The sequence below is a fragment of the Lentibacillus salinarum genome, assembly GCF_042679865.1.
Lineage (GTDB): Bacteria > Bacillota > Bacilli > Bacillales > Amphibacillaceae > Lentibacillus > Lentibacillus salinarum.
On record NZ_JBHTNH010000014.1, the window covers coordinates 1 to 55,814 of the forward strand.

62 protein-coding genes, 1 rRNA gene, 1 pseudogene, 2 riboswitches and 1 other annotated feature (1 of these 67 running past the window's edge) are annotated in these 55,814 nt (G+C 44.1%); of the genes and pseudogenes, 28 read left to right on the forward strand and 36 right to left on the reverse strand.

Going from position 1 to position 55,814, the window contains the following annotated elements; translation table 11 throughout:
• A 16S ribosomal RNA gene (locus ACFQ4A_RS06995) occupies window positions 1-213 on the reverse strand; the annotation flags it as partial.
• Window positions 214-908: 695 nt separating this feature from the next.
• Between ACFQ4A_RS06995 and ACFQ4A_RS07000 the strand changes: the two genes are divergently transcribed.
• The gene (locus tag ACFQ4A_RS07000; RefSeq protein WP_382398957.1) at window positions 909-1,655 is read left to right on the forward strand and encodes a hypothetical protein; all 747 of its coding nucleotides are present in this window, start codon (window positions 909-911) and stop codon (window positions 1,653-1,655) included.
• A 47-nt stretch (window positions 1,656-1,702) separates the two neighbouring features.
• Here the strand turns inward: ACFQ4A_RS07000 and leuS are convergent, their stop codons facing one another.
• Window positions 1,703-4,117 (reverse strand): leucine--tRNA ligase, encoded by a 2,415-nt coding sequence (gene leuS / locus ACFQ4A_RS07005; RefSeq protein ID WP_382398959.1) that lies wholly within the window; start codon window positions 4,115-4,117, stop codon window positions 1,703-1,705.
• A gap of 127 nt (window positions 4,118-4,244) precedes the next feature.
• Window positions 4,245-4,460, reverse strand: a binding site (T-box leader).
• Window positions 4,461-4,586: 126 nt separating this feature from the next.
• On the opposite strand from leuS, the gene ACFQ4A_RS07010 reads away from it, so the two are divergent.
• Window positions 4,587-5,156 carry a tRNA (mnm(5)s(2)U34)-methyltransferase gene (locus ACFQ4A_RS07010; protein WP_382398961.1) on the forward strand — a complete coding sequence of 190 codons (570 nt, stop codon included), beginning with the start codon at window positions 4,587-4,589 and terminating at the stop codon, window positions 5,154-5,156.
• Between the two features lie 18 nt (window positions 5,157-5,174).
• Here the strand turns inward: ACFQ4A_RS07010 and ACFQ4A_RS07015 are convergent, their stop codons facing one another.
• Window positions 5,175-6,245 (reverse strand): tetraprenyl-beta-curcumene synthase family protein, encoded by a 1,071-nt coding sequence (locus tag ACFQ4A_RS07015; protein ID WP_382398963.1) that lies wholly within the window; start codon window positions 6,243-6,245, stop codon window positions 5,175-5,177.
• An 82-nt stretch (window positions 6,246-6,327) separates the two neighbouring features.
• Here ACFQ4A_RS07015 and ACFQ4A_RS07020 point away from each other — a divergent pair, with 82 nt between their 5' ends.
• Window positions 6,328-6,849, forward strand: a complete 522-nt coding sequence (locus tag ACFQ4A_RS07020; protein ID WP_382398965.1) for a gamma carbonic anhydrase — start codon at window positions 6,328-6,330, stop codon at window positions 6,847-6,849.
• Between the two features lie 91 nt (window positions 6,850-6,940).
• On the opposite strand, the gene metK is transcribed toward ACFQ4A_RS07020, so the two are convergent.
• Complete coding sequence (gene metK, locus ACFQ4A_RS07025; protein ID WP_382398967.1) at window positions 6,941-8,146, reverse strand: methionine adenosyltransferase; 1,206 nt, start codon at window positions 8,144-8,146, stop codon at window positions 6,941-6,943.
• Window positions 8,147-8,270: 124 nt separating this feature from the next.
• A riboswitch (SAM riboswitch) is annotated at window positions 8,271-8,377 on the reverse strand.
• Between the two features lie 201 nt (window positions 8,378-8,578).
• On the opposite strand from metK, the gene pckA reads away from it, so the two are divergent.
• From pckA to ACFQ4A_RS07045, 4 genes are all read left to right on the forward strand, one after another.
• Window positions 8,579-10,168, forward strand: a complete 1,590-nt coding sequence (gene pckA, locus ACFQ4A_RS07030; protein WP_382398969.1) for a phosphoenolpyruvate carboxykinase (ATP) — start codon at window positions 8,579-8,581, stop codon at window positions 10,166-10,168.
• A gap of 229 nt (window positions 10,169-10,397) precedes the next feature.
• Window positions 10,398-11,399 carry an ABC transporter substrate-binding protein gene (locus ACFQ4A_RS07035; RefSeq protein WP_382398971.1) on the forward strand — a complete coding sequence of 334 codons (1,002 nt, stop codon included), beginning with the start codon at window positions 10,398-10,400 and terminating at the stop codon, window positions 11,397-11,399.
• 3 nt (window positions 11,400-11,402) lie between these two features.
• Window positions 11,403-12,212, forward strand: a complete 810-nt coding sequence (locus ACFQ4A_RS07040; RefSeq protein ID WP_382398973.1) for an ABC transporter ATP-binding protein — start codon at window positions 11,403-11,405, stop codon at window positions 12,210-12,212.
• Entirely contained in the window at window positions 12,202-13,008 is an 807-nt protein-coding gene (locus ACFQ4A_RS07045) for an ABC transporter permease (protein ID WP_382398975.1), read from the forward strand. Before ACFQ4A_RS07040 ends, ACFQ4A_RS07045 begins: the two co-directional genes overlap by 11 nt.
• Window positions 13,009-13,020: 12 nt before the next feature.
• On the opposite strand, the gene ytkD is transcribed toward ACFQ4A_RS07045, so the two are convergent.
• From ytkD to ACFQ4A_RS07090, 9 genes are all read right to left on the reverse strand, one after another.
• On the reverse strand, window positions 13,021-13,503 hold the full coding sequence (gene ytkD, locus ACFQ4A_RS07050) for an RNA deprotection pyrophosphohydrolase (RefSeq protein WP_382398977.1): 483 nt from the start codon (window positions 13,501-13,503) through the stop codon (window positions 13,021-13,023).
• Between the two features lie 7 nt (window positions 13,504-13,510).
• On the reverse strand, window positions 13,511-14,101 hold the full coding sequence (locus ACFQ4A_RS07055; protein ID WP_382398979.1) for a hypothetical protein: 591 nt from the start codon (window positions 14,099-14,101) through the stop codon (window positions 13,511-13,513).
• A 180-nt stretch (window positions 14,102-14,281) separates the two neighbouring features.
• Complete coding sequence (locus ACFQ4A_RS07060) at window positions 14,282-14,599, reverse strand: hydrolase (protein WP_382398981.1); 318 nt, start codon at window positions 14,597-14,599, stop codon at window positions 14,282-14,284.
• 143 nt (window positions 14,600-14,742) lie between these two features.
• Window positions 14,743-15,573, reverse strand: coding sequence for an ABC transporter ATP-binding protein (locus ACFQ4A_RS07065; protein ID WP_382398983.1), 831 nt, complete (start codon window positions 15,571-15,573; stop codon window positions 14,743-14,745).
• A gap of 89 nt (window positions 15,574-15,662) precedes the next feature.
• Entirely contained in the window at window positions 15,663-17,147 is a 1,485-nt protein-coding gene (locus ACFQ4A_RS07070; RefSeq protein ID WP_382398985.1) for an o-succinylbenzoate--CoA ligase, read from the reverse strand.
• 87 nt (window positions 17,148-17,234) lie between these two features.
• A complete protein-coding gene (menB, locus tag ACFQ4A_RS07075; protein ID WP_382398987.1) occupies window positions 17,235-18,053 on the reverse strand; it encodes a 1,4-dihydroxy-2-naphthoyl-CoA synthase in 819 nt (272 codons plus the stop codon).
• Between the two features lie 37 nt (window positions 18,054-18,090).
• Window positions 18,091-18,891: a 2-succinyl-6-hydroxy-2,4-cyclohexadiene-1-carboxylate synthase gene (gene menH, locus ACFQ4A_RS07080; protein ID WP_382398989.1), complete on the reverse strand. Its 801-nt coding sequence runs from the start codon at window positions 18,889-18,891 to the stop codon at window positions 18,091-18,093.
• A 4-nt stretch (window positions 18,892-18,895) separates the two neighbouring features.
• Entirely contained in the window at window positions 18,896-20,632 is a 1,737-nt protein-coding gene (gene menD / locus ACFQ4A_RS07085; RefSeq protein WP_382398991.1) for a 2-succinyl-5-enolpyruvyl-6-hydroxy-3-cyclohexene-1-carboxylic-acid synthase, read from the reverse strand.
• A 3-nt stretch (window positions 20,633-20,635) separates the two neighbouring features.
• Complete coding sequence (locus tag ACFQ4A_RS07090) at window positions 20,636-22,021, reverse strand: isochorismate synthase (RefSeq protein WP_382398993.1); 1,386 nt, start codon at window positions 22,019-22,021, stop codon at window positions 20,636-20,638.
• 175 nt (window positions 22,022-22,196) lie between these two features.
• Here ACFQ4A_RS07090 and ACFQ4A_RS07095 point away from each other — a divergent pair, with 175 nt between their 5' ends.
• The 3 genes from ACFQ4A_RS07095 to ACFQ4A_RS07105 are packed head-to-tail and all read left to right on the forward strand — an operon-like array spanning window position 22,197 to window position 23,818.
• The gene (locus tag ACFQ4A_RS07095) at window positions 22,197-23,126 is read left to right on the forward strand and encodes a 1,4-dihydroxy-2-naphthoate polyprenyltransferase (RefSeq protein ID WP_382398995.1); all 930 of its coding nucleotides are present in this window, start codon (window positions 22,197-22,199) and stop codon (window positions 23,124-23,126) included.
• Window positions 23,127-23,149: 23 nt separating this feature from the next.
• Entirely contained in the window at window positions 23,150-23,533 is a 384-nt protein-coding gene (locus ACFQ4A_RS07100) for a hotdog fold thioesterase (RefSeq protein ID WP_382398997.1), read from the forward strand.
• A gap of 15 nt (window positions 23,534-23,548) precedes the next feature.
• The gene (locus ACFQ4A_RS07105) at window positions 23,549-23,818 is read left to right on the forward strand and encodes a hypothetical protein (RefSeq protein ID WP_382398999.1); all 270 of its coding nucleotides are present in this window, start codon (window positions 23,549-23,551) and stop codon (window positions 23,816-23,818) included.
• Between the two features lie 105 nt (window positions 23,819-23,923).
• Here the strand turns inward: ACFQ4A_RS07105 and ACFQ4A_RS07110 are convergent, their stop codons facing one another.
• Together ACFQ4A_RS07110 and ACFQ4A_RS07115 are read right to left on the reverse strand one after the other, a co-directional pair.
• Window positions 23,924-24,514, reverse strand: coding sequence for an ECF transporter S component (locus tag ACFQ4A_RS07110; RefSeq protein WP_382399106.1), 591 nt, complete (start codon window positions 24,512-24,514; stop codon window positions 23,924-23,926).
• 197 nt (window positions 24,515-24,711) lie between these two features.
• Window positions 24,712-24,860, reverse strand: a riboswitch (FMN riboswitch).
• 431 nt (window positions 24,861-25,291) lie between these two features.
• Complete coding sequence (locus ACFQ4A_RS07115) at window positions 25,292-26,320, reverse strand: M20/M25/M40 family metallo-hydrolase (protein ID WP_382399108.1); 1,029 nt, start codon at window positions 26,318-26,320, stop codon at window positions 25,292-25,294.
• Window positions 26,321-26,491: 171 nt separating this feature from the next.
• Between ACFQ4A_RS07115 and ACFQ4A_RS07120 the strand changes: the two genes are divergently transcribed.
• Together ACFQ4A_RS07120 and ACFQ4A_RS07125 are read left to right on the forward strand one after the other, a co-directional pair.
• Window positions 26,492-27,055, forward strand: a complete 564-nt coding sequence (locus ACFQ4A_RS07120; RefSeq protein WP_382399001.1) for a thioredoxin family protein — start codon at window positions 26,492-26,494, stop codon at window positions 27,053-27,055.
• 65 nt (window positions 27,056-27,120) lie between these two features.
• Window positions 27,121-28,143, forward strand: coding sequence for a potassium channel family protein (locus ACFQ4A_RS07125; RefSeq protein ID WP_382399003.1), 1,023 nt, complete (start codon window positions 27,121-27,123; stop codon window positions 28,141-28,143).
• On the opposite strand, the gene ACFQ4A_RS07130 is transcribed toward ACFQ4A_RS07125, so the two are convergent.
• Complete coding sequence (locus ACFQ4A_RS07130; RefSeq protein WP_382399005.1) at window positions 28,129-28,536, reverse strand: YugN family protein; 408 nt, start codon at window positions 28,534-28,536, stop codon at window positions 28,129-28,131. The genes ACFQ4A_RS07125 and ACFQ4A_RS07130 overlap by 15 nt on opposite strands.
• A gap of 114 nt (window positions 28,537-28,650) precedes the next feature.
• Here ACFQ4A_RS07130 and yugI point away from each other — a divergent pair, with 114 nt between their 5' ends.
• From yugI to ACFQ4A_RS07145, 3 genes are all read left to right on the forward strand, one after another.
• Complete coding sequence (gene yugI, locus ACFQ4A_RS07135) at window positions 28,651-29,037, forward strand: S1 domain-containing post-transcriptional regulator GSP13 (RefSeq protein WP_382399007.1); 387 nt, start codon at window positions 28,651-28,653, stop codon at window positions 29,035-29,037.
• Between the two features lie 177 nt (window positions 29,038-29,214).
• The gene (locus ACFQ4A_RS07140) at window positions 29,215-30,564 is read left to right on the forward strand and encodes a glucose-6-phosphate isomerase (RefSeq protein ID WP_382399009.1); all 1,350 of its coding nucleotides are present in this window, start codon (window positions 29,215-29,217) and stop codon (window positions 30,562-30,564) included.
• Window positions 30,565-30,850: 286 nt separating this feature from the next.
• Window positions 30,851-32,020, forward strand: a complete 1,170-nt coding sequence (locus ACFQ4A_RS07145; RefSeq protein WP_382399011.1) for a MalY/PatB family protein — start codon at window positions 30,851-30,853, stop codon at window positions 32,018-32,020.
• Between the two features lie 124 nt (window positions 32,021-32,144).
• On the opposite strand, the gene ACFQ4A_RS07150 is transcribed toward ACFQ4A_RS07145, so the two are convergent.
• Together ACFQ4A_RS07150 and ACFQ4A_RS07155 are read right to left on the reverse strand one after the other, a co-directional pair.
• Window positions 32,145-32,717 (reverse strand): superoxide dismutase family protein, encoded by a 573-nt coding sequence (locus ACFQ4A_RS07150; RefSeq protein ID WP_382399013.1) that lies wholly within the window; start codon window positions 32,715-32,717, stop codon window positions 32,145-32,147.
• Between the two features lie 84 nt (window positions 32,718-32,801).
• Entirely contained in the window at window positions 32,802-32,981 is a 180-nt protein-coding gene (locus ACFQ4A_RS07155; RefSeq protein ID WP_382399015.1) for a hypothetical protein, read from the reverse strand.
• 119 nt (window positions 32,982-33,100) lie between these two features.
• Between ACFQ4A_RS07155 and ACFQ4A_RS07160 the strand changes: the two genes are divergently transcribed.
• Window positions 33,101-33,493 carry a kinase-associated lipoprotein B gene (locus tag ACFQ4A_RS07160; protein ID WP_382399017.1) on the forward strand — a complete coding sequence of 131 codons (393 nt, stop codon included), beginning with the start codon at window positions 33,101-33,103 and terminating at the stop codon, window positions 33,491-33,493.
• A gap of 134 nt (window positions 33,494-33,627) precedes the next feature.
• On the opposite strand, the gene ACFQ4A_RS07165 is transcribed toward ACFQ4A_RS07160, so the two are convergent.
• The gene (locus ACFQ4A_RS07165) at window positions 33,628-33,891 is read right to left on the reverse strand and encodes a phosphocarrier protein HPr (protein WP_382399019.1); all 264 of its coding nucleotides are present in this window, start codon (window positions 33,889-33,891) and stop codon (window positions 33,628-33,630) included.
• 206 nt (window positions 33,892-34,097) lie between these two features.
• Here ACFQ4A_RS07165 and deoD point away from each other — a divergent pair, with 206 nt between their 5' ends.
• From deoD to ACFQ4A_RS07180, 3 genes are all read left to right on the forward strand, one after another.
• A complete protein-coding gene (gene deoD / locus ACFQ4A_RS07170; RefSeq protein ID WP_382399021.1) occupies window positions 34,098-34,805 on the forward strand; it encodes a purine-nucleoside phosphorylase in 708 nt (235 codons plus the stop codon).
• Window positions 34,806-35,167: 362 nt separating this feature from the next.
• Window positions 35,168-35,758: a biotin transporter BioY gene (locus tag ACFQ4A_RS07175; protein ID WP_382399023.1), complete on the forward strand. Its 591-nt coding sequence runs from the start codon at window positions 35,168-35,170 to the stop codon at window positions 35,756-35,758.
• A 154-nt stretch (window positions 35,759-35,912) separates the two neighbouring features.
• On the forward strand, window positions 35,913-36,389 hold the full coding sequence (locus tag ACFQ4A_RS07180; protein WP_382399025.1) for a divergent PAP2 family protein: 477 nt from the start codon (window positions 35,913-35,915) through the stop codon (window positions 36,387-36,389).
• A gap of 168 nt (window positions 36,390-36,557) precedes the next feature.
• Here the strand turns inward: ACFQ4A_RS07180 and ACFQ4A_RS07185 are convergent, their stop codons facing one another.
• From ACFQ4A_RS07185 to ACFQ4A_RS07195, 3 genes are all read right to left on the reverse strand, one after another.
• Entirely contained in the window at window positions 36,558-37,238 is a 681-nt protein-coding gene (locus tag ACFQ4A_RS07185; RefSeq protein ID WP_382399027.1) for a 3D domain-containing protein, read from the reverse strand.
• 228 nt (window positions 37,239-37,466) lie between these two features.
• Complete coding sequence (locus tag ACFQ4A_RS07190) at window positions 37,467-37,778, reverse strand: YuiB family protein (protein ID WP_382399029.1); 312 nt, start codon at window positions 37,776-37,778, stop codon at window positions 37,467-37,469.
• A 97-nt stretch (window positions 37,779-37,875) separates the two neighbouring features.
• On the reverse strand, window positions 37,876-39,093 hold the full coding sequence (locus ACFQ4A_RS07195; RefSeq protein WP_382399031.1) for an NAD(P)/FAD-dependent oxidoreductase: 1,218 nt from the start codon (window positions 39,091-39,093) through the stop codon (window positions 37,876-37,878).
• 319 nt (window positions 39,094-39,412) lie between these two features.
• Between ACFQ4A_RS07195 and ACFQ4A_RS07200 the strand changes: the two genes are divergently transcribed.
• Window positions 39,413-40,399: an NAD(P)/FAD-dependent oxidoreductase gene (locus ACFQ4A_RS07200; RefSeq protein WP_382399033.1), complete on the forward strand. Its 987-nt coding sequence runs from the start codon at window positions 39,413-39,415 to the stop codon at window positions 40,397-40,399.
• Between the two features lie 174 nt (window positions 40,400-40,573).
• On the opposite strand, the gene ACFQ4A_RS07205 is transcribed toward ACFQ4A_RS07200, so the two are convergent.
• The 3 genes from ACFQ4A_RS07205 to ACFQ4A_RS07215 all read right to left on the reverse strand — a co-directional run bounded on the left by ACFQ4A_RS07205 (window position 40,574) and on the right by ACFQ4A_RS07215 (window position 41,822).
• Window positions 40,574-40,930: a HesB/IscA family protein gene (locus ACFQ4A_RS07205; protein WP_382399035.1), complete on the reverse strand. Its 357-nt coding sequence runs from the start codon at window positions 40,928-40,930 to the stop codon at window positions 40,574-40,576.
• A gap of 185 nt (window positions 40,931-41,115) precedes the next feature.
• The gene (locus ACFQ4A_RS07210) at window positions 41,116-41,442 is read right to left on the reverse strand and encodes a YuzD family protein (RefSeq protein ID WP_382399037.1); all 327 of its coding nucleotides are present in this window, start codon (window positions 41,440-41,442) and stop codon (window positions 41,116-41,118) included.
• A gap of 29 nt (window positions 41,443-41,471) precedes the next feature.
• Complete coding sequence (locus ACFQ4A_RS07215) at window positions 41,472-41,822, reverse strand: hypothetical protein (protein ID WP_382399039.1); 351 nt, start codon at window positions 41,820-41,822, stop codon at window positions 41,472-41,474.
• A 91-nt stretch (window positions 41,823-41,913) separates the two neighbouring features.
• On the opposite strand from ACFQ4A_RS07215, the gene ACFQ4A_RS07220 reads away from it, so the two are divergent.
• Entirely contained in the window at window positions 41,914-42,138 is a 225-nt protein-coding gene (locus tag ACFQ4A_RS07220) for a NifU family protein (RefSeq protein ID WP_090234795.1), read from the forward strand.
• 44 nt (window positions 42,139-42,182) lie between these two features.
• Here ACFQ4A_RS07220 and ACFQ4A_RS07225 read toward each other — a convergent pair whose 3' ends face one another.
• A complete protein-coding gene (locus tag ACFQ4A_RS07225) occupies window positions 42,183-43,145 on the reverse strand; it encodes a 2-hydroxyacid dehydrogenase (protein ID WP_382399110.1) in 963 nt (320 codons plus the stop codon).
• A 74-nt stretch (window positions 43,146-43,219) separates the two neighbouring features.
• A complete protein-coding gene (locus tag ACFQ4A_RS07230) occupies window positions 43,220-44,191 on the reverse strand; it encodes a hypothetical protein (RefSeq protein ID WP_382399041.1) in 972 nt (323 codons plus the stop codon).
• An 86-nt stretch (window positions 44,192-44,277) separates the two neighbouring features.
• On the opposite strand from ACFQ4A_RS07230, the gene ACFQ4A_RS07235 reads away from it, so the two are divergent.
• Window positions 44,278-44,790 carry a phosphatidylglycerophosphatase A family protein gene (locus ACFQ4A_RS07235; RefSeq protein ID WP_382399112.1) on the forward strand — a complete coding sequence of 171 codons (513 nt, stop codon included), beginning with the start codon at window positions 44,278-44,280 and terminating at the stop codon, window positions 44,788-44,790.
• Window positions 44,791-44,939: 149 nt separating this feature from the next.
• Here ACFQ4A_RS07235 and ACFQ4A_RS07240 read toward each other — a convergent pair whose 3' ends face one another.
• Entirely contained in the window at window positions 44,940-45,710 is a 771-nt protein-coding gene (locus ACFQ4A_RS07240) for a TIGR01457 family HAD-type hydrolase (protein ID WP_382399043.1), read from the reverse strand.
• A gap of 108 nt (window positions 45,711-45,818) precedes the next feature.
• Entirely contained in the window at window positions 45,819-46,256 is a 438-nt protein-coding gene (locus ACFQ4A_RS07245) for a DUF86 domain-containing protein (RefSeq protein ID WP_382399045.1), read from the reverse strand.
• Window positions 46,257-46,367: 111 nt separating this feature from the next.
• Here ACFQ4A_RS07245 and ACFQ4A_RS07250 point away from each other — a divergent pair, with 111 nt between their 5' ends.
• The 3 genes and pseudogenes from ACFQ4A_RS07250 to ACFQ4A_RS07260 form a co-directional block, all read left to right on the forward strand.
• Entirely contained in the window at window positions 46,368-46,637 is a 270-nt protein-coding gene (locus ACFQ4A_RS07250) for an SAV0927 family protein (RefSeq protein ID WP_382399047.1), read from the forward strand.
• A gap of 584 nt (window positions 46,638-47,221) precedes the next feature.
• Window positions 47,222-48,754, forward strand: coding sequence for an NCS2 family permease (locus ACFQ4A_RS07255; protein WP_382399049.1), 1,533 nt, complete (start codon window positions 47,222-47,224; stop codon window positions 48,752-48,754).
• Window positions 48,755-49,418: 664 nt separating this feature from the next.
• Window positions 49,419-49,674, forward strand: a pseudogene (locus tag ACFQ4A_RS07260) (hypothetical protein); the annotation flags it as partial.
• A gap of 520 nt (window positions 49,675-50,194) precedes the next feature.
• Here the strand turns inward: ACFQ4A_RS07260 and ACFQ4A_RS07265 are convergent.
• The 5 genes from ACFQ4A_RS07265 to ACFQ4A_RS07285 are packed head-to-tail and all read right to left on the reverse strand — an operon-like array spanning window position 50,195 to window position 53,158.
• Window positions 50,195-50,488 (reverse strand): DUF4176 domain-containing protein, encoded by a 294-nt coding sequence (locus tag ACFQ4A_RS07265; protein WP_382399051.1) that lies wholly within the window; start codon window positions 50,486-50,488, stop codon window positions 50,195-50,197.
• A gap of 36 nt (window positions 50,489-50,524) precedes the next feature.
• Window positions 50,525-51,067 carry a hypothetical protein gene (locus tag ACFQ4A_RS07270; RefSeq protein ID WP_382399053.1) on the reverse strand — a complete coding sequence of 181 codons (543 nt, stop codon included), beginning with the start codon at window positions 51,065-51,067 and terminating at the stop codon, window positions 50,525-50,527.
• 51 nt (window positions 51,068-51,118) lie between these two features.
• Window positions 51,119-52,408 carry a T7SS effector LXG polymorphic toxin gene (locus tag ACFQ4A_RS07275; protein ID WP_382399055.1) on the reverse strand — a complete coding sequence of 430 codons (1,290 nt, stop codon included), beginning with the start codon at window positions 52,406-52,408 and terminating at the stop codon, window positions 51,119-51,121.
• 19 nt (window positions 52,409-52,427) lie between these two features.
• Window positions 52,428-52,730 carry a TIGR04197 family type VII secretion effector gene (locus tag ACFQ4A_RS07280; RefSeq protein ID WP_382399057.1) on the reverse strand — a complete coding sequence of 101 codons (303 nt, stop codon included), beginning with the start codon at window positions 52,728-52,730 and terminating at the stop codon, window positions 52,428-52,430.
• Window positions 52,731-52,735: 5 nt separating this feature from the next.
• On the reverse strand, window positions 52,736-53,158 hold the full coding sequence (locus ACFQ4A_RS07285; protein WP_382399059.1) for a YwqH-like family protein: 423 nt from the start codon (window positions 53,156-53,158) through the stop codon (window positions 52,736-52,738).
• A gap of 137 nt (window positions 53,159-53,295) precedes the next feature.
• On the opposite strand from ACFQ4A_RS07285, the gene ACFQ4A_RS07290 reads away from it, so the two are divergent.
• A complete protein-coding gene (locus tag ACFQ4A_RS07290) occupies window positions 53,296-53,571 on the forward strand; it encodes a hypothetical protein (RefSeq protein WP_382399061.1) in 276 nt (91 codons plus the stop codon).
• A gap of 30 nt (window positions 53,572-53,601) precedes the next feature.
• Here ACFQ4A_RS07290 and ACFQ4A_RS07295 read toward each other — a convergent pair whose 3' ends face one another.
• Window positions 53,602-53,877 (reverse strand): YutD family protein, encoded by a 276-nt coding sequence (locus ACFQ4A_RS07295; protein ID WP_382399063.1) that lies wholly within the window; start codon window positions 53,875-53,877, stop codon window positions 53,602-53,604.
• Window positions 53,878-54,016: 139 nt separating this feature from the next.
• On the opposite strand from ACFQ4A_RS07295, the gene ACFQ4A_RS07300 reads away from it, so the two are divergent.
• Window positions 54,017-54,595, forward strand: coding sequence for a YhcN/YlaJ family sporulation lipoprotein (locus ACFQ4A_RS07300; protein WP_382399065.1), 579 nt, complete (start codon window positions 54,017-54,019; stop codon window positions 54,593-54,595).
• A gap of 73 nt (window positions 54,596-54,668) precedes the next feature.
• Window positions 54,669-55,631 (forward strand): M23 family metallopeptidase, encoded by a 963-nt coding sequence (locus ACFQ4A_RS07305; protein WP_382399067.1) that lies wholly within the window; start codon window positions 54,669-54,671, stop codon window positions 55,629-55,631.
• A 145-nt stretch (window positions 55,632-55,776) separates the two neighbouring features.
• Here ACFQ4A_RS07305 and ACFQ4A_RS07310 read toward each other — a convergent pair whose 3' ends face one another.
• A protein-coding gene (locus tag ACFQ4A_RS07310; RefSeq protein WP_135111307.1) for a methionine/alanine import family NSS transporter small subunit crosses the window boundary here: on the reverse strand, window positions 55,777-55,814 show its end. Its footprint extends 70 nt past the window's final position; 38 of the gene's 108 nt are visible here — the last part of the coding sequence; its start codon lies off the right edge, out of view — the gene reads right to left on this strand; the stop codon is at window positions 55,777-55,779.

Genomic DNA, 55,814 nt, shown 5'->3' on the forward strand with positions numbered 1-55,814 from the left:
TTCATGCGAAGAGATATATTATCCGGTATTAGCTCGCGTTTCCACGAGTTATCCCGATCTTACAGGTAGGTTGCCCACGTGTTACTCACCCGTCCGCCGCTCGTTCCACAGGCATCACCCCCGAAGGAGTTCTGCCTGCTTCCCGCGCTCGACTTGCATGTATTAGGCACGCCGCCAGCGTTCGTCCTGAGCCAAGATCAAACTCTCCAATAAAAGCATGGAGGTCAAAAAAGTCCGGTGAAAAGGACGCATCGCATTTCGTCGTTGGCTTACTTTTCCGCTGCTCATGTATTAAAAGCATACACTCCGCTGCTCAAAGCTGCGCCGCCTCGAACTGCTCGGTCCTTTCCATCCTCCTTTTTGACTCGTATTTAATAAGATTGACACCGATCAATCTTATGCATATCTTAGCTTCAAAAATTGATACAGGGTTTCGAAGTCTTCTGCCGAAATCAACACGGCTTTCAACTTCTTAACCTGACATCTGTTTCAGGCTGGTTGTTTTGTTCAGTTTTCAAGGAGCAAATTCAATGTCGCCTCTCGAAAAGCGACTTAACTAATATACCATCTATCAAGAACAAAGTCAACACTTTATTATCTTTAAATTCTTGTTAAAAGANACTTTTTCCGCCTTCATCAACGATTGATTATTTGTTAGCTGTTTTTCAGCAGCAAGAACAATAATACTACCGTAAAAAACGAAAGTCAATAACCCTTTAAAACAAAAATTAAGTGACTCGGTGGTAATTAATTCCTCATCCTAGTGGAACCAAGTCGTTTTACTTTCCCAGCCATCGCAGGTTAGCTAAAGCAGCTAGTGATTATATTGCCTACATCCCTGTAACGTCTCAAATGTATAAGCCTTTACACGATCGCAAAAGCTAAAAGCATATTTGAGGTGATGGCGAATGACCATTTTTATGATAGTCGGACTGCTGACAGGTCTGTTCACTCCGATAACAGCTGCAGCAGAGGAGAACAACGATTCATCTCCACAACAGCTAAAGGTATATCAGGAAGATGTAACAGGTGATACCGCTAAGGAAACGATAAAGCTGTATGGGACATCATTGGCTCCCGACTCGGATTATTATGCCGACATCTGGGCCACCATTTCAATAAGTGACGAAGCGGAATGGGAGATTCCATATGAAGGCGGCTACGAACCTGAGATTCAATTTTATGATCTGAACCATAATGATGTGAATGACCTGCTTTATCAAAGTGCGACCGGCGGAAGCGGTGGTTTGTATCATTATCATTTGCACACATTTGAACACGGACAATTAAATGAAATACCTTTGCCTGAACAGGAATCTGTTAAAGGGGAATTCAAAGATGGTTTTCAGGTTGCGATTCAAATCGACCACGAGCAAAAACCAGCTATTGTTGATGTATCGAATCGATCATCGGAATATGTCCGGTTGGGCATTTATGATGAAAACGGAAAGTTGCTTGACAAGACATCGCCAATGATTGCTCCAATCGCATTCTTTGAGCCTGTTAAAATCAGTGACCGTAAAGGGTATGGGCTGAAAAGCTATCAACAGATCAGTGGTGCCTACCGGGCTGATCAATTAGGAACAGTGGAAACGCTTTGGTATTACGAAAATGATCAATGGCTTATTTTAAAAACCGAATGGTTACCGTCTTAATGAACAAAAGGATCTCGGCCGCATGTTACGGCGAGATCCTGTTCAGTTTAGTTAGCAACGATGTTCACCAGGTTCCCTGGGATCACAATCACCTTGCGAATCGTTTTTCCTTCAAGCAGTTCCTGAATACGTTCATTTGCCAGTGCCTGTTTCTCAAGTTCCTCTTTTGATATATCTTTTGCCACGTTCATTTTGGCACGAACCTTCCCCATTATCTGCAAGGCAATCTCAATTTCATCCTCCACTAATTTTGACGCATCATACACCGGCCAACTTTCATACGTAATCGAGTCTTCATGACCGAGCAACTCCCACAGTTCTTCAGCTATATGCGGTGCAACCGGTGAAAGCATTTTGACAAATCCCTCGATATACGTTTTCGGAATTTCATTTGCCTTATAGCTTTCATTTATAAACACCATTAGCTGGGAAATACCCGTATTAAAATGGAGTTGCTCAAAGTCTTCCGTTACTTTCTTGACGGTTTCATGGTAAACCTTATCCAATGATGTGTCTTCACTGTCTGTTGCGATCTTTTCAGACACTTCCCTGTTCTCATTGACGATCAAACGCCATATTCGGTCCAGGAAACGTCGGGATCCGTCCAAACCATTGGTTGACCAGGCAACGGCTGCATCGAGCGGTCCCATAAACATTTCGTAAAGACGCAATGTATCAGCACCATGTGATGTGACAATATCATCAGGATTTATCACATTCCCTTTAGATTTACTCATTTTTTCATTGCCTTCCCCGAGAATCATACCCTGATTGAACAGTTTCCGGAATGGCTCTTTTGTCGGAACAACACCAATGTCATACAGGAATTTATGCCAGAAACGCGCGTATAGCAAATGAAGCACCGCATGCTCGGCACCGCCAATATAAATATCAATCGGCAGCCACTGTTTAAGTGCTTCCGGATCGGCCAGCTGTTCCGGATTGTTCGGGTCAATAAACCGTAAAAAGTACCAGCAGCTGCCGGCCCACTGCGGCATGGTATTCGTTTCACGGCGACCCTTCATACCAGTTTCCGGATCAACGACATTGACCCAGGCACTGGTGGCAAGCGGTGATTCGCCTGTTCCGGATGGTTTAACCTCATCCAATTCCGGCAATTCCAGCGGTAAATCCTTATCCGCTACAGCACTCATGGAACCGTCCTCCCAGTGGATTATCGGGATCGGTTCACCCCAATAGCGCTGGCGGGAGAAAAGCCAGTCACGGAGACGATAAGTCACTTTACCGGTCCCTCTTCCATTTTGCTCTAGCCAGTCAATCATTTTAGTAATCGCTTCATCAGTCATCAGACCATTTAAAAAGTCGGAATTGACGTGCTCGCCGTCATCAACATGTGGTTCCCCGGAAATATCACCACCGGCAACAACTTCTTTAATCGGCAGCTCAAATTTTTGCGCAAATTCATAGTCCCGTTCATCATGTCCCGGAACTGCCATGATAGCCCCGCTGCCATAGCTCATCAGAACGTAGTCAGCAATCCAGATCGGCATTTTTTCATGATTGACCGGATTGATGGCGTATGCCCCGGTAAAGGCGCCCGTTTTCGCTTTAGCTAAATCGGTCCGTTCCAGATCTGATTTCGTTTCAATTTCTTTTAAATAGGCCGCCACTCTGTCACGTTGTTCAGCTGAAGTGATTTTTTTCACGAGTGGATGTTCCGGTGCGAAGACAGCATAGGTTGCGCCGAATAATGTGTCCGGACGTGTCGTGAAAGCTGTAAATTGTTCATCATGTCCGTCGATGTCAAATGTGATTTCCGCACCTTCAGAACGGCCGATCCAATTGCGCTGCATGTCCTTAATACTTTCCGGCCAGTCCAATTCATCCAAATCGTCCAAGAGCCGGTCGGCATAATCGGTAATTTTCAGCATCCACTGTTTCATCGGCTTACGGATAACCGGGTGGCCACCCCGTTCGCTTTTGCCATCAATCACTTCTTCATTCGCCAGAACGGTTCCAAGTGCCGGGCACCAATTGACCGGAACTTCATCCATATAGGCAAGCCCTTTTTCATAGAGCTTTTTGAAAATCCATTGGGTCCATTTGTAATAATTCGGATCAGTGGTATTAATTTCACGATCCCAGTCGTAGGAAAATCCAAGTTCCTTAATTTGTCGCTTAAACGTGGTAATATTGTGATCGGTGAATGCAGCCGGGCTGTTGCCAGTATCAATTGCATATTGCTCCGCCGGCAAACCGAATGCGTCCCACCCCATTGGATGCAGCACTTCATACCCTTGCATCCGTTTCATCCGGGAAAAAATATCAGTTGCGGTATAGCCTTCAGGATGCCCGACATGAAGCCCCGCCCCTGATGGATAGGGGAACATATCAAGCGCATAAACTTTTTCCTTTTCTGAGAATGTATCGGTTTTGAATGTTTTATGTTCAGCCCAGTAATGCTGCCATTTTTTTTCGACTTCCTGATGGTTGAAACTCATATTTTTGCCTCCTGTTATTCATTTTTGACGATGTCTTTTATATCGATACGCTGTTAATTTTTATGGCTGATTTCAGTTCAAGACGCTCGATCAAGCCAGGTTATATAGAAAAAACTCCCCATCCCAAAAAAGGGACGAGAAGTTTATCTCCCGCGGTACCACCCAAATTAACACAGCAGTCAGTGCTCACTTGTTACCTTAACGCGGGATCTACGGCAAAGACTACTGGTGTTCATCTTTGCAACTTAAAGGTGAGTTCACAAACTTTCAGGGACAGTTTTCACCAGCCACTGCCTCGCTTTGCCTGAGAGAGTTTATTACTATTCCTTTTCATAGTCGTTCATTCCTATATATGTTGCAGTTTATCCAATGTCCGGCGTTTTGTCAAGATATGACAGAGCCCATTCTTTCCAACCGTTCAATTTTCATGCTAAAATAAGGAAAGATAGATAAAGGAGCACATACAGCTATGCTAAAAGGAATCATCAACTACTCACATTATTTAATGAAAGAAGCCGTTCAAGAAGGGGACACGGTCATCGACGCCACATGCGGAAACGGGCATGACACGGTTTTTTTAAGCCGGCTCGTTGGAACAGAAGGACATGTATTCGGTTTTGACATTCAGGCGGAGGCCATTGCCAATACACGAAAATTGTTGACACACATCGGTTTAACGAACACGACCCTCATAAATGACAGTCACAGTAACTTCCTGCACCATATGCCGGTTGACAAACTGACCCGGCTGGGCGGGGCCATTTTTAATCTTGGCTACCTTCCGGGCAGCGACAAATCTGTCATAACCCGGAGCGAAACAACCATATTGGCCATCGAAGGCATTGTGTCACATCTGAAGCAAAACGGCATCATTGTTCTCGTTGTCTATCATGGCCATGAAGGCGGCGATAAGGAGAGGGAGGAACTTATGCGCTATGTCCGCCTGTTGGATCAGCACCAGTATCACGTTTTATATTATGGTTTTATCAATCAGAAAAACGATCCCCCGTTCATTCTGGCTATCCAAAAACGGCATTAACACACTTGAAACCCGGGTTTACGCCCGGGTTTTTTTGAATCGATGATAAAACTTCGTGTTCCAGTGGAAAAAACGCGCCTTATACCCGCTCAGTTGCAGTAAATCACAGGCCATTTCAGGACCGCCGTCAAGCCGACGCACTTTGGGATCGCCTAGGTAAAGACCGACCAAACCGTGGTAAACCATCTCATGAAAGCGGCGATCAGGCAGTTTTTGAACCCGGTCGTCAGTCTGACTGATAAAATAAATGAGCCGCTTTTTCAAATGGGCCTCATCGTCGTAATAGCTGCAAAAATTCAAATCACCCTCAATGCTGTCTTCCTGCTGATCGATATAATAATCCAACAAAATATGCAACCCCTGCATAAACGGGAAATAGCTTTCTTTTATTTGCTGTGCCAACTCCCCCGTGATCCGCCCACCTAATGCATATGAAACGAGACAAAAAATCCCCAGTGTCGACCCGGCAGCCGCCGAAAACTCGTACCAATACAACGATGAGTCATTGGCATTCACCTCATACCAGTTAACAAGCCTCGGAATCCGTTCTTCCGCTTTGACATGTTTGTAGACCTGCAAGTCGCTGTACAACTGCCCAAGTTCCTGTAAGTGTTGCCGGATAAGATCGTATGAATCCAGCCGCCGCATCGTTTGCTGACACGTGCGGACAAGGTCGGCCAGATACTCTCCGTCGCGCTGTTCTAATCGGAAGGCGTAATAATGTTGTATCGGGTTGTCGTGGCTCAGCGCATCAGCCATCGATTCATGCAGCAGGCGAAAATCATCCGGGTCAAGTGACGTGCTCCGGTCACACAAGTTGTCCAGGTAGTCACTGATCGTCTGGTAGGCAACAATAAACCGGATTGCTTCTCGCCACCTGTACCCGGCAAGCAGTGCATATACCGCACCGCCCAAACAGTGAAACCTTTTTGATTCGATACTCGCAAGTGCCTGCTGCTGCAATTCTTCATCCGGTATCGCGTCAGCCCGCTTTTTCCAGAAGGCCAATTCTGTATGGACAGCCGGGAAAATTTTGCGATAGACAGCTGCCATTAATGTAACAGGGGTCTTCGGTATGCTGTATGCCAACAACCATTCCTCCGATCATTCGATACAAGCGAGAAAAATTTGCTATACTACTTATATCATCATATTTTAAAGGGGGATTCAAATGATTCAGTCATACAAAAATAAAACACCCGACATTCACCCATCGGTTTTTATTGCCCATGATGCCGACGTCATTGGCGATGTCATCATTGATGACCAATCAAGCATCTGGTTTAAAACCGTCATTCGCGGCGATGTAGCGCCAACGCGGATCGGGAAAGGCGTTAATATCCAGGACCTGTCCCTTGTCCATCAAAGTCCGAATATGTCGGTAACGATAGAAGATCACGTGACAGTCGGCCACCAGGTGACGCTGCATGCATGCACCATCCGCCAAAACGCCCTGATCGGCATGGGGTCGATCATTCTGGATGGGGCGGAAATTGGTGAGCATGCCTTTATCGGTGCCGGCAGTCTTGTCCCACCCGGCAAAACAATCCCGCCCCGCACACTTGCCCTCGGAAGGCCCGCCAAAGTCGTCCGGGATTTAACGGAAGCGGATTATCAGGAAATGGCACGTGTTTATCAGTCATATATCGAGAAAGGGCAATACTATCTAAAGCTGACAGGTTCTTTTGATTGAACTGGTCAATTGATTACGATTATCACCGCTTCATATATCGTTCAGGTCATGTCAAAAAAGATGCGGAATCAGCCGCATCTTTTTTGATTCGTCACGATTCAGTTTTTACCAGTGCCTGTAATTCATCCACCTTATCCGTTTTTTCCCACGGGAAGAGCGTATCTGTTCGGCCAAAATGCCCATAGGCAGCCGTATTTTTAAAGATCGGCTTTTTCAGATCAAGCATCCGGATGATCCCGGCCGGACGAAGATCAAATGATTTCCTAATAGCGTCCACAAGTGCGTCTTCACGCACATCTCCCGTGTTAAATGTATTAACGGAAATCGATACCGGTTCGGCCACACCAATCGCATAGGCCAGCTGCACTTCACACGTTTTGGCCAGTCCGGCTGCGACAATGTTTTTGGCAACGTAACGGGCCGCATAGGCTGCCGAGCGGTCAACCTTCGTATAGTCTTTTCCGCTGAACGCCCCGCCGCCGTGACGGGCATAGCCGCCATATGTGTCAACGATGATTTTCCTGCCTGTTAAGCCTGCATCGCCCTGGGGGCCGCCGATCACGAACCGGCCTGTCGGGTTAATGATATAGTTGGTCGTTTCGTTCAGCAAGTTTGCCGGCACGACAGGTCGGATAACATGCTCGATCAGATCCTGTTCAATTTGTTCTGTCGTTATATCCTGATGATGCTGGGTGGAGATAATAATCGTATCAACGCCAGCAGGTATCCCGTGTTCATCATAGTCAATCGTGACCTGTGTTTTGCCGTCGGGACGCAGGTAATCCAGAACATTATCCTTTCGCACATCTGCCAGACGTTTTGCCAACTTATGAGCTAGTGAAATCGGCAGCGGCATCAGTTCCGCCGTTTCGTCACAGGCAAAACCAAACATCAATCCCTGGTCTCCTGCCCCAATTGAGGCAATTTCTTCGTCACTCATTTTTCCCTGACGTGCCTCCAGCGCTGTATCAACACCGCCGGCAATATCAGGGGACTGCTCGTCAATCGCTGTGAGTACGGCACACGTTTCCGCATCAAACCCGTATTTTGCCCGGGTATACCCGATATCTTTAATCGTTTGCCGGACGATCGCTGGGATATCCACATATGTCGTTGTGGTGATTTCACCCGACACCAGCACCAGGCCTGTTGTGACAGTTGTTTCACAGGCAACACGGGCATTCGGGTCTTTTTTTAAAATCTCGTCCAATATCGCATCTGAAATCTGGTCACAAATTTTGTCCGGGTGGCCTTCTGTAACCGATTCAGATGTGAATAAACGCCGTTTTACAGCCATGTGGCCATGTCCTCCTTAAGTATATGGTACGGAACTCTTTTTCAGTCTATTATTGCAATCAATTAACGTCTTAAAAAACAAAAAACCTTTCCTGCACAGTGAGGAAAGGGTTCGAGGCCTTTCACTCTTATTGTTCAAGGTTGAGCCCTTGCACCAGATTAGCACCTTTTCACAGACGTGATGGTTGCTGGGCTTCATCGGGTCTGTCCCTCCACCAACTCTGAATAAGAGAGTATCCGTTCGCAAATAATCGTAACGAAATCCGTATGGGATGTCAACTTTTTCATCGGACCGGCGTCACATTGCCAAAAAAAATTCATATGATTAAATACAAAAATAGTATGGACTAATTTATTAAATGTGTTATACTAATATCAAATTTACATGATCAGGTTATTTTTGATTGAATCCATTAAAAGGTAGGTATTGAAAATGAAAACAAAGGAAGATGCATTGTTAACGCAGGACCTGCTTACCCACCATAATATACAAACCAATTTAACTGTACCGCAGTTAGTCGAAAAAATCCTGTCACGTCATGAGGGTATCTTGAGTGCCACTGGCGCAGTGTGTGCAACGACTGGGGAGTACACCGGCCGTTCACCAGACGATAAGTTTATCGTCCGTGATGATGTCTGTGATGAATTGGTTAACTGGGGCGATATCAATCGTTCCATCGATGAAGCTTCTTTTGATAACCTGCTGGAAAAGGTAACGGCCTACTTGCACGATAAAAAGGAACTATTTCACTTCAAGGGATTTGCCGGGGCTGATCCAAACCACCGGCTGCCGATTGAGGTCATTAATGAGTATGCATGGCACAATCTGTTTGCCCGTCAACTGTTCATCACGCCGACGGATGACGCATTCAGAACGCACCGTTCCGAGTTCACCGTTATATCCGCTCCGACGTTCAAAGCCGACCCGGTAATTGACGGTACGAACTCTGAAACGTTTATTCTGATTTCCTTTAAAAAACGGATTATTTTAATTGGCGGAACCGAATATGCAGGCGAAATCAAAAAATCTATCTTTTCCGTTATGAACTACCTTCTGCCTCAAAAAGATATTCTATCCATGCATTGTTCGGCAAACGTGGGCCAGGAAGGGGATGTCGCCTTATTCTTCGGTCTTTCCGGCACAGGCAAAACAACGCTATCCGCTGATCCGTACCGGCGACTGATCGGTGATGACGAACATGGCTGGAGTCCAAACGGCATATTTAATATCGAAGGTGGCTGCTATGCGAAATGTATCAACCTGTCGCAAAAAAAAGAACCGCAAATTTACAATGCGATCCGTTTCGGGTCCGTGCTGGAAAACGTGATCCTTGATAAAGCATCACGTGAACCAGACTATGACGACACATCGCTAACGGAAAATACACGGGCAGCTTATCCGCTGGAAAATATCGATAACATTGTCAAACCAAGTGTTGCCGGTCATCCAAATGCAATTATTTTCCTGACGGCTGATGCATCAGGCACGTTGCCGCCAATCAGCAAACTGACGAAAGAACAAGCCATGTACCATTTTCTGAGCGGCTATACAAGCAAACTAGCCGGGACCGAGCGCGGGGTAACCCAGCCGCAAGCAACCTTTTCCGCTTGTTTTGGTTCACCATTTCTGCCGCTGGCACCGTCCACGTACGCTGAAATGCTTGGTGACAAAATCGATCAATTTAATTCGAGTGTCTTTCTCATCAACACCGGCTGGACCGGCGGATCATTCGGCACAGGTGAACGGATCAAGCTTTCCTACACACGGGCAATGATCCATTCCGCACTGGAAGGTGAACTGAACAATATTGAGTCAGTGACCGATGATATTTTTGGACTGGAAATCCCGTTGCACGTTCCAGGCGTCCCTGATGACGTGCTGATACCAAAAAATACGTGGGCGGATAAAAAAGCCTACGAAACTGAGGCACAGGCCCTTGCCGTGAAATTTCACAGCAACTTCAACAAGTTCACCAAGGCAAGTGAACAGATCCGAAACGCCGGCCCGGTGTATAAAGGGTAATTCAGCAACAATTTTGATTCCTCATCCCAAAAGGATTTAACATATGAAGAAAATACAGCCAGCTTTGATCTGGCAACCGGTCCCTTGTATGGCGACCGGTTTTTTTATTCCTTCCGCCGACTTCTGGCATCCGGTAACCATCCTCCATATAGGCATTCACACATTTTTTAAACCCGCATAATATGACGACATAACGGAACACAACTCTTATGTGAAAGGAACGAATACTATGAAGAAGCGTTTCGGTATTGCTTTGCTGGGTTGTCTTTTGCTTATATTCACAACAGCCTGTGGTGCCGGCAATGACAAAACCACCCTTCAATTGGCTGAAGTGACACGCTCCCTGTTTTATGCACCACAATACGTCGCGATTGAGAAAGGCTTTTTTGAAGACGAAGGGATTGATATCGAGCTGCAGACAACGTGGGGCGGTGACAAAACCATGACGGCGCTATTGTCCGGCGGAGCGGACGTGGCCCTTGTCGGATCTGAAACATCCATTTATGTCCATGCACAAGATTCCAAAGATAAAGCCATCAATTTTGCCCAGTTAACACAGACGGATGGTACATTTCTGGTTGCTAAAGAGCCAAAGCCTGATTTCACGTGGGACGATATCAAAGGAAGTAAGTTTCTTGGTCAGCGTGTAGGTGGCATGCCGCAAATGGTCGGCGAATATGTCCTGAAACAACACGACATTGATCCGCATGGTGATTTAAACCTTTTACAAAATATTGATTTCGCCAACATACCAGGTGCTTTTTCATCCGGTGATGCCGAATATGTGCAATTGTTCGAACCAACGGCCAGTACATTCGAACAAGAGGGTGAAGGCCATATTATTGCCTCGTTTGGTGAAGAATCTGGAAGTGTCCCCTATACAACATTTATGACGAAAGAAAGCTTTCTGAATGAAGATGAAGAAACCGTCAAACGGTTTACAAAGGCAATCCACGAGGCACAGCGGTGGGTTGAAGCGCATAGTGCAAAAGAGATTGCTGACGTGATTCAGCCATATTTCGAAGACACAGAAAAGGAAATACTGGCATCTTCCATTGACCGATACAAGAACCAGGGATCTTTCGCATCAGACCCAGTGCTTGATAAAGACGGATGGAACAACTTAAAAGCTATTATGGATGAAGCCGGCGAACTGCCAGAAGATGTTCCGTATGAAGATCTTGTCAACACAACCATTGCTGAGGAAGTCATTGGTAACGAAGGAGGATAACCCATGTCATTTCTTACCTTGGATCAGGTTTCACACCATTATTTTTCCAAAAAAGCCTATACAAAGGCACTCGACAACATTTCATTTTCGGTTCAAGAAGGCGAATTTGTGGCACTGCTCGGGCCAAGCGGCTGTGGTAAATCAACCATCCTTTCCATTATTGCCAGGATTTTCGACCATACGGCAGGAGAGATTTACGTAAACGGCCAGCCACTTCATCGGGCCCGGCCGAATATTGGCTATATGTTGCAGCAGGACTATTTATTCCCATGGAAGACCATTATTGATAATATTATGATCGGTCCAAAAATCAGTCATGATCAGTCCAAACAAACGCGGGATAGAGCAGCTGAAATGCTCAGTCAGGTCGGTTTATCCGGCATTGCCGACGATCATCCTGATTCACTTTCCGGCGGGATGCGGCAGCGTGTCGCGCTTGTCCGCACACTAATCACAAACCCGGAGATCCTGTTGTTGGATGAACCGTTTTCCGCCCTCGATTATCAAACCAAATTAAAGCTGGAAGACCTGGTCTGGGATCTGCTGCGTCTGTACAACAAAACGTCCATTCTAGTCACCCATGATATCGGTGAAGCCATTGCCATGAGTGATCGGATCCTAGTGATGGCTGCCAATCCGGGCGCCATTGCTAAAACGTTTGAAGTACCGCTGGAACTCCGGCACGAAAAGCCATTTCTGGTACGGCGTCATCCAAAGTATCAAGTCCTATTTGACAAAGTCTGGGAAGAATTAACTAAAAATGAAGACGGATCACAGCAGACAAAGGTGGTGGAATCCTCACATGACATATAACAATGATGACTATTTGTATAAACATTATTTGGAAAACCAGAAACGTGAAAAGCGACTGGTTTCAGCCTGGCAGATCATCATCCTCATTTCTTTTTTTGGCTTTTGGGAGTTAGCCAGCCGGATGAGTTGGATTGACCCGTTAATCTTTAGCTCACCATCGGAAGTGTGCATGGTCCTGGTAGAAAAATTTTCAGATGGATCAATGCTCACCCATCTCCAGATTACCCTGTTTGAAACCATTCTTGGCTTTATGATCGGTACGGTTCTTGGCATTGTGATGGCTGCGATTTTATGGTCATCCGAGCGGTTTTCCAGCATTATGGATCCTTATCTGGTCATCATGAACGCGATGCCCAAAGTTGCTCTTGGACCAATTATTATTGTCGCCATGGGGCCGGGCTATTTATCAATCATTACCATGGGAGCCATTATCTCAGTCGTGATTACGACTCTGGTCGTTTATTCCGCGTTCAGGGAAGTTGACCCTAACTATATTAAAGTGTTAAAAAGCTTCAAGGCCACACGGGGGCAAATGTTTAAGGAAGCCATTTTTCCGGCTGCCATCCCGACAATGATTTCAACATTAAAAGTGAATGTCGGCCTGTCCTGGGTAGGTGTTGTCGTCGGGGAATTCCTTGTGTCCAATGAAGGGTTGGGCTATTTAATCGTTTATGGCTTCCAGGTATTTGACTTCTCACTCGTCATGTCCAGCTTGATCCTCATTTCCATTTTTGCCGCATTGATGTACAAAATCGTCGAACGTATCGAAATGTTTTTGATTAAGCATACACGGTAAAAGAATCGGCTGTCATAGCCGATTCCGTAACGCTTCGTTTACAATAAACGCCATCGCGTGCGTCAACACATCATCTTTCATAATAAAACTGTACGCCTTGTTATGTTTCACATCGCGGGGGATTCGTGTCAGTTCACACGGGCCTTCCGTCTCATAGTAAGTTTCCTGTACAGCCAGTTCCCCGATTTCCGCAAAATAGACGTTCTTGACAATTGTTTCACTTTTGCCGACAACAAGATACTGACCGATATATTGGACGGTTTCCACGATTCCCCCGGTTTCCTCCTTCACTTCCCGGATTGCTGCATCCCTGGCTGCTTCATTTTCCTCGACTTTGCCACCCGGGAATTCAAGACCCCGTTCCTTATGTCTGGTTAACAGCCATTTATGCTTATACCGGCAAATCACCCATACATGTTTCGGACTCTGGGAAAACGGGTGATCCGCAAACGATAATGTTACCTCATTACGATAATAGTCCGTGAATCTGTACATGATAGTTTCAACTGCTTTCATCTTTTGCTGATTTGTTAGAATGGTTAATATTGGTTATAGACCACTGATCATTATCCCATGAAAACTCAATTGACACCGTATAAGTGCCATATAAATCGGTTGTGTTTTTCTGGACAACTTCCACGGTCCCAGCATCTTTACGTATCATATCATAGTCATGATTTTCGTGAAACCATGGCGGTGTCTCGGTCGGTTTCAGATATAAGCCGTCGGACGCTTCGTGAAAATAAAATTGAACATAATCAGATGCCACATCTTTTGTTGTTATGTTTTCAAATTCCTTTAATACCGCCTGCTTGGTGTCAAAATGAATCACTTTATTAGCCTCATCCGTTTCCTGTAGGATCATGTCCATAAACTGATCGGTTAACTTGACGACTTTGGCATGTGACAGCTCATGTTTAACATTTTCTTTTTCGGCTAAATCGTGTTCTGAACCATTTACTTCTCCCACTGAATGGCTTTTATCCTGCTCGGCCAATACGGCCGGTTCGGTTGCTGGATGAGCGATATACGATATGAGTGATATAATTCCCATTACAAAGCTTACATTCACGATACGCTTTTTACCTGTCATAACGAATCTCCCTTCAGTATAATTTATAAGCTTCTTATTAATATACTATTCCTCTTTTTTTGACTGCATTAAACCATTTGAAAAACTTGCGGGCGTCCTGAGCCCTTCCGTCTTCAGTGAGCGCTGAATTTTTGGTAAAAAAATAGGAATAAGACATGTCGCTTATTCCCTGGTCGTTGATCACATCCGGTTGTCTGTTAACACACCCATGCTTTCAATATGCTTTTTGGTTTCTTTATCCCCGAGCTCATAAATCATTTGAAAGGCAGCCGTTATGCCGGCATCGTAATTATCATTCGGTTGATCATTATGGTATGGCCTAATCGGGACATGCGCTCGCCAAAAAGCCTGTCTATCCGAAATATGCATACCATCCAGTCGTTGCCGCAATTGACGTGCTTCATCTTCCGTAGCATAAATCACAAACGCATCGTTATTATCATATCTGACTTGGGAAATTTCGTGGCTTCCCGTGTTGATATAAAACTTCTTCTTCATGGTCAGCACCTCCTGTTATTAATTTGTCTTAAAACAGGGGTAATTATGAATGAAAGACAAAAAAACAGTACCCTTATGTCACGTTGTCAAATAAAACAAAATCCCACCAGCCTAATCTGTTCAGACGATGGGATTTATATGTTTCAGTTAGCTGCCGGCTGTTGAAGTCCGGCTTTGTCAGCCAATATGCAGCGGCCTCTTCCATGCGGGATACACATCGGTGTCCCAAACATCGGGTCAAACGTCACATCACACTTCATTTGAAACACTTCATGAACCAAGTTGCACGTGACAATTTCTTCCGGTCTCCCTTGCGCAAAAATCGTTTTGTCCTTAATGGCCACAATATGATGTGCATAGCGGCAGGCAAGATTTAAATCGTGCAGTACCATGACAACCGTGCGCCCGTCTTTTTCATTTAACTCAAATAGAAGATCAAGCACATCAATCTGGTGGGTCATATCCAGATAGGTTGTCGGTTCATCAAGCAAAATAGTGTCCGTTTCCTGTGCCAGTGTCATAGCAACCCAAGCCCGCTGCCGCTGCCCGCCGGAAAGCGAATCAACCGGGCGGTCCTTAAATGCCAGCGTATTGGTTGCCTCGAGTGCCTGATGAACAGCCCGATCATCTTCCTTGGACCACTGTTTGAAAAAACCGTGGTGCGGATGCCTGCCCTGTTTAACGAGTTCCATGACACTTAAGCCATCAGGCGATGCCGGACTTTGTGGCAAAATAGACAATTTTTTCGCTACGTCTTTCGTACCCATTTTGGCAATATCTTCCCCGTCCAGCACCACATCGCCGCCTTTTGGCTTCAATAAGCGGGCCAATGACCGAAGCAATGTCGATTTCCCACAGCCATTACTGCCGATGAATACGGTAATTTCACCCTTGGGAATTGTTATATTCAAATCATCAATGATGATGTCATCACCATAACCGAGCGTTAAATCTTGTGCCGATAACGTCTGCATCGGAATCTCTCCCTATGTCTTGCATTATCTTTAGAACGAACTGGCATACATATGTAAAGCGATATATGCCGCAACCATTTACTTCTTACCTACAGTTTATTTCGTATTCGGCCATAAGTCAATGACTTCCGAGAATCATTATCATTTAGATGCTCGGCCAATTTGCTCCGAACCAATTTGTTGGAAGCATTACGCGGCAGTTCATCTAAAAAAATAATTGCTTTCGGTATTTTATAACCGGCCAAACGCTCGCGGGCAAAATCCAAGATCGCTTCCGTAGAAACGGATGCTTGTCGGCGAACAACAAACGCGACAGGAACCTGGCCCCATTTTTTGTCCGGTTTACCAACGACACCTGCTTCATGAATACCATCAAACGAAGCCAGCACACTTTCAATTTCTGTCGGATAAATGTTTTCCCCACCGGAAATGATCAGATCTTTGCGCCGGTCAACGACATATAAAAAGCCATCCTGATCGGTATAGCCGAGATCACCGGTTGCCAGCCAGCCGTCAATGATCGACTTGTTGGTTGCCTGTTCACGGTTAAAATAACCCTGTGTGACCATTGGGCCTTTGACAAAAATTTCGCCCACCTCATCCCCGATAGCATTGATCTGCAACTGGGCGGGAAACAACGGCTTTCCGGATGAACCGAGTTTTTCCAATGCATCATCCGGACTTAGTGTTACAATTTGAGATGACGTTTCTGTCATACCATACGATTGAAAAACGGGCACTTGTTTGGCCTTCGCTTGTTCCAGCAATGATTTCGGTGCCGGACCACCGCCGAGCAACATGCACCGGAACGTATCCGGGTAGCGTTTGTCCCCCAACAGCGTAAGCAGATCGTTGACCATCACGGTGACAACGGAAGCAATCGTGACACCTCTTGTCATAATCGCATCGTGAACGAGCTGTCTGTTATAATGTTCCATTAAATAAACCGGCATACCATAAATGACACTCCGGATCAGGATTGCTAAACCACCGACATGAAATATCGGCAGGACGGCAAGCCATTTATCCCGGGCTCGCAGGCCAAGATTCAGCATCGATCCAACTGCACTCCACCAATGATTGCCGTATGTATGAACGACACCTTTCGGAAAACCGGTTGTACCTGATGTATAAATGATCGTGAAAACCGCATCCAGATCAATTTCCGATTGCAGTTTGCCTGTTCGTTCCGGCAACTCCCAAACGTCTGAAAATTTATGGAAAGTTGCGTTTAGGTTCCGGTCGTGAAGCTGGCCCAACACAAGGCTGACGCCGGCATCATTCAGCTGATCATTTAATTCCTGCTCAGTCAACCGGATGTTCAGCAAAACAGCCACTGCACCAAGATACGATAACGCATGAATCGCCACAACCATATCGATATGATTGGCAGACAGAATCCCGACTTTCGTATTGTTTTGCACACCAAGGCCACTTAATTTCCGGGCAAATGACTGGCTCTTGTTTTTCAGTTCCAAGAAAGTACAAGTATTGCCATCAGGTCGTTCGATGGCCGTTTGATTAGGTGCCAGCTCAGCCTGTTTGGAAAGCCAATGGGGAATAACTTCAGCCATATGTCTTACCTTCTTTCATAGCAAAATTGTAGATAAACCGAAAGCCTTTGCCGCTTAGCAGCAAAGGCTTGGTAATCATCTGTAACATTATGGAAAACGTGGAAATTGTTTGAAATCAGGTTTGCGTTTTTCTTTAAACGCATCACGGCCTTCTTTTGCCTCGTCAGTCGTGTAATAAAGCAATGTAGCGTCACCGCCCATTTGCTGCAACCCAGCCAAACCGTCCGTGTCAGCATTGAATGACGCTTTCAAGAACCGGAGAGCGGTTGGTGATTTCGCCAGCATTTCGTCACACCATTGCAATGTTTCCTCCTCCAGTTTTTCCAGCGGTACCACCGTGTTGACCAAGCCCATTTCATAGGCTTCCTCGGCATTGTACTGACGGCACAAATACCAAATTTCCCGGGCGCGTTTATGCCCGACCATCCGTGCGAGCAGCCCGGCTCCATATCCGGCATCAAAACTTCCCACTTTCGGGCCGGTCTGACCGAAGATGGCATTGTCAGCAGCGATGGTCAGGTCACAAACGACATGAAGCACGTGCCCGCCACCAATGGCATAACCGGAAACCATGGCGACAACAGGCTTTGGAATGGTACGAATAAGACGCTGCAGATCCAGAACATTCAGTCGTGGTACGTGATCTTCACCAACATAGCCGCCGTGTCCACGGACTGACTGGTCACCGCCGGAACAGAACGCCTTGTCACCGGCTCCGGCCAGAATGATGACACCAATTGATGAGTCATCGCGGGCATCGGCAAACGCATCAATCATTTCATTGACGGTAAGCGGTGTGAACGCATTACGCTTTTCCGGGCGGTTCATCGTCACTTTAGCAATGCCGTCGTACTTTTCATAAATAATTTCGTTGTACTGTTTCGCTTCTTCCCATTGAACAGTCATGTTATGCCTCCTTAAATTGTTAATATGTACAGCCATTTTAACTGGACTGCAAATATTCATTCACTATTTTACCAAAAGTCGCCGGTTGTTCCACGTGAATTGCATGTCCCGCACCTTTAATGACGATATGTTCAGCTTCGGGCAGCAGCCTTTCCATCGCCTGGTTAAGATTGATGAATTTTTGATCCCACTCACCGGTCAGCAGCAAAACAGGCAGACGGAGCTGCTCCAACAGGCCCCACCAGGAAGGCTGTTTCCCCGTTCCCATATACCGCAGTGACTGGGCAAGTCCCTTCTCAGAATGTGATAAGCGCTCAGCTCGTAATTGGTCACGGACTGCTTTAGGCAATTGTTTCTGTGATTGAAACAGCGGGATATTCTCCCAGTAGGCTACAAATGCTTCGATCCCATCCAGCTCAATCCATTGTGCCAAGTTTTCATCACGCTGCCGGCGGGTTTCACGTTCTGTTTTACCATCCAACCCGGGTGAAGCACTCTCCAATATGAGTGATGCGACACGTTCTGGATAAACAAGCGCAAACGACAGGGCCGCTCGTCCACCCATGGAATAGCCTATAAGGTACACCTGTTGCCATTCCAGTTCATCCAATAATCCAGCCAGATCACGGCAAAACGTCTCCATCGTTTTGGCAGGGTCTTGTCCTGTTCGGCCGTGACCAGGTAAATCAAGGGTTAGTACCTGAAACGTATCCGCCATATCCTGTATTAAATTTGTCCACGTGCCAGCCGTCCCGGTAAACCCATGCAGCAGAACGACTGGCTCTCCATCACCTTGCAGTTCATACCAATAAGCTGTCCCATTAATCGTCACATGCATATCATCACGCCTTTAACAGTGATGTTTCGATAGCCTGCCATTTGCGGCGATGCCATTCCATATTAGCGGTCCGATCAGTGTTCACCTCTATAACCGACAGACCATCATATTGATAGCTTTCACGGAGCGCCTGCTTCAATTCCGGAGCACTAGCGGGCCGCTGATAGGAGCCGCCATACATATTAACAGCATGCTGAAAGTCAATATCCGGCGGCGTCCCAAATAATGCTTCAAAATGCGCTTGATGATTAACTTGCGGCAAAAAGGAAAAAATGCCACCACCGTTATTATTGACCACAAGAATCGTGATATTGAGATCGTAGTGCTTGGCCGCCAGCAGCCCGTTCATATCATGGAAAAAGGACAAATCACCAAGGACAAGGGTGACAGGCTCTCCCGCGGCCGAGGCACCAAGACCACTGGAAACCATGCCATCGATGCCATTAGCTCCACGATTTGCCAGCACGTCCACTGATTTATAGGTTGTCATGAAAAAGGTGTCCAGATCCCGAACAGCCATACTATTGCCGACATAGATACTGCTTTCATCCGGAACGACTTCCAGCAAACGGCGGACCGCCTCTCCTTCTGTAACCGTATCCCGATCATCAGAGGCCAATAAATGATCTTTCGCCGTCTGATTCATCTGTTGCCACGTTTCCAGCCAGTCGGCATCAGACGCGCCGTTACCGCATCTATTTGTCAGATCCTGGCATAACAAAGCTGCATCAGCATAAATCCATTCTGTCCGATTGCCGGCAGGCTCCCGGTATCCGGCCGTGTTTTCCACGACAAATTGCGGAATGTCGTGATTTTCTCTGGCATAGAACAGATAGGCTTTTGATACTGGCATGGCGCCAAAGCGGATAATGAAATCAGGCTTGAGCCGCTGCCTTAGTGTTTCACTTCGTAAAATGGCGTCATAGCCTTCGATGATCACACCTTTATCGTGCTGCCCGGCTCTTACTTGTGATAATGGATCAGCAAGAACGGGCAATCGCCAAGCCCTTGCAAATGCCGTTACCGCTTGTGCAAAGGCCGGATCTGTCTGTGGACCGCAAACGATCAGTCCTTTTGATAAACACTGTAATTTGCCACTCAGTGCATCAAGTTGCGCCGGATCGAGACGACGTTTCCCGTCAGCTGCTGTATAAAACGATATATCATTCTGGTCGCCCCACACGTTTTCCAATGAAAAATCGGGGATTAATGGCTCCCGGTATGGAAAATTCAAATGAACAGGGCCCGAGTTGCCTCCATTGGCTGTAAGAACAGCCCGTGATGCTTTATTTCGTGCGTAAGCAAGCATATGGTCATCAGCTTCAGGAAGCGCCATTTCATGAAACCATTTAGCATAATCACCGTATAATTTAAGCTGTCCGATTGATTGCGGCGCCCCGACATCACGCAATTCATGCGGCCTGTCAGCAGTCAGGACAACAAGCGGCACACGGCTGTAATACGCCTCGATAATCGCCGGAAAATAATTGGCAGCAGCCGTCCCTGAAGTACAGACAATGGCAACACCCTTCTGTTGCTTTTTGGCCATTCCCAGCGCAAAAAAAGCAGCCGAACGTTCATCAAGCACAACCCACTGGTTCAATCCGGGATGTTCGCTAATCGTCATCGCCAGCGGTGTGGAACGAGATCCCGGTGAAACGACAACATCCGTCAGTCCGCTTTTGAATAATTCGTCAACAAAATTCGCGGTATAGCGTGTCAATTTTTCAGTATGATTCATCGGTCAGCCTCCCAACACGGACAGCATTGGCTTAAATTTAATATTGGTTTCGTCATATTCTGTTTCCGGATCCGAATCTTTCACAATCCCGCAACCGGCAAAGAGAGAGGCCTGATCTCCCCGAATCAGCCCTGATCGGATAGCCACGGCAAATTCGCCGTTCTGATTACTGTCAAGCCAGCCGACAGGAGCACCATACCACCCTCTGTCAAGTGCTTCATGACGCCGGATAAATGCGAGCGATTCGTCACGCGGGACGCCCCCGAGCGCAGGGGTTGGATGCAGTTTTTCTACAATGTCAAAGATACTGTAGCCATCTAGTAATGTTGCCGTTACAGGTGTATACAGATGCTGCAAATTTTTTAACGGATAAATAACCGGCTCGTCCGGAATAGTGATATCCGTGCAATAATGTGCCATTGATTGTCTGATCATTTTCACGACAAAGTCATGTTCACGTCTGTTTTTTTCATCGTGAAGCAAGTTGTCGGCAATCTCAGTATCCTGCTTTTTTGTGTTCCCACGCGATGCTGTTCCAGCTAGACAGGTGGACAATATAGTGTCTGTTTCCTGCTTCACCAGTCGTTCAGGGGAAGCCCCTACAAAACAGTCACCGTTACGTTCAAAAGCGAAAACATAGCTGTTCGGCTGTGTCTCAATCAGTTTATTTAATACAGCCGATATGGCAGCCTGATCTGTCAGTTTCACTTGCAATTCCCGGGCGAGGACGATTTTTTCGGCATGCTGCTGTTGAATGGACTCGGCAGCAAACTTGACGGTTTCCTTCCATTCACCAGGGGCCACTTCCTGTTGCGCTTCAATATGTGCGCCTTTAGGCAAGTCACCAGAAGCCCCCATTAAAACAGCTTCCATTTGCTGCAGTTTACGTTCCAATTGCAGCGGATGATCGTTTTCTTGTACTTGGATATTGATGGTTAAATAGCATGTATTTCCCTGTTTTGTCAGCATAAATGCTGGGACAGTTAATGCCAGCTGCGGAAAGTTTTTCCATAATAGGGATTGTCGTTTCGCCGGATCAAATGACATGCCGCCCAAAGCGAGCAGCCCCGTGCCGGGCGTCTCATAGGGATTGTGAATAACGGCGTCATGTCGTAGTTTTTTCCAGGATATTTCGGCCTGCTCAACCCGATCTGTCTCAGCTTTGACATCAAATGCACTGCCAACACCGGCAATACAAAAGTCTTCCGCCGTACTTGACCAAAACGTTCGGTCCATCGACAGCTTTTTTGCTGCCTCAAAAAAAGCAAGCGGATCGGTTGGCCTGATTTTTTTTGTCATACTCATCAACGGCGACGTATGACGTTCCTTTGCCCTGTTAATGGCTTTATCAAGCATTGTGTGACGTGATGTTTCTTTTACCTCTATCATCTATATAAACCTCCGTGATCTTCTACCATGACAAAGTACCATATCTATTTTATTCTTTTTTCACATGTTCCTCAAGGAATGCTATTTAAACATGACAAATCATCGACAATTTGGATTGACACGCCACAGCGAATTGCCTAAACTTGTAGTGATATGAGTAAAGGAGAGAGGAACTGTGGATTCCATAACCTCAATAAAAAACGAACTTAATGAGAAAAGCGGCTTCCAAATCTGGTGGCGGCTTTTGCGCCCGCATACACTGACCGCTTCTGTCATTCCGGTTTTTGTCGGCACGATGTTTGCGTTAACCGGTCACGAGATTAATCTACTGCTGTTTCTGGCTATGCTGCTGGCCTCCATATTGATCCAGGCGGCAACTAATATGTTCAATGAATACTATGATTTTGTTCGCGGCCTGGATAATGAGCAATCGGTCGGAATCGGCGGGACGATTGTCAGGGACGGTATCTCACCCATAACAGTTCTGGGCATGGCGTTTACTTTTTTTGGCGTTGCCATTTTGCTTGGTGTGTATATCTGCATCGCGTCAAGCTGGTGGATTGCTGCCATCGGTTTAATCTGTATGCTTTTTGGTTATTTGTATACAGGAGGACCTTTACCAATTGCCTATACACCATTTGGTGAGCTTTTTTCCGGTTTCTTTATGGGAACAGTCATCATCGGTATCAGTTATTATATCCAAACAGCCACCTTGACAAGCACGGTCATCTGGCTGTCGATTCCGATTGCCATTTTCATCGGTGCTATCATGATGTCCAACAATATTCGTGATTTGGATGGTGATAAGGAAAACGGCCGGAAAACAGTCGCCATCCTGTTGGGACGAAAGAATGCTGTCCGCTTCCTGGCAGCCATGTTTATGAGTGCCTACTTTTTAACAGCCATCTATATTGTTGCCGGCGTTTTACCAGTATGGTCAGTATTGGCCTTCTTAAGCATTATAAAAGCCACTGATGTCATCAAAAAATTCCGCGGGAAAACCAAACCGTTGGAAATGATGCCGGCCATGGCAGCAACGGGAAAAACAAACACCCTCTATGGATTGCTGCTCGGTGTTTCGCTTCTGGCCAGTTATCTATTCTGACTGTCACAAGGGGATGCGCATAAATGGATTATGAAAATACACTACTGGAAGCGCTCGGCATCGAAACCGTATCGCTTGAACAGGATCGGGTAATCATGACGATGCCTGTTGACCATCGGACGCATCAGCCGGCCGGACTTTTACATGGCGGCGCCAATATCGCCCTGGCTGAATCAGCTGCCAGTATCGGCGCTTTTTTAAACGTTGATGCCGCTAAATACAATGTATTTGGCATCGAAATTAATGCCAACCATGTTAAAAGTAAACGTGAAGGCAACGTTACGGCCACGGCAGAGCCAGTCCATAAAGGCAAAACAACGATGGTCTGGCAGATCCGAATAACCGATGAACACGGTAATCTGATCTGTCTGTCACGCTGCACAATTGGTATTGTTCCTAAAAAATAGAAACGAGTCATGCCAATGCTGAGTAACGAACAACGTCAATACACAAGCCCCAATGGAGAGACGGGTGAATTATCCGATTATGATAACCACCCCGGCGATATGGCAACAGAGCAGTTTGAACAGGAGCGGGATGCTGGTCTGAACATGGATCGCTCCAACTATTTGCAGGAAATAAAAAGAGCTTTGGAACGGATTGACAATGGCACATACGGCGTCAGTGAAAAATCCGGCAAACCTATCCCTGTAGAACGACTCGAAGCAGAACCAAGAGTTGATGAACAATAAACGAAAGGACTGTCCATATTTCAGACAGTCCTTTCGTTTATTTGTTTTCAGCTGATACACGAAATAAAATGAAAAAAGGGGTGCCTCTCGCGACACCCTCTTTTCCTATGCTGCTGCATTCGTTTGCTTTTGTTCGATCCACGTTTTCATTTTGATAAATAAAGGCACAAACAGGATGCCAACAATAATACCTTTTAACAAGTTAAATGGCAGCACACCAGCTGAGACGGCGATCCATTTGGCAGTTGTTCCCGCCATTTCCGGTGCACCAATGAACCAGGCATATGCCGGCAAAATCACATAATAATTAAGAATACTCATGCCGATTGCCATCACAATCGTTCCTGTGACAAGCCCCGATACAATGCTTTTGGTTCCTTTATATTTGTGATAAAGCAGTGCTACCGGCACGACAAACATGATACCAGCCAGGAAATTTGCTGCAACACCAATCGGATCACCGGCGCCGGAAACAAGCAGATATAATACGTTCTTAATGGCTTCCACCACGACACCAGCCATTGGTGAAAAAATCAGGGCTGCTATCAAAGCAGGCACTTCACTGAAGTCAATTTTCAAATACGCCGGCAAAAACGGCAGCGGGAAATTCAAAAAAAATAACACGAGAGAAATCGTCCCCATTAGGGCCAGAATAATTGTTTTTAACAGTTTTGATGATTGAACACTTTTTTGCATCATCAATCGCCTCCTTCATCCTGTTCGATTCACACCTTTGTCTGATGAAGGATAAGCCGCATTCGCTGACAGGCAGTTTCCCGGAACTGTCATTCTCATGGTTTCCCTGACATACAAAAAACCCTAAAACCTGTCAGGGGCTTTAGGGAATCAGTTCACAGAAAAAAGTCAAGATAAAACCTGCACCTTTTTCGGCTTGCCATCTTCTCCCATCCAGACTGTAACTGTCGGTTCCGGACTTACACCGGATCCACCGCTCTGTTTGACAAAGCGGGTCACGGACTTGAAACATTCGATCATGCTCCTTACCGTCGGTCGGGAATTGCACCCTGCCCCGAAGATGTGAAATCGATATCGTATTTTAAATGTATTATACAATGATTTTATGTATTTGAAAAGATCTATGCTTCAATTTCTTGTTTTCATGACGCTGAAACAAATTGAAAATACTCCCGGGATGCGAAATAACGCTTTTTTGTCATCATTTTAAACTTAACAAACCCCTTCAAACACTGGCATAGCAACATCTCAATAGTTACCTCGCCTTTTAACCTATCAGCACCTTTCCCGTCCCGATTAAATAGACCCACTAAAAATATCCATTATGACAATATCTCAAACTTCTATAAAATTATGGTTGATAAGACCCGTTCAAGGTCAAATAACTGACAAATCCGAGTATAATGGCCAGAAATTAAAAGAGGTTTACACAGGTACTTTCGTTTCCAATATAAAAGCCCCAAACCTGCAGCGGTTTGAGACGTTTATAAGCTGGCTCTAATCAAGTGGATTTAAGCTTTCTTCACCGGTCAAATCAGCAATCATCGTAACCAGTAGTTCAATTTCCTCTTCCATGTCTTTCAAACTGGACGTTTCCACTGGTGAGTGCATATATCTGAGCGGGAGGGACACCAATGAAATCGGCACGCCCGCTCCGGTCAGGCGCATGCGATCTGCATCCGTTCCGGTCATCCTTGATGTCAATTCATATTGGACTTTCATATTCAGCTTGCGAGCGGTTTTTTCTAGCAGCTGATTCATTTTAATATTAATCGGCGCTCCTTTTGCCAAAACCGGACCGCCTTCAAGCTTGACATCACCATGTTTATCTTTATCCACTGCCGGATAATCCGTGGCAAAGGTAACGTCAACGGCGATTGCCATCGTCGGTTCAATCCCCGCAGCTGCAAAGTAGGCACCGCCCATATTCGTTTCTTCGTTGACGGTACTTGCAGCATACACCCCAACATCACAGCCCTTATCTGACAGCCGCTTTAGCACCTCAGCCACTATAAACGCACCCGTCCGATTATCAAGGCCGCGTCCAGATATGTATCGATCCATCAGAAATTCCGGCTCTGTTTTATAAACAGCCAAGTCCCCGATTTGCACATGCTTTTCCGCTTCTTCCTTCGATTTATAGCCGCAGTCAATAAACAGATCCGTCAGTCCGAAGTCATCCTTCAGACCGCCATGATGTTGGGCGTTAACGCCAATCACACCGGTAACTGCTTCACTAAAACCGAGAGTGGTGACTTTCATGCCGACAGCGGCTTTTGGGTTGATGCCGCCCATTTTATCAAAATGCAAAAAACCATTATCATCTATGCGATTGATAACAAGCGCAATCTCGTCGCAATGACCCGCCAGCAGCACTTTAAATGGTGCATCCGGATTCAGAATGCCAATAGCGTTACCGGCATTATCCGTTCTCATGTCATCGGCAAAATCCTGGACATAATGCATCCATTTTTTCTGAATAGCCATCTCACTGCTGGACGGGGACGGCGTATTTAAAAGTTCCATCAAAAAATCCCTGTTTAACTGTGTCACAAAAATACCTCCTTGTTTAAATGCCATTTCATCATAGCAGATTTTTCCCAAAAATGTGGGAGAAGCCTCGTTTAAAACGTTTCTGTTTACGTTATCAACCTGATTGGGTACACTTAACAGCAGAACAAAAAGGAGGCCAACATAATGAACTTGAATGAATGGTTTGAAAAAGGAATGGATCCTGATACATATATCGAATCAATGCGGGAAAACAAACAAAACCTGTTACATATTTATGATGCGTATACACCTCCGGAAGACAGTGCATTTATGCAGCAACTGTCGAGTCAAAACTTACGCGTGATCGTTCTGACGGAGGACTGGTGTGGTGATGCCATGCTGAACATCCCGATATTGCTTCGTACTGCGGAACAGGCAAACATGCCGGTCAAACTTCTTTTGCGCGATGACAACCTTGACTTAATGGATCAGTATTTAACGAATGGTCAATCCCGTTCGATTCCGATTTTTATATTCATTGATGAGAATGGGAATGAAGTAGCCAAATGGGGACCAAGAGCTGAGAAAATCCAGCAGTTTGTGAATGAATCACAAAATAATCTGCCACCCAAAGATGATGACACCTACAAAGAAAAAGCAAACGAAATGTATTTGTTCATGTCTAAATCGTTCCGGGACAATACAGACTTTTGGGAGACAGTCTATACCAGCATCCGGTCAACACTAAAGAGCGCGCTGAATCTTTAAACGAATCGCCGGACCACAGTGCGTATAGAGATTTACGCCCTTTGCCTATACTATATGTGACTATAATGATAGGCAAAGGTGACAAAATGAATCTTGAGACGTTTAAACATATTTTTTATCGGATGCCGATTGTCGTAAGGCTTCTGCTTTCCGTCACTATCCTCATGCTGTTTTTCGGGACAGTGATTCATGTGATAGAACCACAGCAATTCCCATCGGTTTTCGACGGGGTCTGGTGGGCTTTCGTGACTGGGGCTACTGTTGGCTACGGTGATTATGTCCCGCTAACAGCTCCAGGCAGAATTGTTGGGATAGTTCTCATTCTCTCCGGTGGGGGTATGCTGACATTTTACATAACAACATTGGCTGCCAAAACGATTAATCATGAGAATGATTTGTCGGAGGGGAAAGTTTCCTATAAAGGCAAACAGCATATCATTGTGATTGGATGGAACGAACGGACGAAGCAACTGGTCGAAATGATTGCGGATAAAGACACCAATCAGGAAATTGTCCTGATCGACCGGACATTAAGTGAATTGCAGTACCGGCATTTTCCGGTTCACTTTATTCATGGCGATCCAAGTGAGGATGCCGTATTGGTGCAGGCTAATATTGAAGAAGCTGAATCAGTTTTGATCAGTGCTGACATCACGATCGATGAGCGTAAAGCGGATATTAATACTATCCTGGCGACGGTTGCCGTCCGGGGAAATAATCAGGATATACCGATTAATGCTGAGATACTCACCATCAGTCAAGTTGAAAACGGGATTCGTGCCGGTGCCGATACGGTTATCAGCTCCAATGATTTCATGAGCACCTTATTTTACCATGAGCTTTTTCATAAAGCGCATACACGCCCATTCGAAACCGTCTTAAATTTGTTAAACCAGCAGCAATTTTCCCATATCAAACTTCCGGACGAGCTGGACGGAAGTTCGTTTAAGCAGGCGGTAGCTTTTTTTCTGGAAAATCATGAACTGTTGCTCGGCCTCATCCGCGACAGCCAGTGGATCATGAATCCAGCAGAAGCGATCACGCTGGACATGGATGATACACTCGTTATCCTGTCAACCTGGGAGTAACAGTCTCTCCACTTTTTGCATGATGCGCTTGCCTGCCTGAACGGGCTGTCCGGGTGTACCAGTATCGGCAAACGCCGGTGATGGAACCGGTGTTGCTTCCCCGGTTGTTGCCTTACCCACCATGTATGGCCCCATTGCATTATCATAGCCGCGGTCGAGTAAGAATGGCTGATCGATTCGTACCGTCACACCGGGGTAATCCAGTGACCCGGAAACCGCATAAAAAGGGATCCTTAAAGCGTAATAGACACCTTGATCATCAATCTTAATGTCAACGTACCTTTCCTGATAATTCCAATTCGATGCAAAGATAAATCCATCAGGCTTTAATCTTTCTTCCAGTACGTATAATGGATAGATATGATTACAAATGCTTGAATCCAGTGGGATCATCGCAAAATCTCCCCCTTCCAGGCTTCTATGTCTATGTTTTGCCCGGATTCGGAATTTATGCTAAAATGTTTTATTGTGTAAAAAAATACCGAATAAGTTATAGGAGTGTTCAGCATGACAGACAAGTTTGAAACGGGTCAGGTTTTGGAAGGAAACGTTACAGGCATTCAGCCATATGGTGCATTTGTCGCTCTGGATGATGAAACACAAGGATTGGTCCATATTTCTGAAATAACACACGGCTATGTTAAGGATATTCATGACCATCTGGCAGTCGGGGATGCGGTTAAGGTAAAGGTGTTAAATGTTGATACGGAAAACAACAAGGTGTCATTATCCATCCGCGCAACACAGGAACCGCCTAAAAACCGCACCAATAACCAAAAAAACCATGCACCAAAGCAGCAGGATAATGCCAGCGCCGGTTTTAATACTTTAAAAGATAAACTTGACGAATGGATCAAACAGTCCGAAAATCGGGAAGGAACATTCAAAAGATAATTTGCCGGGTGATAGGGGCTTGTCTCGTTAAGAAAACGTGATAAAGCTTCTTTTTTTAATCGTCTTCTTGATTTAGCTACCCCGCATCGGGTAAAGTAAAATAGGGCAACCTCATTTTCCAGTAGCGGTCCGTTGAATGATATAATAACTGATTCTTTAGGGTAAGGGAGGATAAACATGGGTCATATCCATTTTTCTTATGACGAGGCGTTGGATTTTTTGAACCAGAATGAACTTGATTATTTATCGGATGACGTGACATTAGCACACCATAAACTCCACGAAAAAACCGGTCAGGGCCATAACTTTCTCGGCTGGATTGATTGGCCGGAAAATTATGATCAGGAAGAATATGCACGTATTCATTCAGCAGCGGACAAGATTCGAAATGACTCCGATGTGCTGCTTGTCATTGGCATCGGCGGGTCATACCTGGGTGCCCGTGCGGCTATGGAAATGTTGAACCATTCATTCCAGAACATGTTGCACGATCACCAACGACATGCACCACAAGTGATTTTTGTCGGACATCATATGAGTGCCACTTATATTAACGAGTTGTTCGATATTCTCAAAGATAAAGATGTGTCCATTAATGTCATTTCCAAAAGCGGTACAACCACCGAACCGGCCATCGCTTTTCGCATATTCCAGAAATTTCTTGAAGATAAATATGGTACGGAAAAAGCCAAAAGCCGGATTTATGCCACCACCGACAAGGCGAAAGGGGCATTAAAAACCACTTCCGATCAAGAAGGCTACGAAACTTTCGTGATTCCCGATGATATCGGCGGGCGCTATTCTGTTCTTACAGCAGTCGGACTTCTGCCAATTGCCGTGAGCGGCGTCTCCATCGATGACATGATGCAAGGCGCAAAAGCCGCCATGGATGATCTAGCTGAGCCATCACTTGCTGGTAATCCTGCTTATCAATATGCAGCTGCCCGGAATATTCTGTATAACAAAGGCAAAACCATTGAAATGCTGATCAACTATGAACCGCATCTGCACTATTTCAGCGAATGGTGGAAACAGCTCTTTGGTGAGAGTGAAGGAAAGGATCAGAAAGGCATTTTTCCGACTTCGGCCAATTTCACGACCGATCTCCATTCGATGGGCCAATATATCCAGGACGGCCGCCGCGACCTGTTCGAAACCGTCCTGCATGTAAACAAGTCTAATAAGAATATGACGTTAGAAGCCGATGACGTAAACGCTGACGGCCTCAATTACCTGGCAGGAAAAACACTCGATGAGATTAACGACAAAGCATATCAGGGGACACTGCTGGCCCATACCGACGGTGGCGTACCAAACCTAATTGTCGAAATACCGACACTTGATGCTTACACATTTGGGTATCTCGTGTATTTTTTCGAAAAAGCATGTGCCATGAGCGGCTATCTGTTGGGTGTTAACCCGTTTGACCAACCAGGTGTAGAGGCGTATAAGAAAAATATGTTTGCCCTTTTAGGCAAGCCCGGGTTTGAAGATGAGAGAGCGAAACTGGCGAAGCGCCTAAAATAACGAACAAAAGCAATATACGGAACAGGGCGACCGTTGATGTTGTCAGCCTTCCCCACTTTAAAGTCAAAAGGATCATTAATTTTTTCCTGTGCCATGTTTATATTTTTAAATAAAGGGTAACACTATAACTGTAAGACTTTCTCGTATTCCCCCTGTTAGCAAGGCGTTACAAACGTCTTGCTTTTTTTTGTTTTCACAATGGCTAAAATTTAACCTGTGCAGCGTTTTCCAGTATAATACCTATCAGGGACCTGATTTAAATCTTATATTGCGTAGGAGGTTAACGATGGGAATTTTTGAAGAAGTGCATGATCGCAAGAATACACGCTCAGTTAAATGGGACATGCGCAAGGCTGTGTTTCAATCAGATGATGTTCTGCCGATGTGGGTCGCTGACATGGATTTCCAGGCGCCAAAGGCCGTTAATGACGCTTTGATCGAACGGGCTAAACACGGCATATACGGATACACGACGATTGATGATGATGTGACAACGCCAATCATAAACTGGATTTCCAAACGGCATCACTGGGATATCCGCAAAGAATGGCTGTCCTTCAGTCCCGGCGTTGTGACAAGTTTACATATGGCCGTCCAGGCTTTTACTGAACCCGGTGACAACATCCTGATTCAAACACCCGTCTACACCCCTTTTTACAGTGTGATTGAATCACATGACAGAAAGGTTATAAAAAATCCGCTTCGCCACGAAGATCGTTATTATCAGATTGATTTTAACGACTTTGAAGCGAAACTGGAACAAGGGGTGAGCGCATTTATCCTATGTTCGCCGCATAACCCGGTTGGGCGCGTGTGGACAAAAGAAGAACTGGAGGAAATGGCCAGACTGTGCCTGAAACATAACGTGCTGATCCTGTCCGATGAAATCCATGCCGATTTAATTTATCCTGGGGAAAGGCACATTCCAATCGCCTCCCTGTCAGATGAGATTGCCGAACAGACCATTACGTGCATGGCACCGTCGAAAACCTTCAACCTGGCGGGATTGCAAGCATCCTATCTGATCACAACTGATAAACAAAAAAAAGAGGCTTTGGATGACCAATTAAAGAAACAAGGTCTTAATATGATCAATACGATGGGCAATACGGCAATGGAAGCGGCTTACCGGTACGGGGAAGAATGGCTCGATGAATTCCGTGAAATCATACAGTCTCATAAGGCATATGTGATCGAACAGTTTGAAAAACGTACCGATGCATTGGAAGTGACACGCTCAGAAGGTACTTACTTGCTGTGGATTGACTGTAGCCGACTGCAATTGGACAGTCAAACTTTGAAACAATTCATGAATGAAACAGCCAAAGTCGGGCTTAATGCCGGTGTGGATTATGGTGAGGAAGGCCAGTTGTTTATGCGCATGAACGTTGCCTGTCCGCGCGAAACACTTGAACAAGGTGTCAGCCGGATTATTGAAGCCGTCAATTCCCGTTAAGAAATCGGGGGTGAACCATGTTAATATGGGTTCTCCCCCAGTTTAATTTTTTCCCTATTGTTTCCGCTCTGCTCTTCTGTCGAGATTCCCGCTTTTCTGATATCTGCTCGCTTCTACCCGACCATTAATCCTCCTGATCTTCATTAAAATCAGTTGGATCTGTTGGTGTTTCACTTGATTCTTTTTCGTCATCGGCAATCAGCCCGCATGCTATTCTGGGACCGGATTCGCCGCCCGGTTGACTGACGCCGTCATCCTTTTCCTGATGAATGACGAGTGATGTGCCTTCACCTTTCAGCAGCGAATTTTTGCCATCTAGCAGTGTCGCTTCCGGCAGCGTCAATTCCGCGTCAACAAGGCCGTTCTGATCAGCTTCAATATTCGGCAGATCACCTAAGTGTGAACCTTCCGGGTGCATGGGACCATGCTCATTGCCTTCCGGATTAAAATGACTACCAGCTGAAGTGAAGTCTGGCTGATCACACTTCGGATATTCATGTACATGGATGCCATGATAACCGGGATCCAATCCTTCAAGCTTCAATTCAAAATCGACGGCATCATCGCCTTCTGTTAATTTCGCCGTCCCAATCATATCTCCGGACACGTTATACATACTGACTGTCCTTGACGTATCGTCATTTGGCTGACAAGCCGTTAGGACTATAAGTAAAACAATGAACCATATCTTTTTCATAAACCCTGCTCCTTTGCAGATGCTCTGGTTTCAGTATCTGCAGTTAGACAAAAAATAAACAGGCCCATGATGACTTGAGCCTGGTTACTCCTCGTTCTTGTTGACGTTTTGCTCGTATTGCTTGTCGACTTTGTCAGCTTCTTTTTTGGAGTGTTTGACCAAAAAATACATGGTCACGACAGCACCGATTATAAAAATAACAAGTGTGATGGCAGCAGGTATATATTCCGTTTTATCATCCGGAAAATACAAAAATTCCATCATGACAGACCACTTCCTTCCCCTTTATTATAGCATTCATCATCATCAAACCAAAAGAGAACCTGACGATTGCCGTATCCATCCAACATCTGGCACAATAGGAGTAAGGAGGAGGTTATCGTATGGCAGTTTCAATTGGTGACATGGTTCAGGTCAAATATAATTCCGGCAAATACATAGGTGAAGTGCTGGAAGACCGCGGCGAACGTTATTTGATAAAAGTCCATGCCGTTGTCAAGCACCCAATGCAGGGTGATCTGCATAACCCTGGTGAAACAGAAGGGGTCTTTTTCCAAGTACGAAAAGCACTTGCGCATTATGAAAAAATGAACGTCGTCAAGTCCGCGGTCAAAAGCTTTGACGGTGGGTTGCCGGATTACGGGACATCACTCAAGCAAGCCATCGCAGATATGAAACAGCAGCTTTCCAAAAAGGATACTACCTTCAACCAGCAGTCATTGAAACAGATTGAAGAGCTTGAGCAGGACGTCTATACGAAAAGCTATTATAAATAGGAAAAACCCCGTTTTTTTGGCGGGATCCTGTTCGCAATGTTTCGATTCTAACCAGAAAAGTGGAGCTGGCAGTAAAATATACCGGCTCCACTTTTCCATTCAGACGGCATTCGTCTTAACGCCATTCGTCGTTATTATTCACCAAGGTGCTCATTGATAATGTCTGTAACGCCTTGAATTGCTTCAGCTTCGTCCCCGCCTGTTGCAGTAATTTTCACTTCAGCACCTTTTGGGATACCCAAGGACATGACACCCATAATCGATTTAAGATTCACGTCTTTTCCATTATATGAAATTTCGATTTCCGATTCGAACTGCCCCGCTTTATTAACAAGTAATGTTGCCGGACGTGCATGCACACCGGTATCCGCTGTAATCGTAAACGTTTTTTCCTCCATGAATATTCATCCTTCCAAAAAATAATTCCTATCGTATGTATTCCGCTTATCATGAAATACTATACATTCGTATTATATACAATAATGGTGATTATTGAAATAGAAAAGCAACGATTCCTGTGGCATTTTCGTGAAATTTGTTTTTCCCCACCCGTTATGATAACGTTTAAGTTGAATATTTTTTGATTGCAGGAGGCGGAATGAGCATGAGTATCCATATAGGAGCCAATAAAGGTGACATCGCTGACAAAATTTTACTCCCCGGTGACCCACTGAGAGCACAGTTCATTGCGGAAACCTTTTTGGACGATGTTACACAATACAATCAGGTACGGGGCATGTATGGTTTTACCGGTACATATAAAGGAGAACGCGTATCCGTCCAGGGGACCGGTATGGGCGTCCCCTCTATTTCGATTTACGTTAACGAACTAATCCAGGAATATGATGTACAAAAATTAATTCGCGTCGGTACATGCGGGGCAATCCAGGACGATGTTAAAGTCCGGGATGTTATCCTGGCCCAGGGTGCCACAACAGATTCCCAAATGAACCGGATGATTTTCAACGGGATCGATTATGCTCCCCTGGCCGATTTCGAGCTGCTGAAAAATGCTTATGACACCGGAAAGGAACAAGGCCTGAACTTGCAAGTCGGCAATGTCTTTACGAGTGATACGTTCTACCGGGACAACGCCAAAGACGTTAACGAACTGCTTGCCAAATATAATGTGCTGGCGATTGAAATGGAAACGACCGCATTATATACACTCGCAGCCAAATTTAACCGCCAGGCATTAACCGTTTTGACGGTATCCGACCATATTCTCACGGGTGAGGAAACGACCGCTGAAGAACGCCAGACAACATTCCATGATATGATGGAAGTTGCGCTTGATACAGCTATTAAATAAAAGTCATCAGAACAGCTCGATACAAAGGGGATGGGACAAAAGTGTTTAAAATAAAGTAAAATCCGAACTAACTAGAAGTTATGGTTGGTGCATATAATCCGCTCCGGAAATATACTTCGCTTTCCGCGGGCGGCTGGTGAGCCTCCTCGCGCTGGCGCACTGCGGGGTCTCACCTATGCCTTTCCTCCCGCTGGAGTCTACGTATATTTCCTCCGCTCAAGCAGTGGATTGTTCATCTTTAGAATTGTCATTATAGTTATGTCCCAGCCTCTTTTTTGTTTATATTGTCAACCTAATAAAATATAGGTTGACAATATATTGAATTATAGTTATTATCTAATCATATAAAGGGGGGCTTGTGATTGAATACATTACGAACAGTTGATTTAACGTTTGGGGCCGTTTTTGTCTGCTTGATGGCCATAGGTGCCAACATTACCGTCTGGTTCCCTGTGTTGGCATTACCGATCGGCGGTGCGACCGTCCCATTATCGCTGCAGACATTTTTCGCCACCATAGCGGGGTTGATGCTTGGAAAAAAGCGTGGGAGTATTGCGATGATGACCTACATATTGGTCGGGATGGCGGGTGTACCGGTATTTGCCCAAATGAAGGCAGGTCCAATGCAGCTTATCTCACCGACCGGCGGATTTATTCTCTCATTTATCTTCGTGGCCTTCTTCACCGGATTGATAGCTGAACGCAGCCGAAAACCATCCATACCGGCATATACCGTAGCATCGCTGGTGGGACTAGCATTTAATTATGGAATCGGCGTAACCTATATGTATTTAGCGATGAATACATGGCTGGCGCTGGCCATTTCCTATCCGGTTGCATGGGCCAGTATGATGCCATTTTTGATTAAAGATGCGGGATTAGCCTGTTTAGCTGCATTATTTATGGTAAGCCTGGCCAAACGCGTCCCGTCAAGATGGATAGCCACGGCATGAATTTCCTAATCGATCGCTCCGACAAATTTTTAAATGGGACAATCCTTTCTTGATTAAACTTTAAACCGGGATATGGTAAAATAACGTTATCATGTATGTCAATCGTTTTATTCATATTCTGCAACAGCAATAAAGAAAGGATGTTCCCGCCTTCATGGAACTGTTCACGAACTTCCCGTTATGGGCTGCATTATCTGCCATCGTCTTTGCGCAGGTGATCAAAATTCCTATCCGACTGCTGGCAATGCGAGAATTTAAACCGGGGTTAGCCTTCTCGACCGGTGGTATGCCGAGCAGCCATTCTGCTGCAGTGGCCGCTTTGACAACCGGAATCGGGATTATGGAAGGAACGTATTCTATCATGTTCGCCATATCGTCGGTTTTCAGTGTGATTATTATGTTCGATGCCTCAGGTGTCCGCAGACAGGCAGGTGAACAAGCGATTGTCATCAACCAACTGGTGAAGGACTTTCAATACTTTGTGGAAGGTGCAAAAGACTGGAATCGCAAAGCGGAATACCAGAAGCGGAAAGAACTGAAAGAACTTCTCGGCCATCAGCCAATCGAGGTATTGATCGGCGGGCTGTCGGGAATTGGAATGGCCTTTTTCCTATATCAATTTTTCTCATAAAACGTGTAAATAAGGAAAACTCGGCTGCCGCCTCGTCTTTTAGAGGTCAGAGGCCGGAAGTCAGACTTGAAGAAATTGGCGATTTAGTCGATTTCGGTATTGAAAACGTCGACCAACATTATACGCTGATGAAAAAGACGTCCCGCCGATTTGCGGAACGTCTTTTGGTTAGCTTTCGACAATCTGATTCCTGAAGACTTGCATCGATTCATTTTCGTTTAAACTGTTTAAAGCCTCTTCACTCAACGTGCCGTCGCCCTCTTCGACAATGTAGACCTCAACTTCTTTCTTGCCCCATTCGTCATAAACATCTTCAACAGTATCGTAGTATAAATCTATTTTATTTCCATTAATTGCACCGCCTTTATCGGCAACAACCCCGTATCCGTACCCGGGGATATACATAATCGTACCAATCGGATAAATATCCAGATCAGCTGCAATAGTGGAATATAGATCGCGTTTTACTTGGACACCGGAATAAGTGATACCGTATTCCGGGTGGTCAGACGTTTTACCGGTTGATTCAACACCTGCCGTATAGCCGGTTGCCGTAACGGTTGCACTTGGATAGTCTTTTGTATTCACATACTCTTCCAATGATTGCGGTCCTTCAATTTGATCACTGGAAATATAACGTTTTTGCTGTTTTTTTGTCTTCAGTTCCTTGTCTTGCAACACCGTTTCCCTAAGGACGGCTTTTTCAGAGGATGCGGATGATGTTGCCCTTTCCCCGCTCGACCATGCTTGTACATCTGCAAATGATAGATTGGATATCGATGACCATGTTGTCAAAAGCGCTCCGAAAAACAAGAACGTCATGACAAATCGTTTAAGTAGCGTCAACATACTAAATGATAACACCTTTCCGGCAGTGTGCTATTTTCGTGTAACAATCAGGTAATTCCCTGTTACACCGGAAATAACTGCCTACTTGGACAGTGTTACCAAATCAAAAAAATATATACGTGATGATTAAAAACAATCGATCTAAATGCCTTGACCATGGCTCCCAATTGATACAAATAAAGCGTTAACCCGTTATATCCAGGTTAACGCCCTTTTCCAGTCCAGCACCTAAAACATCTGATAGCCGCTTTTGCGGAGCAATCGGATCACGATTCCGGATACAATGGTCCCGATAAAACCTGCTCCCAAAATGCTTATATCCGCAATGGTAATCTCTGTCAGCCGGGAAAATGCTGCAGTAAATGATGCTCCTGGTGCTGTAAAATATTCCGTTGTCGCAATATCATCAACAATCAGCAAAACGATAAATGGATAAATAACAGCCATTAGCCATGTACGACGCAACAGCATATTCAATATAAACGCCAGTCCGAAAAATATGACAAAAAACAATAAAATCGAAACGATAAACTGTATCAACGCTGGATCTCCCTTCACCAATAAATACAGCTTTTATTCTATAACAAAACAATAAAAAAGCAAAGACGACCGTTCTATCTTTGCTTATCATAGCCTGTCAATAAAAAATATTGAATTTACCCTTACGCATTAGCTGATTGAAACCACCCAACCTCAATAAATAATAATTATCGATTAGTTTCTTCAACATGACAGCTTTCCAGCCAAATAATTTGCGGTTGTTTAGAATAGTCCCTGTGGCATCCGTATGGCCAAGAGACACAACGGTTCCGGACCGCTTCGGTTTATATGCCGTGAATTCTTCTTCACCCTGTATGAGTGCTTTAACATTATGGACCACAATGTCTGATTGCTGAATCGCCATGTTTGCAGTTAACGGATAAAGTTTATCGGATTCTTTTTCCGTAACACCGGTACACTCATCGATAGCAAATACATCTTCGAAACCAGATACCCGCATATCATCACAAATATCAATTTCGCCCTGATTATGGGTGAACCCGCTATTCACCGCAATTGAATTAGTGCGGACACCGCCAGTCCAAACGGTTGTATACGTCGGGATGGTTTCATGTTTCCCGGCTTTTTCATATATCACGTGATCCGGTTTACACTCCTTCAGCCTGGCCCCGGTAATAAACTCGACACCGCGGGATTCAAGTGAACTCATGGCATATTTGGCTAGCTGTGGGTCAAAATCCGGCAGTACTGTTGACGACTGTTCAATGTTAATGACACGAATCATCGTTTTATGAATATCATATTCGTCACAAAGGTCCGGAATCCGGTTGGTCAACTCACCCAAATATTCAACCCCGCTCACTCCGCCGCCAACAACAATATTGAGTCTGCCCTTATTTTTTTCATCTTCGTGATGATACTTTGCAAAATTATATTCCAAGTGTTCTTTAAGAAGGCGGGCATTATTGACAGTCTCGATTGTAAAGGCATAGTCATCCAAACCGGGTATTCCATATGTCGCCGGCTCAACTCCCAATGCGATGACAAGAATGTCATATGACAATTCACCGCTCTCCAATTTGATCGTTTTCTCATCAGGTTTTATCGCGATAACGTTATCCACTATGAACCGGGTCTTCTCCATGTTGATGACATCCTTGACCGGAATCCGTGCCCGATCATGATGCAGTGTACCAGCCGCAATCTCATGCAGCCACGTCGTCTGGTAATGATAATCGTATTTGTTGACGAGTGTGACGGTTGCTTTATGAGCCGGCAACATTTTTTCCAGTTTAACGGCCGTCATAAGGCCACCATACCCCGCGCCTAAGATGACAATATTCGGCTTCCCCATTTTGTCCTCACTTCCATCTAACAAGAAATTCTGTCTATATAAACGTATCAAAATCATGCCGTTTTAATGCATGTATTTATTTTTCCGGCAAAGGCATTCCTTTCAAAACAACCAGTATGTTGTCATCCAATTGTAATCAATTCTATATCTTATGCTTTTTCCTGCAAAGTTTCAAGGCTATCGATTACTTTCCGGAAAATTTAATTTTTCCTAGTCCGTTGTTACTTCCTGTTCAGAGTGCATCAATACACATAACGGGTCTCTTTGTGGTACGATAGGAATGGTATATCATCAAAACATACTTAATGGGGGAACATCCATGTCAGATAAAGTTTATGACGTTACCATTATTGGAGCCGGTCCCACTGGGTTATTCACTGCTTTTTACGGTGGAATGCGTCAGGCAAGCGTTAAAATAATGGAAAGTTTACCACATACTGGCGGGCAATTGACAGCCTTATATCCAGAGAAATATATATATGATGTTGCAGGATTCCCGAAAGTACGCGCCCAGGATTTGGTGGACAACCTAGAGGAGCAGGCAAGCATGTTTGATCCGACAATCGTGCTGGGGCAATCGGTTGACAAAGTGGTGCGTCTTGACGACGGTACACTTAAATTAACGTCCAACAACGGTGAAGAACACTATACGAAGACGATTATCATTACAGCAGGCAATGGGGCATTTCAGCCGCGCCGTTTGAACGTTGATGGTTGTGACCAATTCGAAGGTGTCAACTTGCATTATCATGTGAAAGATATGAGCACCTATAAAGGGCAGAATGTCATGCTACTCGGCGGTGGTGACTCAGCAGTAGACTGGGCACTAATGCTGGAACCGATCGCCAATAAGGTCACACTGGTACACCGCCGTGATAAATTCCGGGCACATGAACATAGTGTTGAACAATTAATGAACTCCAGTGTTGAGATTGTCACGCCTTATGTCCCGTCAGCGATCAGTGGCAGGGATAAAATCGAAAGTGTTACGTTAAATGAAGCTAAAGGTGATAAATCATTCAATATCGACGTTGATTCCGTCCTGTGTAATTATGGTTTCGTTTCGTCACTCGGGCCCATTAAAGATTGGGGACTCGACATTGAAAAAAACAGTATCATGGTCAATTCCCGTATGGAAACCAATATTCCGGGGATTTATGCAGCCGGTGACATCACAACTTATCCCGGAAAAGTGAATCTGATTGCCACCGGATTCGGGGAAGGGCCAACAGCGATAAACAACGCGAAACAATACATCGATCCAAAAGCGCGCATCCAGCCCAAACACTCAACAGCCATGTTTTAAGGAAACGCTGACACGTCTTTTCAGATACCAGAGGTCAGAAGTCGGATTGAAAGAAATCGGTGATGTAGCCTAGCCGATTTCGGTATTGAAAACGACACCCAAAATATATACTGTCTGATCTTATAACAAAAACCAGAGTGCTTTATTCAAGCGCTCTGGTTTTTTGTCATTTTATTAACATTTCTCCGGTGTACCCTGACGTTTATCTGCTTTAAACGAGGATCCACAGCCGCATGATACGATAGCGTTTGGATTATCGATTGAAAACCCGCCGCCCATCATGTTTTGTTTAAAATCAATCGTCGTTCCTTCGATAATTGGTACGTCCTGCTTATTAATCACAACCGGAATGCCATTTATGTCCTCTACCATATCTAATTCATCATTCACATCATATTCAAATCCCAATGAATAGGAAAGGCCACTGCAGCCACCGCCTTTTATGCCAAAACGTAAACGGGCACCAGCTTCTTCTTCCTTCATCATTTCTTTAACCTGATCTGCCGCACCTTCTGTGATGGAAATAACCATAGTAATGTCATCCTCCCTCTTTTTTAAGATGAGTCAATCGATGTTCTACCAATAAGTATACAAACTATCGACCGATGATTCAATCGTTATAGCCTGTAGTTATAGCCTGTATAAACGGGTCGGAAATATCAAATTGATGCATCGCACATGTTCGTAAACGTATTTTCATGTCTCAACCCTTCTGTCTAAGCTTTAGCAACAGCGCCATTTTGATCCAATTCCAGGTAAATGGTTTTTAACCTCGGAATACCTTCAGCAACTATTTCGCCATTAACGAGCACAAGCGGATAAAAAAATTCATCATCCAAAATGCGCTCCGCCAGCTGCTGGTGCTTCACATCATCCGGTGGCTGTTCGATATCGACATATTCATACGAAATGTTATCAGCAACATACTTTCGACCGATAGCCGCCTGCAGCCACTCGTAAGTTTCCCATGAACCAGGTGCACCAACACAGCTTGCACAAATCTGTTCTGCCCCGTAAACCGTAATCAAGATGTTGTTCCCCATTTCGACTCCCCCCAATCATGTGATTACTTTTATTTTACAAAATGCTTGATTAAAGATAAAATAAAAGTAATCAAGAAAAATAATTTAATGGATAGATTTTTTAAACCACTCATCTTATAATGATCATAGGAAGCGTGTTCAAAAGCTGGATAAAAAAAGACCGGGAAGTTCCGGGCGGCATGGCTTTGAGCATAAGGAAAGCTCCCATGAAAAGACATCACACGCAAGAAAAGGGATTCTTCCTTTTCAAAGTACGGCGTGTATGTTTTCAAATACATGAGCAGCGGAAAAGCAAGCCGACGAGCTTCTCGCGTGTTGTTGTGACTTCTGCGCCCGCCACGGGACGTGAGCGGTTTTAGCGGAAGATCCTCTATCGACACCTCATTTTTACCGGCCTTTTTAAACGACCTCTAGAAGCATGTTTAAAAGCTGGTAATGCTTTGGATAACCTTTAGAAAGGAGAAGCGGATCATGCAAGAACAAGTACAGGAAGTATTGACCAAACTCCGCCCATTCCTGCTCCGCGATGGCGGTGATGTGGAGCTGGTGGATGTCGATGATGACGGCATCGTCCTTATTCGTCTTATGGGGGCTTGTGGTAACTGCCCAAGTTCTACCATCACATTGAAAGCTGGCATCGAACGTGCCTTAAGATCTGAAGTTCCAGGTGTGACAGAAATCGAACAGGTTTTTTAGCATACACTATAATTCAGGCAGACAAATCGATGTCTGCCTTTTTATTATACCGGTGTGATGGCCTTTTCGCCATCCAATACAGCCTTCAGGTTATCAAGCGACAGCTTAAGCATTTTTGTCCGGGTTGCTTCACTTGCAGAACCGATATGCGGCAGGCATACGACATTTTGAAGCCCTACAAGCGGATGCTCCGGAGAAATTGGTTCCTGGTCAAACACATCGAGACCGGCAGCCCGAATTTGACCATTTGTCAGCGCATCGTACAGTGCTTGTTCGTCCACTGTCCCGCCACGCGAAACATTAACAAAAATGGCCGATGATTTCATGTTCCGGAAAGCCTCTTCATCAAACATTTGTGCCGTCTTCTGTGTTAAAGGCACTAGTGATACGATAAAATCCGATCCCTGCAGCATAGCCGTAAAATTTTTATAAACGGCGCTCAGTTCCTGTTCGGCCTTTTCCTTCCTTGAACGGTTGTTGTACTGAATGGACATACCGAAACCTTTGGCCCGTCTTGCTACCGCTTCACCTATTCTGCCCATACCGGCAATGCCGATTGTTTTGCCGTGGATATCCGAGCCGGCTAGCAAATAAGGTGACCAGTAGTCCCATTTTCCTTCACGGATATAATCGGCCGCCTCAACGACCCGGCGCGCTGTAGCCATCAACAGCGCAAATGTTAAATCGGCCGTTGTTTCCGTCAGCACATCCGGTGTGTTCGTTACCACCACACCATTACTTCGGGCAGCTTCCACATCGATATTGTCATAGCCGACAGCCATATTGGCCACGACTTTCAGATTTTTGGCAGCAGCAAGTAATTCCTTGTCAACTGATTCAGTCAGCAAACATAAGAGTCCATCCGCTTTTGCGGCTTCCCGTAATAATATGTCGCGGGGCACCGGCTTATCTTCTTTTTCCCACATGCGAATATTGAATACTTCGCGGTACGGCTGCAAGACATCATCAGGAATTTTTCTGGTCACATAAACAACTGGTTTCATGATCTTCCCACCCCATTCACGATTGGTCTTTATCCCCTTCATAGCTGGAAAAAGTCATTGATGATTGAAGATTCACGCTACAACCAGTGTAACACAGGTATCTGCCATTCTTCACAATCAATGCCGGCATTTTCAAAAAACAATCCCAATCGTTTTTCGTACAATGGTTGCAGCTGTAATAAAGCCGACAGATTCGAATAAGCGGATTCATAGTGATCCGTTAAAAATCCCTGTTCAATCACATCAAATAAATGAATCGGATATAACAACCGGGCGTATAATAAACGCCAGCTAAAAATTGATAAAGGCCGCACACGCTGGTAATCATCCAAAAATGTCTTAATGTCATGCATCGGATTTTCCTTTTCCAGCAACAGATAGCGAATATATTCCGCTAAATCACGTGCCGGGTGATCGTAGGCCAAGTCTGTCATCCACAAAACATGATTTTGCAGCTGATTGTGGCAGCGACCAAATACAACGGTTCCCTGATCAACATCATGAAACCTGGGATCTGATTCTGATTCCTGCATATATTGAATGGCATTCTCACTTATACCAATTAAATACGGCAAAGAATCCTTTAGCAGGCGGTAATAGTGGGTCGGATACGCGTTCGCTTCCATTTCGATCTTTTTTTCAAAGGCCGTTAATTTATCAATCCATAACCCTTTCCATTGACCGTAGCTGGAAATGGTCTGCGGTTCATATGGGTAGGCCGTTCCGGTTAAATGAAAGGATGCCAGCCGCTCACCATACGGTCCCTGTTGGACAAAAGACCTGTTTTCGGCTCGGAGCACCATGTAATGGCTATCGTTATACAAGGTATACCAATCGCCCTGGTTGTTCGGAACCGGTACAGTGATCCGCGGGTGCTGATTGCCATGCAAATAAAATGCTAGCGCGGCCTGCTCCATATGTATGGTTTCATTCTGTCCGGCAGAAATGGTAAAATAAACATAACTATCATCCTTAAAGCCTTCCGTGCCATCCCATAACGCTTTGTCTCTGGTTTGAATGCCATAATAGGCTGCCAGAAATTGTCTCAACACGGTCACTCCTTTCTCCGCTTCTCCTTTTAATATATGTCTGGAAACAATGAATCTTAACAAATTTTTAGGAAAAGGTGATAATGATGGAAAACCAAACAAACCGAACCAAATTGGAAACGAATGCACGCGAATGGTTATCAGAACGCGGTGTTACCATAGATGATATAGCGGATCTCGTGTATTATTTGCAATCCAATTATCATGATGATTTGGACATGGACACTTGCCGGTATAACGTAAACCAGGTACTTGGCAAACGAGAAGTGCAAAATGCGATTTTGACAGGAATCCAGCTTGACCGACTGGCTGAGCGGAAAGACCTCGACGAGCCATTACAGCGGACAATTGAAATTGATGAAAGCCTATATGGAATCGATGAAATTGTGGCCTTTTCGATTGTGAATGTGTATGGTTCCATCGGATTTACCAATTATGGTTATATAGACAAGCAAAAACCGGGCATTCTCAAGCATCTAAATGATAAATCGACGGGTGAATGCCATACATTTCTCGATGATATTGTCGGTGCCATCGCTGCGGCTGCATCAAGCCGGTTGGCCCATGCTACTGCCGATGATGAATTATTGGATGACTAAGGAAAAAACGCTGACGCGACTTTTAGATACCAGAGGTCAGAAGTCGGATTGGAAGACATCGGTGATGTAGCCGATTTCGGTATTGAAAACGTCGTCCAAAGTTTTGCTTTCTGATCTTATAAAAAAACTGCTCTATTTGGAGCAGTTTTTTAAATATAAGGGAGCCATTCATTTAAGTCTTCAACATAATAGGAAGGTTTAGGCACCAGAGTGGAATACTTACTGAACGGTGTCACACCCGTAAACACCATTAGTGTATCGATACCGGTGTTAATTCCCGCGAGAATATCGGTATCGTAATTGTCACCAACCATCAGGGTCGCCTCTCTGGTAGTCCCAAGCTGTTCCAATGCTTGTTCCAGCATAACCGTTTCAGGCTTACCGATAAATAGTGGCTGTTTTCCCGTGCTGACCGATACGACTGACGTTAGCGCCCCATTTCCGGGTTCCAGTCCGCGTTCAGTCGGCAGCGCCACATCCCCATTTGTGGAAATGAGTGTGGCACCTTCGCGGACTTCCCGGCAAGCGTTGGACAATTTTTCATAATTGATGTGCCGATCAATGCCGATCACAACAAAATCGCTGTTTCCATCAACAATGGTAAGCCCTTCCCGCTCCATCGCATCATAGAGCCCTTCTTCACCGATCACAAAGCAGCGCGCCTGATGGTTTAACTGTTTGATATGTTTTGCTGTCGCCATGCTGGAGGTAAAAACATGTTCCGTTGTTGAATGGATACCCATTTGCTGCAGTTTGTCAGAAACTTGGGCCTGTGTCCGGGACGAGTTATTCGTTAAAAACAAATATGGAATACTATTTTTCGCCAGTTTGCTGACAAATTCAGCTGCAGATTTAATCGGCCTGTCTCCCCAATACATCGTCCCATCCAAGTCAATTAAGTACGTATGATAGTTTTTCATTAGACAGGTCACCTTCTTTTGATTGTCCTTTTTAAGCAGCTATCACCATTTGTGATACAGACAATGTTAGTTTGACTGGTGTCCGTTTTTCCATTGACAATTCCCTCCCTACTCGTTGGAAAAAGCATTCGCAACGCCCAGTTCGTTATCGAGATAGTGTCTAATACGCGAACTGAACTGGTCTAGTGTCTCTTTATGCTGCTGAAGCGTATCAGCCAACAGCCGATGATCAATCTGCAAATACGCTTTGACAACCATTTCTCTCAACCGGATAATGGCTTTATAGTCGCTCTCTTCATTTTCCGGCAGAACACCCTCATCAATCAATATGTCGATAATGTCGTCAAAACTGCCCGGATCACGCATGATAAAGCCATCAATCATCATATTACCGACATCAAGCATGGCCTCAATTACCATATGCACGGTGCGCTCAAGGTATAATTTTTCAGCAAATGTATCAAATGAATGCTTACTGACTTCCTGAAGCAGCTTATCCATATATATTAATGTTCCTTCAATTTTTTTTCGATCAACGAAGTACATTGCTAACCCTCCAGATCCATTAATATATCTATCATACCACATGAATAAATGAACAAAGAACCAAAACATGATATAGTAAGGGAAATATCAAATTTTGGGAGCTGGATCGTCATGGGAAAAAGATTTGAGTATTTGCGGGACGAAACGATTACACGGGAAATCCGGTACGTAAGTTTCACGAGCAGTCTAAGGCGCTATGATTTTGCGTTTATGAAAAATGATGAACATCCGGATAAATACACCGTCATCGACTTGCAAAAAAACCGGTTTGCTATTCTGGGTAAAGAGGACTTATCCAATAAAGGCGATATCGAGCATACGTTTCATGAATCCGAAATGGAAGCCGATGAGATCAGGGAATTTTTGCGGGAAGTGCTATAAGGAGGATGCTTAAATGGTATGTTCCTTGTCATTCCGTATCATGATAGCGAAAATTTACTGATAGCTCAACTTTCGCAGACTGAAATAGGCAGGCATGACAATGCAATATACCTTGTAAATTATTATAATTTTTTAGGTTCGTAAATTGAGTGAATAAGTTATTAAATAGCATCTATCCATTATATTTTTATAAAAATATAAATGTTTATCGATATATACAAATGATTTAAAATACATTGACTTTTCGGAATTATTAATGTAGCATATAGAAAACAGTATTGAAAGCGTTTACTAAATCACGATTTTACAAAGGAACATGTTCGTAAAGCGTTCATGTTCTTTCATTTAAATATGCAGGCTGTTTAAATCCTGTTCAACGGTATTTAAGAAGCCGCAGATTTAATTAGTTTATTATTAAACACTAATTAAATCTGCGGTTTTTATTATTTAAAGGGGGTGAACGTGTGAAATAATAAAGCAGATCATCATAGACATGCTTCAGGTTTGTACGATTGATTTTTACTAACTTTTACTGAGAAAAACATTAATGTTATCCAGCAACCATTAAATAGGAGGGAATGAAGTTGAATAAAACTGCTGTACATTATCCTTTGTTTAAAAAAGAAGACATGGATGCATTCTTTGCGTTGTTTCAAAACAACTTAGCAAACTTTGTTATTATAACGGTTTCAATGTTAGGTATGGGCTTTCCCACAGAAATCGTATTTGGCAAAGTAGTACCTGGAGCAGCTGTTGCTGTTTTAGCAGGTAATCTTTACTATGCATATACAGCAAAGCGCTTAGCGAAAAATGAAAATAGAACAGATGTGACAGCTTTATCGTACGGTATTAGTACACCACCTATGTTTGTGTTTTTGTTTGGCGTAATGGCACCTGCTTTAGCACTAACAGATAGTCATGAATTAGCCTGGAAAATAGCAGCTGCTGCTTGTATAATAAGTGGTGTTGTTGAGGCGTTAATGGGATTCATCGGAAAGTGGATTCATAGAAACATCCCGAGAGCAGCTATGCTTGGTACTTTAGCTGGTCTTGCATTTACATTTATTGCTGGGGAAATGATGTTTAATACATTTGAGATTCCAGTAGTTGGCCTTGTTGTATTTATGCTTTTAATAGTTGGGATATTTGCTAAAATAGCGATGCCATTTAATATTCCGACATCTCTTTTCGCAATTGTCGCAGGAACCGTATTAGCTTATGTTTTAGGATATGTTGGTGTTGATGAGATTAGAGAAGGACTTTCTCAGTTTGGAATATATTCTTTCATTCCTACATTAGCTGGTTTTGAGGGAATGGGATTGCTTTTTGGTTCTGCTGCATCTATACTGGCTGTCGTTCTGCCGATTACGATATATAATGCGATTGAAACGATGAATAATGTGGAAGCGGTTTCGTCGTTAGGAGACAAATATGATGTGAGAGAAAGCATGGCTGTTGATGGAATAGGGACAATCATTGGGCCATTATTTGGTGGGGCATTTCCGACAACTGTCTATATGGCTTCAACAGGAGCTAAATGGATGGGTGGAGGACGTGGATACAGTATTATAAATGGTGTTGTATATATATTTGCAGCTATATTTGGTCTAATTGCAGTCATATCAGCTGTTATACCTATATCTGCTATCGCTCCAATCATGGTCTTTGTTGGTTTATCTATGATTGTCACAGCTTATCAGACTTCGGATAAAAAGTATTTTCCTGCTATTGCTGTAGCCATGTTACCTTATTTCGCCAACTATATTGCGACACGTTTTGAAGATGATGCAGGAGCAGTCGTTAATGATATATCTGTGTCTATTATACCGTTCGGGCAAGGTGCTCTTATCTCTGGTATCATTTTAGGAGCTATTGTCGTGCACATAATAGATATGGATTTCTTTAGAGCAGCAATGTTTTCTTTTGCAGGAACGGTATTATCCTTTATCGGGATTATTCACGCACCTGCATTAGCCTTTAACGCCTCACCTGAGTATGCGATTGGTTACGTAGTAATAGGTATATATTTCTTAATAATGTTTCAAGCTGCCAAAGCGAAGAGAATTAGAAAAACTGACAAAGAGGATGACGATACAGACATTTCTTCAGTTGGTTAATGTTTAGCTAAATATGAGTTAGTTATTTGAGGAGCGGTATTGTGTGGAAAAGCGTAAATGATTAACCAGCAAATGGGATATGCAAGACTCCTGGTCGACTAAAACCGCCACGATTGAAAAAGGGAAACACTTTTTCTCTTACGATGTATCGTTGCCGAGCTTTCCTTGTCTTGTGACTTTATCGACAGCTGTACTTCCTTGTACTTCGGAAGCAAATCGCAACACCCTGGAGGCGAGTATATTCCATTTGTAGGGTTTGATGAGTAAAAGTTATTTCCACACTATTTTATCCAAAAGATATAAAATGTTACTTGGATCACCACCAAATATCTATAGAGTAACCACACGTCAACAAAACGAAGCAATGGTGACAAACCGATTTTCTTATGGATCATCATGAACTACTTAGGCGCTAAGTAAGCTGTAACCTCGATATGGTACCACAACAACAACAATTGATATGCTGTAGTTTTTATTGCTGACAGATTAATAAAATCATTAAAGCAGCGTTACCTCGTAGATGGCAAGCGCATTAGCCTGGATGAGCTGTATCGACTGGCTGCCCCCACTGATGGGAAAAAGGGCATTTTACGCTCCATCCACACAACGCAGGCCAATGGTGCCTATCATAGTCGTTTTCGTCTGTAACTGAAATAAGAAAAGTGAGTGGCTGGCGATTTTAAGTACAGACTGCAGATTAAGCGACCAGGAAATCATCCGAATTTACGGTATACGCTGGGACATTGAAGTTTTCTTCAAAACGACAAAGTCTCTTTTGAAACTTCAAAAGGAGTTCCAGAGTCGTTCCTATGACGCTCTTATCAGCCACATAACCATTCATCAAAAGTCAACTACAGCTATGGATTGCAGGTCTGCTAAATTATATCAAGGTTTACCTGCCTATTTCAGTGATAATATAAGACTTGTTCCTAGTTGTAAAGGAATACTGATCCCATATGTTTCGGGACTCACTTATTTCTTCTGTCTCGACCATTTTTAATTGACCAGCATCCATTTTCATAATCTGAGAATCAATCTCCTTTAAGTTGTCTTGACTTTCGTTTGCTGCACGGATCATCAAGATCACTAATCAAAGCTCGCCAGCATTATCTAATTGATCGCCTGACCAATTCCATCCACCACCAATCTTTTCCGTTGTCCAGTCCCAACCTTTATTTATTTGTTGCCGGCCCAATCCAAGCCTATCCAGATCTTATAATATTTTCCCTTTTCTTTCCATGGTATTGTCCAGTATACAAGGTTGACCATCAATGATCAGTATACGATATCTTGTATTTTTATATACAACATGTACCTCGCAATTCACTAAACATGTGTTGTGGGAACCAGCAATCACCTGTTTAGGATACATGTACTTTTGTCGTTCAAAAGCCAAAGCTACATACTTGCGTTTGGATATCCAAACTTAATGAGCACATGTTAATCCTCTACTGTAAACTTTGGATATTGAATATCCTTCATTTTTTCTTCGTACTGTTTTTGGAACAGTTCTTCTTGTTCGTCAACATATCCTTTGAAATATACTTCCCCAATGTTTTCACTATTAAAGAAATAGACTTGTTCTTCCACTTTACCTGTGGGATAGATACATGCCGAGTAATCAAAATATCCGATAACACCCTTTTGATTATATAATGGTGCTCTATTTAAAATCATCAGTTTGATATCACCATTCTTCAATCGCACAACACTACCAATTGGTAATATAGCCATTCTTACACCACCTTATTTATACAGTTTGATTATTCTCTATAACTCTATTTCTTTTTTTCTAAAACCTTTAAGAACTTTAACCCTTTCAACGGGTTTCATAAAAACAAGAACCCATAAGGCTGCTATCCCTACACCACCGATAATCAATAACACGATTTGGTGGATTAGCAGAAAAAAACCGAAACCACCAATAGCTAAAAGAATTGCCAAACCACATCCAAACAATTCTATACGTAACTGTTTCTTTCCTTTAATGGCTAATTCTTCTAAGTACTCTGGGTCAAAAAACACAGGACGTGCCGTATCTTCCAGGTAATAATTACGATATATGATTAATCCTATGAAATAACTAAGCACAAACATAATCATAACCATAGCTATATTTAAAAAAGTACTTTGAATTTGACTATAAAAACGATCAGCAAAGTCTGATCCATATATCACGATTAAAAACAGCATAATGTACACTACATATGTTTTCTTTCGATGCTGAACTTTATATAATTCAGTATGTTCCTTATCATAAAAAAGTGTATAAAGTTCCTTTTCTCTATAAATTGGTATCAATTTATTTTTCATTATTTCACTCCCAAATTCAACTTATCTTATCCGAAACATGAGCCTAAACCATCAACCAACTAATCCCGAGACAGCATCGCCGATACCTGAGACAGCATCACCGATGGCCTCGCCTATTTTCTCTTTATTGTCGTACACAAAATCGAAAGCGACACTACCTGCAACACCTATACCAAAGCCAACCAGAGTTCCAATTGGCCCACCAATTGCAGTCCCAACTGCTGCACCTGCCATACCTGCTCCTAAATGTCCAGCTGTTTTAATTGCCGCGTCTGTTGGATCTTCTCCCTGGGAAACCTGTATGCCAAAATCAATAGCTGAACCCACAATTGGCACACCATATCTTGCCCCAGTGCGTACTGCTTGTGACAATATTGATGGTGATTCAGTAAATGTGGTCACATTACCGGTTACCGGTGCAGCGACTAACCCTCTATCTACAAAAAAGGATGTATTCCTTTGTGCCCATTGAACGATAGATGATGCAACTTGTTCCGATACCTTACCGGTTACATATTTATTTGCAGCACCTGTTAAAAATGCGGTTCCTGATGCAATTACACCTGATTTTATACTATCAAGTGTTTCCTTATTAATAATACCATTTTTGTAATCCTCAACGGCCTTTTCCACACATGCCTTAGCGTCGGGATCAAGATTCTCTATGGCCTCTTCCGTTTTTTCATCTATATAACCCTTCAACGCTGGCAAGCCGACCGTTGCGGAATTACCTTTGTAATCAGTAAATCGTGTTTGACCAGTTACGGCGCCAGCATTATTTATCGCCACTTCAATTTGATGCAGCAAATCCTCTGTTTGTGAAATTTCCTGATTGCCTTCACTTGTAAATGAGTCTAAATCTTCCTCTAAATTTGTTATCGTTTTAATGACATCAGCCTTATCCGCATCAAGGGTCGAGGAGTTAGAATGTCTTGCACTGGTAATATCTGATACACTACTGATTGTCTCTCTGACAGATTCCTGCCCTTCGCTTAAACGGTCGTAATCATCATTTACATCCGCTTCCGTATCATTTAAATAATCACTCTCAATAATCGCAGACTCACTTGCATCAACTCTTGATTGGAATGTCTGCAAATGTTTCTTTAAATGGTCATCAAGGTAATTGAATAAGCTGTCAAACGATTCTAAAATCGTTTTATGAAGATCATTAAAATAATTTTTTGCTTCTTTGGCCGTCTTTCCAGAAAAAGAACTCATGGCAGTCATCTTATCAATGCTTTCGTCAACACGATTCAGGCTTGATTTAATATCCTCAGATGCAGTTTTTAAATCATCCGATAATTCAGTAACCTCGGAAATATCCACTTTATGCCCCATTTATATCCCCCCTTCTCAATTAGCGTATCGGCTGTGGCCCCATTATACCAGGATTTGCTTGAGCCAGCCTCTCGTCATTTTCCTTCATCTTCTCTCCGGTTTGCTCCAATGTATCAATGTCCGAATCCAGCAGCGTTTGATATTTTTGCAGCAATTCAATCGCTTTAATCACGTTTTCCAGGTCTTTTGTAAATGGTTTGATAGTCGTTTTATCAAATGTACGATTCGTTTTAATACCGCTTTCTATACTGGATGCCGAGGACCTTAATGTTGCTATATTGGATCGAAATTCACCCATGTTGATACCTACTTCTTCTGCCATCTATATCACTCCTTTTGCTCTTGACTTATCTGGGTTTCAAGTGAATTAAGCGTATCTTCCAAATTGCTTAATCCTGTTGAATAGGCCGCCTTATCTGCTTCATACCGTTTAATATCCTGATCGATTGTATCTTTGGCGCCTTCTGTTTTGGAGACAAAACGTTTAACACTATCTTTGTAACTACTGTAATTTTCTTCAAAACTATTTTCTTCCTTACCCTTCCATCTCCCTGCGTCAATCGTCAAACCATCAATAGAGCCCTTTATTGTTTCCAACTCTGAAATACTTGTTGCCAGTTGGCTTGAAGCCTGTTGTAATCGTGAAATCTTATCTTCCAAACCTGAAATTTTGCTTTCTGAATTTGCTATTCCCCTTAACACTGTGCTTTTTTGCGATTGTAACTGGCTAAGTGTAAAGTTGGTACTCATTGTACAAAATATAGTTCTTGCGAATTATTTTTGGAAATATTTCACATTTATACTGAATTCAAACTAAATTTGGATGATATTGGTGCTATAATATCAGCTAATCGAGACACACTAGCATTAGGAAAGGGTGAACAGAAATGGCCAAAAAAGACAAGAAACAATACAGTGATTTCTCAAATGTCAGGAATCAGCACAATTTAATTCCTGAAGAATTTCCAGAAGGTCCGTTCGGTTCAGAAATAAATGATGATGAACTGGAGGGCAGTAAATCGACACCTTGGAAAGAAGGACAGAAGCGTGAAAGTGCTTTTGTTTACCCGAATAAAGAACTGCATGATGATCTGCCAAGACAGACACCCGGTGCACACCCAATTCACGATGAACCAGGTGAAGAAAACCCGGATGATAAATAAGAGCAGTCGTTCCCGTAAGAACGACTGCTCTCATATATCCACTTTCTTCATGATGAAATAGGCACAGCCAAAATTGCAATACTCGTATAAGTAATCATCCAATGTGCTTATTTTTGTATCGAAACCGGCCCTGGGGTTCTGGTCATCATAAAACCCTTTCAACCGCAGCTGATCATAGCCCCAGTCACCGACAACAAAATCATATTTGGACAGGATGTCTGAAAATCGTTCCCTCAAGTGTTCTTCATGGAACCCATCTTTTTCATTTTCAATTATCTCGTATGTTTTCCCCTGTACTTCGATCATGTCATCACCCCATTACACCCTTAGTTTACCACACGCCGGCAGCATCCCACCAATATTTTCGGCAAATTTGCTGTATGATTTCATCTGGATCAACCAAACTAAGGTGGAAAGACATTTTGGATACAAGAGGAGGACAGTCATGAACAGAAAATTGCTTTTGCCAATCTCATTGTTGACAGCCATCACGATAGCAGGGTGCGGCGGCACAAACAATGCGGCAGATGATGAGCGACATCAGGCTGAAGAACGCGATCAGATCGTTGATGAACTGAACCCGGAGCAAGAGAACACACCATCGAACCCATCCGGCGATGATAAATTGGGTTATGTCCATTATACCAAAGAACAAATCGATAACGAAGATGAAGAGCAGCATACTGTTAATATCGACCGGACAAGCCTTGCAAATATGATTACACGCATCATTTTACAGAATAATGGCTTTAATGAAGCAGCAACACTTGTAACGGATGATAAAGCACTCATCGCTTACGGTAAAACAGACGATCTAGAATCTGATAAAGCGGTGGACATCGTCAATAAGACAGCCACTTCCATCTTACCGGGGTACTTCGACATTTATGAGTCCGATAATGAGACACTGATCCACGATATTCAAAGTTTACACAACTCCCGTATACAGGATGATGACTACGACAATACGATCAATCAAATCATCGAACGCATGCAGGAGTCCCCACAGGGATTAAATGAATGACCGACAGCAGGATTGGAGATTATGGCGGTCCAAACCCCATCTAAGAGGTGTCACTCTAAGGGAGGTGTGCCCAATGCCAAAAAAAATGATCTTACTGTTGGCAGCATTCTTCATGGCCGGTATGCTTGCTTATCCTGTACAAGCAGAGGAAGAACAGGACTTGTACGAAAAACGAATGGCTCTCTATAAGAAAACAGAAGCACTGACACAAATCCCGTGGTACTATCTGGCCGCCATTGACCAATACGAACGAAACAGCTCCGAAGAAAATAAAGATGATCAGCTTGTTTCCATAGCCATACCCGATGAAATGTGGTACGGGGTTGGTAATAGTTCCATGATAAAAGATGAAAGTATTATCCAATTTTTTCAGGGAAAAGGCAAAGATGGGAACGGGGACAATAAAGCAGATCCTGAAAACCCGGAAGATGTTCTATACACGATGGGAAATATATTACTGGCGTATGGGCCATCCCGGGATGAAGTGAAAATTGCACTCTGGAATCACTATAAACGCGATTTAACCGTGCAAACCATCATGAATACAGCCAAAGTCTTCAAAACATTTAACCGGATAAAATTGACAGATCGCGCTTTTCCGCTCGACACCAACTATAATTACACTTCGGAAAACAACTGGGGTGACCGCCGTGGATTTGGCGGACTTAGAATACATGAGGGATCAGACATATTTGCGGATTATGGGACACCGGTCAAATCGACAACTTACGGGGTCATTGAAATGAAAGGCTGGAACTTATACGGCGGCTGGCGCCTTGGGATCCGGGATATCAATAATGTGTATCATTATTACGCTCATATGAGCGGGTATGATGATGTTGAAGTTGGTCAGGTCGTCAAGCCAGGTGACTTACTCGGCAAAGTTGGATCAACCGGTTACGGCCCGCCCGGTACATCCGGCAAATTTCCGCCACATCTGCATTATGGCTTATACCAAGACAATGGGTATAGTGAAACGTCATTTGATCCGTTCCCTTTTTTACAGCGATGGAAACGAATGGAATCAGATTCATAAACATGCGCCGACACCGTCATTTCGATCAACAACTTTTCGTACAGCGAAGTTCAGGATTAAACCAACAAGAGCCTCTACCACGAAGGTAAAGGCTCTTAGATTTTTGACTGGCGCTACATTATTAATGTGGCGTCATTTATTGAAGCTATTTTCTATCTGCACCTTTTTTCACAGCATTCGTAA

Bases quoted from the DNA above. Each gene is read 5' to 3' on its own strand.
- ACFQ4A_RS07000 (WP_382398957.1), top strand. From the start codon at position 909: ATGACCATTTTTATGATAGTCGGACTGCTGACAGGTCTGTTCACTCCG.
- leuS (WP_382398959.1), bottom strand. From the start codon at position 4,117: ATGAGTTTCAACCATCAGGAAGTCGAAAAAAAATGGCAGCATTACTGG.
- ACFQ4A_RS07010 (WP_382398961.1), top strand. From the start codon at position 4,587: ATGCTAAAAGGAATCATCAACTACTCACATTATTTAATGAAAGAAGCC.
- ACFQ4A_RS07020 (WP_382398965.1), top strand. From the start codon at position 6,328: ATGATTCAGTCATACAAAAATAAAACACCCGACATTCACCCATCGGTT.
- metK (WP_382398967.1), bottom strand. From the start codon at position 8,146: ATGGCTGTAAAACGGCGTTTATTCACATCTGAATCGGTTACAGAAGGC.
- pckA (WP_382398969.1), top strand. From the start codon at position 8,579: ATGAAAACAAAGGAAGATGCATTGTTAACGCAGGACCTGCTTACCCAC.
- ACFQ4A_RS07035 (WP_382398971.1), top strand. From the start codon at position 10,398: ATGAAGAAGCGTTTCGGTATTGCTTTGCTGGGTTGTCTTTTGCTTATA.
- ACFQ4A_RS07040 (WP_382398973.1), top strand. From the start codon at position 11,403: ATGTCATTTCTTACCTTGGATCAGGTTTCACACCATTATTTTTCCAAA.
- ACFQ4A_RS07045 (WP_382398975.1), top strand. From the start codon at position 12,202: ATGACATATAACAATGATGACTATTTGTATAAACATTATTTGGAAAAC.
- ytkD (WP_382398977.1), bottom strand. From the start codon at position 13,503: ATGTACAGATTCACGGACTATTATCGTAATGAGGTAACATTATCGTTT.
- ACFQ4A_RS07055 (WP_382398979.1), bottom strand. From the start codon at position 14,101: ATGACAGGTAAAAAGCGTATCGTGAATGTAAGCTTTGTAATGGGAATT.
- ACFQ4A_RS07060 (WP_382398981.1), bottom strand. From the start codon at position 14,599: ATGAAGAAGAAGTTTTATATCAACACGGGAAGCCACGAAATTTCCCAA.
- ACFQ4A_RS07065 (WP_382398983.1), bottom strand. From the start codon at position 15,573: ATGCAGACGTTATCGGCACAAGATTTAACGCTCGGTTATGGTGATGAC.
- ACFQ4A_RS07070 (WP_382398985.1), bottom strand. From the start codon at position 17,147: ATGGCTGAAGTTATTCCCCATTGGCTTTCCAAACAGGCTGAGCTGGCA.
- menB (WP_382398987.1), bottom strand. From the start codon at position 18,053: ATGACTGTTCAATGGGAAGAAGCGAAACAGTACAACGAAATTATTTAT.
- menH (WP_382398989.1), bottom strand. From the start codon at position 18,891: ATGCATGTGACGATTAATGGGACAGCTTATTGGTATGAACTGCAAGGT.
- menD (WP_382398991.1), bottom strand. From the start codon at position 20,632: ATGAATCATACTGAAAAATTGACACGCTATACCGCGAATTTTGTTGAC.
- ACFQ4A_RS07090 (WP_382398993.1), bottom strand. From the start codon at position 22,021: ATGATAGAGGTAAAAGAAACATCACGTCACACAATGCTTGATAAAGCC.
- ACFQ4A_RS07100 (WP_382398997.1), top strand. From the start codon at position 23,150: ATGGATTATGAAAATACACTACTGGAAGCGCTCGGCATCGAAACCGTA.
- ACFQ4A_RS07105 (WP_382398999.1), top strand. From the start codon at position 23,549: ATGCTGAGTAACGAACAACGTCAATACACAAGCCCCAATGGAGAGACG.
- ACFQ4A_RS07110 (WP_382399106.1), bottom strand. From the start codon at position 24,514: ATGCAAAAAAGTGTTCAATCATCAAAACTGTTAAAAACAATTATTCTG.
- ACFQ4A_RS07115 (WP_382399108.1), bottom strand. From the start codon at position 26,320: ATGGAACTTTTAAATACGCCGTCCCCGTCCAGCAGTGAGATGGCTATT.
- ACFQ4A_RS07120 (WP_382399001.1), top strand. From the start codon at position 26,492: ATGAACTTGAATGAATGGTTTGAAAAAGGAATGGATCCTGATACATAT.
- ACFQ4A_RS07125 (WP_382399003.1), top strand. From the start codon at position 27,121: ATGATAGGCAAAGGTGACAAAATGAATCTTGAGACGTTTAAACATATT.
- ACFQ4A_RS07130 (WP_382399005.1), bottom strand. From the start codon at position 28,536: ATGATCCCACTGGATTCAAGCATTTGTAATCATATCTATCCATTATAC.
- yugI (WP_382399007.1), top strand. From the start codon at position 28,651: ATGACAGACAAGTTTGAAACGGGTCAGGTTTTGGAAGGAAACGTTACA.
- ACFQ4A_RS07140 (WP_382399009.1), top strand. From the start codon at position 29,215: ATGGGTCATATCCATTTTTCTTATGACGAGGCGTTGGATTTTTTGAAC.
- ACFQ4A_RS07145 (WP_382399011.1), top strand. From the start codon at position 30,851: ATGGGAATTTTTGAAGAAGTGCATGATCGCAAGAATACACGCTCAGTT.
- ACFQ4A_RS07150 (WP_382399013.1), bottom strand. From the start codon at position 32,717: ATGAAAAAGATATGGTTCATTGTTTTACTTATAGTCCTAACGGCTTGT.
- ACFQ4A_RS07155 (WP_382399015.1), bottom strand. From the start codon at position 32,981: ATGATGGAATTTTTGTATTTTCCGGATGATAAAACGGAATATATACCT.
- ACFQ4A_RS07160 (WP_382399017.1), top strand. From the start codon at position 33,101: ATGGCAGTTTCAATTGGTGACATGGTTCAGGTCAAATATAATTCCGGC.
- ACFQ4A_RS07165 (WP_382399019.1), bottom strand. From the start codon at position 33,891: ATGGAGGAAAAAACGTTTACGATTACAGCGGATACCGGTGTGCATGCA.
- deoD (WP_382399021.1), top strand. From the start codon at position 34,098: ATGAGTATCCATATAGGAGCCAATAAAGGTGACATCGCTGACAAAATT.
- ACFQ4A_RS07180 (WP_382399025.1), top strand. From the start codon at position 35,913: ATGGAACTGTTCACGAACTTCCCGTTATGGGCTGCATTATCTGCCATC.
- ACFQ4A_RS07185 (WP_382399027.1), bottom strand. From the start codon at position 37,238: ATGTTGACGCTACTTAAACGATTTGTCATGACGTTCTTGTTTTTCGGA.
- ACFQ4A_RS07195 (WP_382399031.1), bottom strand. From the start codon at position 39,093: ATGGGGAAGCCGAATATTGTCATCTTAGGCGCGGGGTATGGTGGCCTT.
- ACFQ4A_RS07200 (WP_382399033.1), top strand. From the start codon at position 39,413: ATGTCAGATAAAGTTTATGACGTTACCATTATTGGAGCCGGTCCCACT.
- ACFQ4A_RS07205 (WP_382399035.1), bottom strand. From the start codon at position 40,930: ATGGTTATTTCCATCACAGAAGGTGCGGCAGATCAGGTTAAAGAAATG.
- ACFQ4A_RS07210 (WP_382399037.1), bottom strand. From the start codon at position 41,442: ATGGGGAACAACATCTTGATTACGGTTTACGGGGCAGAACAGATTTGT.
- ACFQ4A_RS07220 (WP_090234795.1), top strand. From the start codon at position 41,914: ATGCAAGAACAAGTACAGGAAGTATTGACCAAACTCCGCCCATTCCTG.
- ACFQ4A_RS07235 (WP_382399112.1), top strand. From the start codon at position 44,278: ATGGAAAACCAAACAAACCGAACCAAATTGGAAACGAATGCACGCGAA.
- ACFQ4A_RS07240 (WP_382399043.1), bottom strand. From the start codon at position 45,710: ATGAAAAACTATCATACGTACTTAATTGACTTGGATGGGACGATGTAT.
- ACFQ4A_RS07245 (WP_382399045.1), bottom strand. From the start codon at position 46,256: ATGTACTTCGTTGATCGAAAAAAAATTGAAGGAACATTAATATATATG.
- ACFQ4A_RS07250 (WP_382399047.1), top strand. From the start codon at position 46,368: ATGGGAAAAAGATTTGAGTATTTGCGGGACGAAACGATTACACGGGAA.
- ACFQ4A_RS07265 (WP_382399051.1), bottom strand. From the start codon at position 50,488: ATGGCTATATTACCAATTGGTAGTGTTGTGCGATTGAAGAATGGTGAT.
- ACFQ4A_RS07270 (WP_382399053.1), bottom strand. From the start codon at position 51,067: ATGAAAAATAAATTGATACCAATTTATAGAGAAAAGGAACTTTATACA.
- ACFQ4A_RS07275 (WP_382399055.1), bottom strand. From the start codon at position 52,408: ATGGGGCATAAAGTGGATATTTCCGAGGTTACTGAATTATCGGATGAT.
- ACFQ4A_RS07280 (WP_382399057.1), bottom strand. From the start codon at position 52,730: ATGGCAGAAGAAGTAGGTATCAACATGGGTGAATTTCGATCCAATATA.
- ACFQ4A_RS07285 (WP_382399059.1), bottom strand. From the start codon at position 53,158: ATGAGTACCAACTTTACACTTAGCCAGTTACAATCGCAAAAAAGCACA.
- ACFQ4A_RS07290 (WP_382399061.1), top strand. From the start codon at position 53,296: ATGGCCAAAAAAGACAAGAAACAATACAGTGATTTCTCAAATGTCAGG.
- ACFQ4A_RS07295 (WP_382399063.1), bottom strand. From the start codon at position 53,877: ATGATCGAAGTACAGGGGAAAACATACGAGATAATTGAAAATGAAAAA.
- ACFQ4A_RS07300 (WP_382399065.1), top strand. From the start codon at position 54,017: ATGAACAGAAAATTGCTTTTGCCAATCTCATTGTTGACAGCCATCACG.
- ACFQ4A_RS07305 (WP_382399067.1), top strand. From the start codon at position 54,669: ATGCCAAAAAAAATGATCTTACTGTTGGCAGCATTCTTCATGGCCGGT.